The sequence below is a fragment of the Curtobacterium phoenicis genome, assembly GCF_047238015.1.
Lineage (GTDB): Bacteria > Actinomycetota > Actinomycetes > Actinomycetales > Microbacteriaceae > Curtobacterium.
The window spans coordinates 2223726-2281136 of the sequence record NZ_JBDFLZ010000002.1 but is presented as its reverse complement, the minus strand read 5'-3'; the positions used below and the strand labels follow the sequence as shown (position 1 = coordinate 2281136).

Sequence of the window (57411 nt, the reverse complement as noted above, 5' to 3'; positions counted from 1 at the left end):
GTGCGTGCGCGCGAGTTCGGTCGCGGCGGCCGGGAGGCGTGGGGCGGGTCGGTGTCGTGCCTCCCGTCCGCCACGTGGTCGCGACGTCCACGAAACGCGCGCGTTTCGACATCGCACGCGTCGATCACGCAGTGCGTTGTCGATCCGGGCGTGCGGGGCCGGTCGCGGGGCCGGGAGGCGCGGGGCGGGCCGGTGCCGCGCCTCCCGTCCGGTGTGCGGTCGCGACGTCCACGGGACGGTCCCGGTACGACGAAGCGCGCGTCGATCGACGCGCGCTTCGTCGTACCGGGGGTGACGATCAGGCGTTGAGCGGCTCGCGCACGGCGTCGCGACCGGCGCTCTTCCGTGTGGAGAGCACGACGGCCGTCGTCGCCGCCACGAGCAGGCCGGCGAGCACCATGTGCGTGCCGACCAGCCCGACCGGCAGGCCCGTGCGCGCCTGGGTGAGTCCGACCGCGATCTGGACGAACTCGACCACGAGGAGTGCCAGCGCCCAGCGGCTCGAGAGCTGCAGGCGGACCGCCCCGACGACGAGCACGAGCGTCAGCGCGAAGAGGACGTAGGCGGGGACCGCGTGGACGTGCTCCATGACCGCGGGATCGAAGCCGGTGCGGTGGAGGCGACCGCCGTCGACGGCCTCGTCGGCGCCGGCGTGCGGCCCGCTGCCGGTCGTGAGGATGCCGACGAGGACGGTGACCACGACGGCCGCGACGGTGCCGCGGACGACGTTCGTGTACCAGGCGGGGACGAGTCGGACGGCGGTGCGGGGCCCGTTCAGCGCGCGGTAGACGAGCGCGGCGGTGACCGAGGTCAGTGCGGCCGAGACGACGAAGTGCAGTCCGACGACGAAGGGGTTGAGGTTGGTCCAGACGCTGATGCCGCCGAGGAGCGCCTGCCCGGGGATCGCGGCACCCTGCGCGAACGCGAGCCAGAACAGTTCGGGACGGGTGCGCCGCATGCGGACGACGGTCAGGAACGTGGCGACGGCGACGACGACCAGCACGAAGGTGAGCAGGCGGTTCCCGAACTCGATGATGCCGTGCACACCCATCTCGGGGGTCGACACGAGCGAGTCGGCGGTGCACTTCGGCCAGGTCGGGCAGCCGAGCCCCGACGCCGTCAACCGCACGAGGCCACCGGTGCCGATGAGGACGACCTCGACGACGAACGACGCCCACGCCAGCCAGATCACGCGAGCGTCGACGGTGCGGGGGAGGGACCACCACCGGGTGCGGACGTCCAGCTCGACGGGGGATCCGACGCGAGTCACGAGGGTGGTGCCTTCCTGTTGTTCCGTGCACCGAACCTGTAGGATTCGAGGGTTCAGCGGCAGTCAAGTCTAGGCAGGCGCCGGCTCCGAATGGGCCGAGATCGTCACTACGGCCCGCGACCGCGTGGAACCATTGACGTTGCGAGGTAGCAGCACCCTGGCCGCCCGTGTCGGTGGCCCGGGGTGGAATGGCGTCCAGCCGTGCCGGGTTGGTCCTGGTGACGCTGCCGCGAGAAGGAAACGAGGAGACCATGTCCGACGTGCTCATCGACCGTCCCGAGCTCGAAGGGCTCGGCCAATACGAGTTCGGCTGGTCCGACTCCGACTCCGCCGGCGCCTCCGCACGGCGTGGTCTCTCGGAAGAGGTCGTCGCCGACATCTCGGCGCGCAAGTCCGAGCCGGAGTGGATGACGAAGAACCGTCTCAAGGCGCTCACGCTGTTCGACCGGAAGCCGATGCCCTCCTGGGGCGCGGACCTGTCGGACATCGACTTCGACAACATCAAGTACTTCGTGAAGTCCACGGAGAAGCAGGCCCAGACCTGGGAAGAGCTCCCTGAGGACATCCGCAACACCTACGAGCGTCTCGGCATCCCCGAGGCCGAGCGTCAGCGGCTCGTCGCCGGCGTGGCCGCGCAGTACGAGTCCGAGGTCGTCTACCACCAGATCCGCGAGGACCTGGAGCAGCAGGGCGTCATCTTCATGGACACCGACACGGCGCTCCGCGAGCACCCGGAGTTCTTCGAGGAGTACTTCGGCACGGTGATCCCCGCCGGCGACAACAAGTTCGCCGCGCTGAACACCGCGGTGTGGTCCGGCGGGTCCTTCGTCTACGTGCCGAAGGGCGTCCACGTCGAGATCCCGCTGCAGGCCTACTTCCGGATCAACACCGAGAACATGGGCCAGTTCGAGCGGACGCTGATCATCGCGGACGAGGACTCCTACGTCCACTACATCGAGGGCTGCACGGCACCGATCTACAAGTCGGACTCGCTGCACTCAGCGGTCGTCGAGATCATCGTCAAGAAGAACGCGCGCGTCCGCTACACGACGATCCAGAACTGGTCGAGCAACGTCTACAACCTCGTCACCAAGCGCGCGATCGCGCACGAGGGCGCGACGATGGAGTGGATCGACGGGAACATCGGGTCGAAGGTCACGATGAAGTACCCGTCGATCTACCTCGCCGGTGAGCACGCCAAGGGCGAGACCCTCTCGGTCGCCTTCGCGGGTCCGGGCCAGCACCAGGACGCCGGCGCGAAGATGATCCACATGGCGCCGTACACCACCTCGTCGATCGTCTCGAAGTCGATCGCCCGTGGGGGCGGTCGTGCGGGGTACCGCGGTGAGGTCCGGGTCGACCCGAACGCGCACCACGCGGCCAACACCGTGCGGTGCGACGCGCTGCTCGTGGACACCGTGAGCCGTTCGGACACCTACCCGGCGATCGACATCCGCGTCGACGACGTCCAGCTCGGCCACGAGGCCACGGTCTCCCGCGTGAGCGAGGAGCAGCTCTTCTACCTCATGTCCCGCGGTCTGCCCGAGGACGAGGCGATGGCGATGATCGTCCGCGGCTTCATCGAGCCGATCGCCCGCGAGCTCCCGATGGAGTACGCGCTCGAACTCAACAAGCTCATCGAGATGAGCATGGAAGGATCCGTCGGCTAGATGTCCAGCACCACCGAACAGCCCAGCGCCGCCAGCACCAGCGGCACCGAGCAGCACGGCGCTCGTGCGCACTCCGACGGCGGGTGGGACGCGGCCGACAAGAAGGTCCCCGTCCAGACCCGGTCGGAGCGGTTCCGGTCCGCCGACCTCGACGCGTTCCCGAAGGTCACCGGCCGTGAGGTGAACTGGAAGTTCGCCCCGCTCGCCAAGCTGCAGCCGCTCCTCGACGGCGGACTCGACGGCGCGCCGTACCCGTACCTCGCTCGCCAGTCCGAGGGCGCCGACGTCGAGTGGGTCCGCAGTGACGACCAGCGGGTCGGATCCGCCGGTCTGCCCGAGGACCGTGCCTCCGCTGCCGCCTGGACGGCGCGCGACGCGGTGCTCGCGGTCACGATCAAGCCGACCGAGCAGCACGAGTTCATCACGATCACGCGATCGGACTTCGGTGCGCAGCCCCGCGCGGCCCACACCGTGATCACGGCGGAGCCGAACGCGCAGGGCATCGTGGTGATCGACAACCGCGGTTCGGCGCTGCTCAGCGAGAACATCGAGATCGTGGTCCGTGACAACGCCCGCCTCACGGTCGTCAGCCTGCAGGACTGGGACGACGACGCGGTGCACGTGTCGACGCACTTCGCCGAGGTCGGTCGTGACGCGTTCCTCAAGCACGTGGTCGTCTCGCTCGGTGGCGACGTCATCCGGGTGAACCCGTCGACGCACCTCGGTGCGCAGGGCGCCGACACCGAGATGTACGGCGTGTACTTCGCCGACGCCGGGCAGTACATCGAGCAGCAGGTCTACGTGAACCACGACGCGCCGAACACGCGCGGTCGGGTCAACTACAAGGGCGCGCTGCAGGGCGAGGGCGCACACACGGTGTGGATCGGCGACGTCCTCATCGGCCGTCCGGCGGACGGCACGGACTCCTACGAGCAGAACCGCAACCTCGTCCTCACCGACGGCACGCGTGCGGACAGCATCCCGAACCTCGAGATCGAGACCGGCAACATCGAGGGTGCCGGTCACGCCAGCGCCACCGGCCGGTTCGACGACGAGCAGCTGTTCTACCTGCAGGCCAGGGGCATCCCCGAGGAAGAGGCACGTCGCCTCGTCGTGCTCGGGTTCCTCGTCGAGGTGATCCAGAAGATCGGCGCGCCCGAGCTCGAGGAGCGCCTCATCGCGGCGGTCGAGGAGGAACTGGCGGCGGGTCGTTCGGTCATCGCCGAGGCGGACCCCGAGGTCGTCTCCGAGACAGCGCAGGCGGGCGCCTGATGGCCGAGAAGGTCTGCGCCGAGGCCGACATCGCGGTCGACAGCCCGATGCGGGTGGTCGTCGACGGCACAGCGGTCGCGATCGTGAAGGACTCCGCGGGCGTCGTGCACGCCATCGGGGACACCTGCACGCACGGCGACATCTCCCTCGCAGAAGGCTTCGTCGAGGGGGACGCGCTCGAGTGCTGGGCGCACGGGTCGAAGTTCTCGCTGACGACCGGCAAGCCGCAGAACTTCCCGGCGTACGAGCCGGTGCCGGTCTTCCGGGTCGAGGTCCGTGACGGCGACGTCTACGTCGACGTGCACGACACCGTCCCGGTCGACTGACCCGCTCCGTCCACGACGACCCGTCGTCCGGACGACCGGCGACCACCCCGGGCCCGTGCGGCCCCCACACATCGATTCGCGGCTGACGCCGCACACCAGCTGCAACCGAAGGAACGCAATGTCCACTCTCGAAATCCGCGACCTCCAGGTCTCGATCGACACCGATCAGGGCACCAAGGAGATCCTCAAGGGCGTCGACCTCACCATCAACGAGGGTGAGATCCACGCGATCATGGGCCCGAACGGCTCCGGCAAGTCGACCCTCGCCTACACGATCGCCGGGCACCCGCGCTACAACGTCGACGGCGGCTCGATCACGCTCGACGGCGAGGACGTCCTCGCGATGAGCGTCGACGAGCGCGCCCGCGCCGGCATGTTCCTCGCCATGCAGTACCCGGTCGAGATCCCGGGTGTGACCGTGTCGAACTTCCTCCGCACCGCGAAGACCGCCATCGACGGCGAGGCCCCGGCGCTCCGCGGCTGGGTCAAGGACCTCCGGCAGTCGATGTCGGACCTCAAGATGGACAGCTCGTTCGCCGAGCGCAACGTCAACGAGGGCTTCTCCGGCGGGGAGAAGAAGCGCCACGAGATCATGCAGCTCGAGCTCCTCAAGCCGAAGTTCGCCGTCCTCGACGAGACCGACTCCGGTCTCGACGTCGACGCGCTGAAGATCGTGTCCGAGGGTGTGAACCGTGCCAAGGCGGCGACCGGCCTCGGCGTGCTGCTCATCACGCACTACACGCGCATCCTCCGCTACATCAAGCCGGACTTCGTGCACGTGTTCGTCGCCGGCAAGGTGGCGGAGCAGGGTGGCCCCGAGCTGGCCGAGCGCCTCGAGAACGAGGGCTACGACCGCTACGTCCAGGCCGCAGCGGCGGGCAACTGATGATCACCGCGCTCTCACCGGAGAAGTTCGACGAGGTCGTCGAGGGCCTGAAGGAGGTCCAGGACCCCGAGCTCGGCGTCAACATCGTCGACCTCGGCCTGATCTACGACCTCGCGATGGACGACGAGGCGAACGCGCTCGTGATCAGCATGACGCTCACGAGTGCGGGCTGCCCGCTGACGGACGTCATCGAGGGCGACACGGCGAACGCGCTCGACGGGATCGTCGACGCGTTCCGGATCAACTGGGTCTGGATGCCGCCGTGGGGTCCGGAGCGGATCACGGACGACGGGCGCGAGATGATGCGCGCGCTCGGCTTCTCGATCTAGCCGCCACGCGACACAGACGGGAGGCGCGGTGCCAGCTGGCACCGCGCCTCCCGTTCGTCGTGTGGGCGCGCTGGTCGTGGCGACACGCCCGCCGGGGTCCGCCGAGGTCGCACGAACCGTCGCTTCCGCGGCACGTGGGCGACACTTCGTGCGACCTCGCCGTATCGCGTGCGGCATGTCGTGCGACCGCGGCGTCCGCGCTCGGGCGTGTCACGCCGACCCGCCGAGCGGTACCCGCGGACGCCGACACGACCGCCGGACAGCACAACGGCCGAGGTTCCGGCATCCTGGAACCCCGGCCGCTGCCGAGAGGTGTGCGGCGCTCAGCGCCGGCCGACGGCCTTCCACGCCAGGGGCAGGACGCCCGCCGCGATGAGGGCCTTCGCCACGCCGCCGACCACGAACGGGTACAGGCCCGCCGCGAGCACGCTCTGCAGGTCGTTCGGCGCGCCGAGGTGCCCGAGCGACGCCGCGAGCCAGGGCAGGCCGGCCACGAACGGGATCGCGCTCGCGAGCAGCATCGCGACCGTGGCACGGCCGACGTGGCGGTCCCAGTTGCGCCGAGCGAACCAGCCGACGAGCCCCGCGGCCGGGACGAACCCGATGACGTAGCCGAAGCTCGGCGACGCGAGCGCGGACAGCCCGCCCGAGAACCCGGCGAAGAACGGCGCACCGGCGAGCCCGGCGACCGCGTAGACGAGCAGCGAGAGCATGCCGCGCCGAGCGCCGAGCGTGGCGCCGACGAGGACGACGGCCAGGGTCTGCCCGGTGATCGGCACGGGCCACATGGGCACCTCGACCTGCGCCATGGCGGCGGTGAAGAGCGCACCGCCCGCGACGAGGGCGGCATCGGTGGCCAGGCCGTGGGTGCGCAGACGGTCGGCGAGCACTGCGCGGCGAGCGAACCCGGTGGCGTTCGTCATGGATTCTCCTAGAATGGACTGCTGGTCCCGTTCTGGGACCATCGGTCCCGTCAGCGTAGCGGTGCACCTCCCGCACACGTCGTTGTGCAAAACCACCAACTGATTGGACGTCCACTGTGCTTGCCGTGCACGATCTCGAGATCCGCGTCGGGGCCCGCCTCCTCATGGAGAACGTCTCCTTCCGTGTCGAGAAGGGCGACAAGATCGGTCTCGTCGGCCGCAACGGTGCCGGCAAGACCACGATGACGAAGGCGCTGGCGGGGGAGACGCAGCCCACCGCCGGGAAGATCGAGCGCGGCGGGGAGATCGGCTACCTGCCGCAGGACCCCCGCTCCGGAAACCCCGAGGACACCGCCCGCAAGCGCATCCTCGACGCCCGCGGTCTCGGTGAGCTCGTCGAGGGCATCCGGCTCGCGACGCTGGACATGGCGAGCGACGACCCCGACGTCGCCGAGAAGGCGATGCGCCGGTACAGCCGCCTCGACGACCAGTTCAACGCGCTCGGCGGGTACGCGGCCGAGGCTGAGGCGGCGTCCATCGCGTCGAACCTCAAGCTGCCGGACCGCATCCTCGACCAGCCGCTCAAGACGCTCTCGGGCGGTCAGCGTCGACGCATCGAGCTCGCGCGCATCCTGTTCTCCGACGCCGAGACGATGATCCTCGACGAGCCGACGAACCACCTCGACGCCGACTCGATCGTCTGGCTGCGCGAGCACCTCAAGACCTACCCCGGCGGCGTGATCGTGATCTCGCACGACGTCGAGCTCGTGGACGAGGTCGTCAACCGGGTCTTCTACCTCGACGCCAACCGGCAGTGCATCGACGTCTACAACATGGGGTGGAAGCTCTACCAGCGGCAGCGCGCCGCCGACGAGGAGCGCCGCCGCAAGGAGCGCGCGAACGCCGAGAAGAAGGCTGCGACGCTCAAGGACCAGGCCGCACGCTTCGGTGCGAAGGCGACGAAGGCTGCCGCAGCGCACCAGATGGTCGCGCGGGCCGAGAAGCTCCTGGCCGGCCTCGAGGACGAGCGCGCCGTCGACCGCGTCGCGAAGCTGCGGTTCCCGACCCCGACGCCGTGCGGGCGGACGCCGCTCATGGCGGAGGGACTGTCGAAGTCCTACGGCTCGTTGGAGATCTTCGCGGGCGTGGACCTCGCGATCGACCGCGGCTCGCGGGTCGTCATCCTCGGCTTCAACGGTGCTGGCAAGACCACGCTCCTCCGCATCCTCGCGGGCGCCGACCAACCGGACACGGGCGAAATCCTGCCCGGTCACGGTCTGCGCATCGGGTACTACGCGCAGGAGCACGAGAACATCGACGTGAACCGCACCGTCATCGAGAACATGGTGTCGGCGTCGAACGACCTCAACGAGACCGAGGCGCGGCGGGTCCTCGGGTCGTTCCTGTTCACGGGGGACGACGGCTACAAGAAGGCCGGCGTCCTGTCCGGCGGTGAGAAGACCCGCCTGTCGCTCGCGATGATCGTCGTGTCGGGTGCGAACGTGCTGCTGCTCGACGAGCCGACGAACAACCTCGACCCGGCCTCGCGCGAGGAGATCCTCGGCGCCCTCGCGGGCTACGAGGGGGCGGTCGTGCTCGTGTCGCACGACGCGGGCGCGGTCGAGGCCCTCAACCCGGAGCGCGTCCTCCTGCTGCCGGACGGCACCGAGGACCACTGGAACAAGGAGTACGCGGAGCTCATCGAGCTCGCCTGACCGGCGTGCGCGCGGTGCGCGACACCGGACTGGAGGCACGGTGCCGGCTGGCACTCCTCCCTCGCAGGCTCGGTCGGCGCGCCCCGCGTGACGCTGGCGCGTCAGCGCTGAGCGGGACGCGCTCCGGTCCGTCAGGTGGTCGCGTCAGCGACGCGGCGGTCTCAGGACCGCACGTCGAGCAGTTCGTCCTCGACCTCGGCGTCGGACTTCGGCTTCGCGTCCCTGCGCCGACGGCGCTCCTCGGCGCGCTCCCGCTCCTCGGGGTCGTCCTGGTTGAGGTTCCGGTACTCCTGCACCATCACGTAGCCGAGGAAGCCGAAGCCGCCGGCGGCGAACAGGAACCACTGGATGAAGTAGCTGAGGTGCAGCCCGGTGTCGGCCGACGGGCGGTCCCAGCCGAGCGGCGGGTCCTCCGACGGAGCCGGTGACTCGGAGGCGAGCTGCCCGTAGGCGCCGGTCCAGATCGGCATCCCGACCTTGTCGCGCACGTCCGCGAGCGTGACCGACTGCACCTGGTCGGTGTGCGACGGGTCCGAGCGACCGGGGATCCGCGGTTCGCTCTGCTGCAGGCGCACGACGACGGTGACCTCGCCGCTCGGGGGTGCCGGTACGTGGTCTGGCGCGTCCTGTCGGTTGCCCGTCGGCACCCACCCGCGGTCGACGATGAACGCGCGGCCGTCCGCGGTGACGAGCGGGGTGAGGACTTCGAAGCCGGGCTGGCCGTTGTGCACGCGGTTCCGGACCAGGAGCTGCGCGTCGGTGTCGTAGCGGCCGGTGGCGGTGACCCGGAGCCAGGTCTGGTCGTCGTCCCAGCTCGAGGCCCGCGGGAGCGCCCGGTCGAGCGGGACCGGGGTGTGGTCGTAGTTCTGCGCGATCTGCTCGTTCTGGCGGACGGCCTCGTTCCGGCGGTCCCACTGCCACATGCCGAACAGGGCGCAGACGATCGCGAAGGCCACGGCGATCGCGAAGTAGCCGAGCCATCGACGGCTCCGGACGAAGCGCCAGCCGACGAACGGCTCGTCGGGATCGTGGTCGGGCGATGCGTCCGGCGTCGGGACGACCTCGCGCTGCAGCTTGGCGGCGTGCCGTCGGCCGTACCGGGAGCTCGGGTCGAAACCGTCGGTCATCGATCGGTGCCGGTGGCGCGCACCCCGACGTCGTTCTTCGGCCCGGCGTTGGGGTCGCGGAGGTCGTCGAGGCGGTCGACGTCCTCGTGCATGCCGGTGACCCGGACCGGGAAGCTCCGCGAACGGAGGTAGTCGGCGAGGAAGTCGCGGTGGTCCTCGCACGCGGCCCAGATCTTCACCCGGTCGGTCGCGTGGATGCGCGGGTTCCGCCAGTTGATGCGCCACTCGGCGGTCTCGCTGCAACCGGCGCGCGAGCACACCGGGGTGGAGCCGGGCTCCGTGAAGAGGTCGAACGTCGCCCCCATCAGCGCCGTCCGCCGGTCTTCGGGGGCCAGACGTTCGTGTGGTCGCCGTGTCGCTGCCACTCGTCCTGCGCGTGCTGCGCCTGGTCGCGCAGACGGTCCTGCTCGTCGCGGTAGGCCTGCGCGCGGGCGGCCTCCTGCTCCTCACGGATGCGCACGTCGTCGGCGTCGTAGAGCTGGATCGCCCCGGCCGGGGCGACGACGTCGTTCTCGGCGCGGTTGCCGGCGTTCGCGAGGATGACCGCGACCCAGGGGATGACGCCCGCGAGGATGATCGGGATCACCACGAGCCACGTGTGGAACGCCGTCCAGACGAGCACCGCGGCGACGAAGCAGACGACCCTGACGGCCATCTGCCAGACGTACCGGGAGAGCCGGTGTGCACGATCTTGCTCCGGCGACTCGGGGAGCGCCGTGATGCTGTGCGTGGTCTTCATTCGGATGTCCATCGTCTCCTTGGACAAGCCTAAGCCTCCGTCGGACATTCCGGTTCCGCCGCGCGCGATCGGAGTGCGCGGATCGGCTCGGGTACGCTCGTCCGGGCGTGTCCGGCGGCACGCCGTCCGACACACCCCGAGGAGCGACCATGAGCACCCCCCGTACCGTCCTGATCACCGGCGGCAACCGCAGCATCGGCCTCGCGCTCGCGGAGCGCTTCGTCGCCGAGGGACACCGGGTCGCGGTCACCTCCCGCAGCGGGACGGGCGGTCCCGAGGGCGCGCTCACCGTGCAGGCCGACATCACGGACACGGCTTCGGTGGACGCGGCCTTCACGCAGGTCGAGGCCGAACTCGGCCCGGTCGAGGTGCTCGTCGCGAACGCCGGCATCACGAACGATCAGCTGCTGCTCCGCATGTCGGAGGAGGACTTCACGAGCGTCATCGACACGAACCTCACCGGGACGTTCCGCGTGGTCAAGCGCGCCACGAAGGGCATGATGAAGGCGAAGTTCGGCCGGATCGTGCTCATGGGCAGCGTCGTCGGGACCTTCGGCCAGGTCGGGCAGGTCAACTACGCGTCGTCGAAGGCCGCGCTCATCGGCATGGCCCGGTCGATCACGCGCGAGCTCGGCTCCCGCGGCATCACCGCCAACGTCGTCACGCCGGGGTTCATCCAGACGGACATGACCGCATCGCTGCCCGACGAGCTCGTCGCCGAGTTCAAGAAGCAGATCCCGGCCTCCCGTTACGGCACCGTGGACGACGTCGCGGACGCCACGCTGTTCCTCGCGGGCGACGGTGCCGGGTACATCTCCGGCGCGGTGGTCCCGGTCGACGGCGGCCTCGGGATGGGCCACTAGTCCGAGGATCTGCGCGCCGAGCCTCGCCTCGGCGGACAGTTCCCCGGCCGCTCAGCCGCGGAACTGTCCGCGGGGCCGAGTCTCGGCGCGGCCCGGTCGGTCCATTCGGGGACGGTCAGCCGCGCAGGCCCATCGTCGCCAGCACGGCGGACAGGTCGCGGTCGACCACGGCGAGGTCCGCCTCGGCGCGGACCCGGGGCTTCGCGTCGAACGCCACCGACAGGCCGGCGATCCGCATCATCTCGAGGTCGTTCGCGCCGTCACCCACCGCGACCGTCCGGGCCGGTTCGACACCGTCCGTCGCCGCCCACTCCCGGAGCGCGGCGGCCTTGGCGTGCGCGTCCACCACGTCGCCGAGGACACGGCCGGTGAGCACCCCGTCGACCACCTCGAGGCGGTTCGCCCGGCAGTGGTCGAGGCCGAGCTCGGCGGCGAAGGGGTCGAGCACCTCGTGGAACCCGCCGGACACGACGGCGGCGGCGCCGCCGGCGGCGTGCACTCCGCGGACGAGCTCCTCGGCACCCCGCGTCACGCGGACCGCCTGCTGTGCGCTTCGGAAGACGTCGTCCTGGAGGCCCGCAAGGGTCGCGACACGCTCCCGGAGGCTCTCCGCGAAGTCGATCTCGCCCCGCATGGCGCGCTCCGTGACCGCCGCGACCTGTGGCCGGGTCCCCGCCGCGTCGGCGAGGAGTTCGATCACCTCGTCTTCGAGGAGCGTGGAATCGGCATCGAGGACGACGAGGAAGCGGGGCACGGACCAACGCTACCGACAGCAGGAGGCGCGGCGACGTCTGTGACGTCAGCCGCGCCTCCCGGCCGGTGTGGCGTCGCGACGCGTCTCGCCACGACCCGCCCCGCACGTCCGATCAGGCCTCGACGCGGACGCCCTTGCCGACCACGGTGATCCCGGACTCGGTGACGGTGAAGCCGCGGGCCTCGTCGGCCTCGCGATCGACCCCGACCCGGGCGCCCGGTGCGATGATCACGTCCTTGTCGAGGATCGCGCGGTTGACGACCGCGCCAGCGCCGATCGAGGCGCGCTCGAACACGATGGAGTCGAGGACCTGCGCACCGGAGTCGATGCCGCACCACGGGCCGATCATGCTGCGCTCGACCTGCGCTCCGGAGACGAGGCAGCCGAGGGACACGAGGGAGTCCACCGTCGAGCCGGTGTTGCCGTTCGCGTCGCGGACGAACTTCGCCGGCGGCAGGTTCGTCTGCTGGTTGAAGATCGGCCAGTCCTGGTTGTACAGGTTGAAGACGGGCACCGGGGCGATGAGGTCCATGTGCGCGTCGAAGAACGAGTCGATCGTCCCCACATCGCGCCAGTAGTACCGGTCGCGTTCGTTCGAGCCGGGCACGTCGTTGCGCTTGAGGTCGTACACGCCGGCGTCACCGCGTGACACGAAGTCCGGCACGATGTCGCCGCCCATGTCGTGGTTCGACGTCTCGATCTGTCCGTCACGGAGCACGGCGTCCACGAGCGCGTCGGCGTCGAAGACGTAGTTGCCCATCGACGCGAGGATCTCGCCGGGGGAGTCGGCCAGGCCGACCGCGTCCTTCGGCTTCTCGAGGAACGCGTCGATCTTCGTCGGGTCGTCCTCGGCGACCTGGATGACACCGAACTGGTCGGCGAGGCCGATCGGCTGGCGGATCGCGGCGACCGTGGCACTGCGGCCGGACGCGATGTGGGCCTCGACCATCTGGTGGAAGTCCATCCGGTAGACGTGGTCGGCACCGACCACGACGACGATGTCGGGGCGCTCGTCCCGGAGGAGGTTGAGGGACTGCAGGATCGCGTCGGCCGACCCGGCGAACCAGCGCTTGCCGAGCCGCTGCTGCGCGGGCACCGACGCGACGTAGGAGCCGAGCAGCCCCTCCATGCGCCACGTCTCGGCGACGTGCCGGTCGAGGCTGTGCGACTTGTACTGCGTCAGGACGACGATCTTCTGCAGCCCGGAGTTCACGAGGTTCGACAGCGCGAAGTCGATGAGCCGGAAGTTGCCGCCGAACGGGACTGCTGGTTTCGCGCGGTCTGCCGTGAGCGGCATGAGGCGCTTGCCCTCTCCGCCGGCGAGGACGATGCCGAAGACCTTCTTTGGTGCCATACCGCTCACAGTATGCGTCCGGACCGGTGAACGGTTACGTTGAACCCGTGCGAGTCGATCTACTGACCAGGGAATACCCACCAGAGGTGTACGGCGGGGCGGGCGTCCACGTCGCCGAGCTCACCGCAGCGCTGCGGTCGGGCACGGACACCGAGGTGCGGGTCCGCGCCTTCGGGGCGTTCCGGGACGAGGCCGACGTCTGGGCCTACCGGACGCCGAACGGCCTCGAGCGGGCCAACGGTGCGCTCCAGGCACTCGGCACCGACGTGGCGATCGCCGCCGACGTCGAGGGTGCCGACCTCGTGCACTCGCACACCTGGTACGCGAACGCCGCGGGGCGGATCGCGCAGCTGACCTACGACATCCCGCACGTCGTCACCGCGCACAGCCTCGAGCCGCTGCGCCCGTGGAAGGCCGAGCAGCTGGGTGGCGGCTACCGCCTGTCGAGCTGGATGGAGCGTGAGGCGTTCGAGCGCGCCGACGCGGTCGTCGCGGTGTCGAAGGCCATGCGCGCGGACATCCTCCGGTCGTACCCGTCGATCGACCCCGAGCGGGTGCAGGTCGTCTACAACGGGATCGACATCGAGGAGTGGAAGCCGACCGTCGACGAGGACGCCGTCCGCGCTCTCGGGATCGACCCCTCCCGCCGCAGCGTCGTGTTCGTCGGGCGGATCACCCGCCAGAAGGGCCTGCCCTACCTGCTCCGTGCGGTGGCGTCGCTGCCGTCGGACGTCCAGATCGTGCTCTGTGCCGGGGCGCCGGACACCCCGGAGATCATGGCCGAGGTGACCGGGTTGGTCGAGTCCCTGCGTGCGGAACGTGACGGCGTGGTCTGGATCGACCGCATGCTCTCCCACGGCGAGGTCGTCAACGTGCTGTCGTCCGGCACGGTGTTCGTCTGCCCGTCGATCTACGAACCGCTCGGCATCGTGAACCTCGAGGCCATGGCGTGCGGCATCCCCGTCGTCGGTACCGGCACCGGCGGCATCCCCGAGGTCGTGGCGGACGGGCTCACCGGGCGCATCGTGCCGATCGACCAGGCGCAGGACGGCACCGGGACGCCGACCGACCCCGACCGCTACGTGGCCGACCTGGCGGCGACGCTGAACGAGGTCCTCGAGGACGAGGGACTCGCGAAGCTCATGGGCCGCGCCGGTCGGCTGCGCGTCGAGAGCGAGTTCACGTGGGACGCGATCGCCCACCGGACCCGCGCCGTGTACGACCGGGTGCTCGCCGGGCGCTGACTCGTCGACGCCGACCCGCTGGGCGCCGACCCGCAGGGCGGCCGACACGGTGGGGGCTCACCCGGCCACGTCCGCGGCGCGCGCCGACCCGGTGTCGCGCCGCGGGCCTCCCGGTCGGACCCCGTAGGCTGGGGACATGCCCTCGGTCGTGCGCCTGTCAGACGTCTCCGTTGTCCGCAACGGAGCAACCATCCTCGACTCCGTCTCGTGGGAGGTGCAGGCCGACGAGCGCTGGGTCGTGCTCGGCGCGAACGGCGCCGGCAAGACCACGCTGCTGCAGATCGCGGGTGCGCAGACCTTCCCGACCTCGGGTGACGTGCACGTCCTCGACGTCGAACTCGGCACCGCCGACCTCGCGGAGCTCCGCCCCCGCATCGGGTTCGCCTCGACCGCGCTCGCCCGTCGGATCCCGTTCACGGAGACGGTGCTCGACGTCGTGCTGACCGCCGCCTACTCGATCACCGGTCGGTGGAACGAGGAGTACGAGGAGCTCGACGTCCGCCGTGCGCAGCGCGTGCTCGACGAGTGGGGTCTCGGCGCGTTCACCGAGCGGACGTTCGGCGAGCTGAGCGACGGCGAGCAGAAGCGCGTGCAGATCGCCCGCGCGGTGATGACGGACCCCGAGGTCCTGTTCCTCGACGAGCCCGCGGCGTCGCTCGACCTCGGCGCCCGCGAGAGCCTGGTGCGGACCCTCGGCGGCTACGCGCAGAGCCCCGACGCACCCGCGATCGTCATCGTCACGCACCACGTCGAGGAGATCCCCGTCGGTTTCACGCACGCCCTGGTGCTCACCGACGGACGCGTGCAGGCTGCCGGGCCGATCGACGAGGTGCTGACCGACGCGACGCTCTCGGAAGCGTTCGGTGTCGGCCTCACCGTGACGAAGGACGACGGGCGCTGGAGCGCCCGCGCGTCGTAGCGGCTCGCCGGGCCGATCTGGTAACGTAGACGGCTGGCGCACGCCGAAGACTTCCCGCGCGGTGTCCTCTCGGACCCGCGCAATCCGACCGCATCCAACCGAGGAATCTCCATGAAGACCGACACCCACCCCGAGTACAACGCCATCGTCTTCCGCGACCTGGCCTCCGGTGAGACGTTCCTGACGCGCTCGACCGCGACCAGCGACAAGACCATCGAGCTCGACGGTGCGACCTACCCGGTCATCGACGTCGAGATCTCGTCCGCGTCGCACCCGTTCTACACGGGCAAGCAGCGCATCCTCGACTCGGCCGGTCGCGTCGAGAAGTTCAACCAGCGCTTCAAGGGCTTCGGCAAGTAAGCAGCCTCGCGTTCCGCAGCGGGCGGTCCTCCTCCGGGAGGGCCGCCCGCTCGGCGTTCCGTGGGGCGTGCGGTGCCGGCAGCGGGCGCGGGCGCGTGGTTTGGAGCGTCGCGCCGAGAGGTCGAACCACGGGCACGACATCGAACCAGGACACCCGCTCGGTTCGATGTCGGGATGGCGGTTCGATCGGCGCGGGTGGTCGACGAGCGCACCGATCGCCGGACGACTCTCGGCTGCGCTACGAGCCGTTGCGGTGCGGCCAGCGACCGTCGGCCGTGAACGCCGGGTCGCGCTTCGTCCGCATGTACTCCTGGAACGACGCCGCCTGGTCCGCGCACCAGCCGACCTGCTTGCGGTGGAGTTCCTCGGCGGAGACCCCGAGCTCGTCGGGGTACTTGGCCGCGATCGCCTGCGCGACCCGTCCGGCCGCGATGGCGTCCGCGCCCGCGTCGTGCGCATCGGACAGTGTGACGCCGTACAGCTCGGACGCGGCCTCGAGCGTGCGCTTGCCCTTGCGGTAGGTGTCGAGCGCCTTGTCGATGACGAGCGGGTCGACGACGTTGCCGATCACGGGGGAGGCGAGGCCGTGCCGCTTGGCTTCACGGTCGAGGACGGTGAGGTCGTACGGGGCGTTGTAGATGACGAGCGGGATGCCGCGGGCGAACACGGCCTCGACCGCGGCGATGACCTCGGCCACGACCTCGCCGGCGGGACGTCCCTCGGCCTGGGCGCGCTCGGTGGTGTACCCGTGCACGGCGGCGGCACCTTCGGGGATGGCGATGCCGGGGTCGGCGACCCAGGCGCCCTCGACGATGGAGCGGCCCGTCATGTCGATCAGACCGACGTGGGCGGTGACGATGCGGGCGGTCTCGACGTCGACGCCGGTGGTCTCGAGGTCGAAGACGCCGAGTGCGTGCCACCACGGGCGGCCGGAGAGGTCCTGCACCGTGGACGTCGGTGTCGGTGCGGCTGCTGTCGCGGAGTACGTCACGCGGTCAGGCTAACGGGACCGACCGACACGGCACGTACCGACACGGGGCCCACCGACACGGGCAACACCGACACCCGACCCACCGACACGGTGCGAACCGCCGCGGCGCGCAACGACGCAGGACCCACCGACACCGGAGGCGACGGACGACGCGACCCGCCTGTCGGGGCCGCGCCGTGCCTCCCGGCCGCTACGCCGTCGTCGTGGCGGAGGCGGGCGCGACCGCTCCCGGGGCCACCGCCGGAGCCGCGCCGACGTGCAGCCAGTAGAACGACTGCGTCCCGAGCGTCAGCGTGACGGACCCGTGCTCGTCGAACGACGGGAAGACGCTGCCACCGAAGAGGTCGTAGAGCGGCCGCCCGGCGTACTCCGGCACCGAGATCGTGACGGAGGTCGGGTTCGTGGCGAACGAGAAGACGCAGAGGACGTCCTCCGCCGACGGGCCGAACTGCTGCCCCGACCCTTCCCACGAGCGCACGAACGCCAGCACGGACTCGTTCGAGGTCTCCTGCACCGCGAGCGTGCCGAGGCCGAACACCGGGTGTGCCTTGCGGACGTGGATGACGTTGCGCACCCAGTGCAGCAGCGACCGCGACTGGGCGAGCTGCGCCTCGACGTTGACCTGCTGGTAGTTGTACACGAGCGACTGGACGACCGGCAGGTAGAGCTTGCCCGGGTCCGCCGTGGAGAACCCGGCGTTCCGGTCGGGCGTCCACTGCATGGGCGTGCGGGACGAGTCGCGGTCGGGCAGCCAGATGTTGTCGCCCATGCCGATCTCGTCGCCGTAGTACAGGAACGGCGACCCGGGGAGCGAGAACAGCAGCGCGTGGATGAGCTCGAGCTCGGCGCGGGAGTTGTCGAGCAGGGGAGCGAGGCGCCGGCGGATGCCGATGTTCGAACGCATCCGCGGGTCGTAGCCGTACCAGCCGTACATCGCCTGGCGGTACTCCTCGCTCACCATCTCGAGGGTGAGCTCGTCGTGGTTGCGGAGGAAGACGCCCCACGCGGCCGACTCGGGCACGTCGAGGGTCTCGGACAGGATCGCCTTGAGCTCCGAGGCGTGCTGCGCGCGGAGCGAGTAGAAGATGCGCGGCATGACGGGGAAGTCGAACGCCATGTGGCACTCGGGCTCCTCGTCGGTGCCGAAGAACGCGGCGGTCTCACGCGGCCACTGGTTCGCCTCGGCGAGCAGCACGCGGCCGGGGTACTCGTCGTCGACCATCGCGCGGAGCTGCTTGATGAACTCGTGGGTCTCCGGCTCGCCCTCGCCGTTGCCGTCCTCGGACTCGAAGAGGTACGGGATCGCGTCGAGCCGCAGCCCGTCGACGCCCATGTCGAGCCAGTGCCGCACGACGTCGTACACGGCCTCGACGACCGCGGGGTTCTCGAAGTTGAGGTCGGGCTGGTGCGAGAAGAACCGGTGGAAGAAGAACTGCCGTCGGACCGGGTCGAACGTCCAGTTCGACTCCTCGGTGTCGACGAAGATGATGCGGATGTTCTCGTACTCGGTGTCCGTGTCCCGCCAGACGTAGAAGTCGCCGTAGGGGCCGTCCGGGTCCTCGCGGGACTGCTGGAACCACTCGTGCTGGTCGCTCGTGTGGTTGATCACCATGTCGATGACGATCCGCATGTTGCGCTCGTGCGACTTCGTGACGAGTTCGCGGAAGTCGTCGAGCGTACCGAACTCGGGCAGGATCGCCTTGTAGTCCGAGATGTCGTACCCGCCGTCGCGCATCGGCGACTGGAAGAACGGCGGCAGCCAGATGGCGTCCACGCCGAGCCACTGGAGGTAGTCGAGCTTGCCGATCACGCCCTGGATGTCACCGATCCCGTCGCCGTTCGAATCGACGAACGAGCGGATCATGCACTCGTAGAAGACGGAGCGCTTGTACCACTGCGGGTCCAGGGTCAGGCCTGGGAGCTGGATCGGGGCCGTGAACGTCACCCTGGACACGCTAGGCCGCGCGGCTGGCGCTGTCCGCAGGAAGACCGGACCGGAGGCGCGGGTCGCTCGCGCGGACCCGTTCCGTCTGCGAGTTCTCCACATCATTCCCGGGGTGCAGGAGGCGCCTGGTACGCCTTCCCTAGACTGGCCAGGATGCGCCCGCCCCTGCTCTCCCCCTACCAGTCCCTCATGGCCGCGACCCCGGTCGTGCACCGATCGGTGCGGATCGACGGGCGGACGACGCACTACTGGGTCTACGGCCCCGAGGACGCGTCGCGCACCGTGCTCGCGGTGCACGGGTTCCGGGGCGACCACCACGGCCTCGAGACCATCGCCGCGCACCTGCAGGGCGTGCGCGTGGTGGTGCCGGACCTGCCGGGGTTCGGGGTGTCCGACCCGCTGCCGTCGTCCGACATCGACTCCTACGTGGCGTGGCTGACCGGCTTCCACGCGGCGCTCGGCCTCGACGACCAGACCGTCGTCCTCGGGCACTCGTTCGGGTCGATCGTCGTCGCCGCCACCGTCGCCGCCGGCCTGCGCACCCGACTCCTCGTGCTCGTCAACCCGATCGCCGCCCCGGCACTGCAGGGTCCGCGGGCGATCGCGACCGGCGTCGCCATCGGCTACTACCGAGCGGGCGCGCTGCTGCCGAAGCCGCTCGGCCTCGCGCTGCTCCGGAACCCCGCGATCGTCCGCGCGATGAGCATCGCCATGCTCAAGTCGCACGACCGCGAGCTCCGGCGCTGGGTGCACGACCAGCACGACCGGTACTTCTCCGCTTTCTCCGACCGGACGAGCGTGCTCGAGGCGTTCCGCACGTCGGTGACGCACGACGTCTCGGAGTACGCCGACCGCATCGACGTCCCCGTCCTGATGATCGCGGCCGAGCACGACGACATCACGGCAGTGCCGGAGCAGCAGGCACTCGCTGCCCGACTCGCGGACGCCGAGCTCGTGGTCGTGCCGGGTGTGGGGCACCTCGTGCACTACGAGACCCCCGCGGCGGCCGCATCAGCGGTGCTCCGTCGGATGGACGACTCGGGCGGCGCCCGTCGGCGTGGGTCGCAGCGGCGCGGCGGGCGTGCCGGGGCCGCGCCGGCCGGCGCTGCCACGGGCGGAGCAGACAGCGACGATGCGGGCTCGAGCCGTGCCGGACGTCCGGGTCGCGGCGTGGAGCGGACGTCGTGAGCCGCCTGCGCATCGGGATCGACTGCCGCTACGTCCGCATCGGACGGCACGACGGCATCTCCCGGTTCACCGCGGGGATCGTCGCCCACCTGCCCGAGCGGCACGACCACGTACTGCTCGTGCACGACGCCCGGCAGCTCGACTCCCTTCCCGAGGGGCTCCCGCACGAAGTCCTGCCGGCCCCGACCGACGCCGGCGAACCGTTCGTCGCGCGGCAGGTCAACCGGCTCGGCCTCGACGCGGTGTTCTCGCCGATGCAGACCATGGGGTCCCGCGGACGCGACTACGCCCTCGTGCTCACCCTGCACGACCTCATCTACTACCGGAACCGCACGCCCCCGCGGGAGTTCTCCTGGCCGATCCGGCTCGGGTGGCGGGCGTTCCACCTGTCCTGGGCCCCGCAGCGGTTCCTGCTGAACGGCGCCGACGGCGTGGTCACCGTGTCCGAGACGACCGCTGGCCTCATCCGGCGACACCGACTGACCACGCGTCCCGTGACGGTCGCCTACAACGCGGCGGATCCGGCGGAGCGTCGTCCCGCAGACGGGGAGCGACGTCGCGATCTGGTGTACATGGGGTCGTTCATGCCGTACAAGAACGTGGAGACCCTGGCGGCCGCGATGCCACTGCTCGGGGCCGACTGGCGGTTGCACTGCATGTCGCGGGTGTCCGACGCCGATCGTGCCCGCCTCACCCGGATCGCACCCGCCGGGTCGCTCGTGTTCCACGACGGCGCATCCGACGAGACCTACCTCGACGTCCTCCGGTCCGCGACGGCGTTGGTGACGGCGTCCTACGACGAGGGCTTCGGCATCCCGCTCGTCGAGGCGATGGGCGTCGGGACCCCGGTCGCGGTGAGCGACATCCCGATCTTCCGGGAGATCGGCGGCAGCGCCGCCGAGTACTTCGACCCGTCCTCGCCGTCGGCGGTCGCCGCCGCGGTGCGTCGGCTCGAGGACCGGTGGGACGACGCATCCGAGCAGTCCGTCGAGCAGGCAGCACGGTTCCGGTGGGCGGACTCCGCCGAGCGGGTGGTGGCCGCGGTCGAGCGGGCCGTGGCGGACCGGGCGGCTCGTTAGGGTCTCCAGCGCGTCCGTCGGCCGGTGGCCACTCGGCCGGTCAGGCGGCTGGGGGCTCGCTCGTCACCGCGGCTCCGGGGAGGACCTCCTGCGTCGCCTGCCGCGCCTTCGCGAGCACGGCACCGAGTGCTGCACCACGCCCCGCGGTCTGCACGGTCACCTGCTGGACCTTCGCGTCGTCGGAGGGCGTCGACGCGACCCAGGCGCAGCGCACCGCGCGCACCCCACCGATGGCGTCGACCCGCCTGGCCAGGTCGAGGCGGCGCGCGCTGACCTCGGCGTCGGCCGAGATCCCGACGCGCATGGTGTCGATCGCGACGACCGCGAACACCCGGACGCCGTTCCCGTCCGTCCTCGCCGCGGCCTCGCTGAGCGCGGAGACGAGTGCCGCCTGCGCGGTCTCGTCCAGGCCGTCCTCGGCGGTGGCGACCGAGATGACGTCGTAGCTGGCGAACCCCGTCTTCGTGGTGCGGATGCCGTTGACCTTGACCACCCCGTCGACGGCGCCGGCGGCGGCCTCGAACCGGCTGAGCGCTGCGGCTGGCTGGGGGAACACCCCGCCGACGCCGTTCTGCACGCTGCCGATGATCGTGATCAGCGCGGCCGCGAGGACGCCCACTGCGAGGACCACGCCGCCGGCGACGAGCGCGCCCCGTCGCACCCGCTGGGGAGTGGTCCGGGTCGGTACCGAGGCCGTGTCGGGTCCGAACGCCCGGTCGAGGTCGTCGTCGGGCTCGGCCGGCCACCCGGGCTGTTGGGTGCTCATGCGGTCCCCCTCTCAGGACCTCCTGACCGGGTCGGGGTTCGCGCGCCCGGCTCGGCCCGGAGTGCCCCGGAGCATAGTCCCGCAGCGGGCAACGGGTCCCCGGCGAGGGTGGCGAGTCTCGTGCTGGGTGCCGCGTGTCTCGTGGCGCCGACCGCGAGTCTCGGGTCGAGCCGTGCCGGGTCTCGTGGTGAGCGACGATCCTCGTGCTCGCGACCACGAGGAGGGTCGCTGTGCACGAGACTCGAGCTTCCCGCTCGGCTCCCCGATCTGCGTGCCGCCCGTGTCAGCTTCGCCGCTCGAGGGGGTTCTGGTACTCGAAGGCGTAGCCGCCCGGACCGTCCGAGGCGTCGTCGATCGGGTCGTCGAACCGCACGAGCTCGGCGTGGAACCGCTCCGGGTCCCACCGGAACGAGTGGATGGAACCGTTGCGGATCGGCGTGCTGTGGCGGTCGGCGGTCCCGGGGGCGGCGGCGTTCACCACGCTCCGGATGACGGCACCGTGCGTGGCGACGACGACGGACGCGCCGTCGTACCGGATCGCGATCTCGCTGAGCTGCTCCGTCACGCGTGCCAGGAGCGCCGACCGGGACTCGCGTCCGGGGACGTCGTCGTGCGGCCACCGTGCGCGGATCTCGACGTCCGTCAACCCCTCGGCCGCACCGTACGACCGCTCGGCCAGTCCCGGGTAGGTGTCGGGCACTGCCAGACCGAGCCGGGAGGCGATGATCGAACCGGTCTCGAGGGCACGGGGCAGCGGCGACGCGACCACCGCGTCGAAGGTCCGTCGCGCGAGGAGCTCGGCGGCCCCGACTGCCTGTGCACGTCCGACGTCGTTGAGCGGGATGTCGGTCGACCCCTGGATGCGGCGCTGCCGGTTCCAGTCGGTCTCGCCGTGCCGGACCAGGGAGAGGTGGGTCGTCACCCGACGATCATGTCAGGTCCGCGGTCGTGGCGACGGGGGCGTCCGCGGTGGTGAGCTGTTCCGCGAGCGCCACGAGCGTCTCGGTGGTGCCGGCGTCGAGCTTCACGGCGGCACGGCGGTCGCTGCGCGTCGTCCCGCGGTTCACGATCACGACCGGGTGCTTCCGCCGGACCGCGTGGTCGACGAGCCGTACGCCCGAGTTCACCGTGAGCGAGGACCCGACGACGAGCAGCGCGTCGGCGTCCGCGACGATCGACACGGACTCGCGGAACTTCTCGGCGGGGACGAACTCGCCGAAGAACACCACGTCGGGCTTCAGCACGCCACCGCACACCGAGCAGTCCGGGACGACGAAGCGCTCCACGTCGGTGATCTCGACGTCGCCGTCGGGCTGGAGCTGCACGGAACCCGGCTCGTCGATCCACGGGTTCGCCCGGTCGAGCGTCGCCGCGAGGTCGGAACGGGAGAACACCTGGCCGCACGTCAGGCAGACGGCACGGTCCATCGAGCCGTGGATCTCGACGACCCGGCGCGACCCGGACCGCAGGTGCAGCCCGTCGACGTTCTGGGTGATGACGCCCGTGACGATGCCCGCGCGCTCGAGCTCGGCGAGCGCCCGGTGCCCGTCGTTCGGCACCGCCGCCGCGAAGGTCCGCCACCCGAGGTGCGAGCCGGCCCAGTACCGCTGCCGCTTCGCCGGGTCGGACCGGAACTCCTGGAACGTCATCGGCTTCCGCACGACGCGTCCCTCGCCCCGGTAGTCGGGGATCCCCGAGTCGGTGCTGAGCCCGGCGCCGGACAGCACCGCGATCCGCTTGCCGGCGAGCAGCTCGACGGCGCGGTCGAGGTCGGCCGCGGTGGTGTGCTCGTCGCTCGGGGGCATCGTCTCCACGGTACCCTCAACAGCCGACCGTCCCGCGTCCTTCCCTCCCAGAACGGAACCCCGTGCAGCCCGTCCGCATCGACTCGCTCGACGACCCCCGCCTCGACGACTTCGCACGACTCACCGACGTGGCCCTCCGGCGTGTCACGGAGCCCGAGGGCGGGCTCTACATCGCCGAGTCGAACACCGTGATCGAGCGCGCGGTCCGGGCCGGGCACGTCCCGCGCAGCGTGCTCGTGCAGGAGAAGTGGCTCGACGACGTGCTGCCGCTCGTCGCCGAGCACGACGGCCCGGTCTTCGTGGGTCCCGACGCGCTGCTCGAGGAACTCACCGGGTTCCGGATGCACCGCGGAGCCATCGCTGCGATGCACCGGCCGGAGCTGCCGACGGTCGCCGAGGTCGTCCGTGACGCGGAGCTCGTCGTCGTGCTGGAGGACATCGTCGACCACACCAACGTGGGCGCGGTGTTTCGGAGCGTCGCGGGCCTCGGCGCCGACGCCGTGCTCGTCAGTCCGCGGTGCGCCGACCCGCTGTACCGCCGGAGCGTCCGGGTGAGCATGGGCACGGTGCTGCAGGTGCCGTGGACGCGCATCGGCGAGTGGCCGGACGCCGGCGAGGAACTGCGGGAGCAGGGGTTCCACCTCGCCGCGATGGCGCTGACGGACCGCTCGGTCGACCTCGACCGGTTCGTCGCCGACGTCCCGGAGCGGGTCGCCCTCGTGATGGGGACGGAGGGCCGGGGACTCACCGACCGGGCGATCGCTGCCGCCGACACCACCGTGCGGATCCCGATGTCGCACGGTGTCGACTCGCTCAACGTGGCCGCGGCGAGCGCCGTCGCCCTCTGGGCCGTCGCGCACGCGCAGCGCGCGCGCTGACCCCCTGACCAGCGCGGGCGCGTGAACAGCGCGGCCGCGTGAACAGCGCGGCCGCGTGACCAGCGCGGGCGCGTGAACAGCGCGGCCGCGTGACCAGCGCGGGTGCGTGACCGTCGCGACGGTGGACCGGTGCCGGTCGCCTGACCCGGCCTGGAGGCACGCCCCATGTTCTCCACAGCCGGAGCGTCCTCGCAGGGCCGGCCCGCGCCTCCCGGCTAGGCTCCCTGGCTGTGCCACGAGTCGTCCGCCGCCCTCGCTCCGCCGTCCGGCGGCCCGTGACGATCAGCGTGGTCGCGGTGCTCGTCCTCGCCGTCGGGTACCTCGTGGCGGCCGCCGTCGTGCCGTTCGCCCCGGCGAGCGCGACGACGACGACCTACTCCGCGCCGAGGTCCACGGTGCCCGACCTCACCTTCCCGGGGTACGGCGCCACGGCGGTCGAGGCCACCGACTTCCCGGAGAGCCTGCGCACGAGCGGCGACCGGAAGCAGCGGTCGATCGCGAGCATCTCGAAGGTCGTCACGGCGCTCGTCGTGCTCGAGGAGAAGCCGCTCCGGACGGGCGAGACCGGCCCGACGATCCGCTTCACCAAGCAGATGCAGGGGCTCTACGCGAAGTACCTCGCGGTGAACGGCGAGGTCGCGCCGATGCCCGACGGCCTGCGGTTGTCCGAGTACCAGACGTTCCAGGTCATGCTGATGAAGTCGGCGAACAACTACGCGGGGTCGCTCGCACTGTGGGCGTTCGGGTCGATGGACGCGTACCAGAAGGCCGCGTCCACGTGGCTCGACGAGCACGGCCTCGAAGACACGGTGATCCACGAGCCGACCGGTCTCGACCCGCGGAACCGGTCGACGGCGACGGACCTCGTCGACCTCGGGCAGCTCGCCCTCGCGAACCCGGTGGTGAAGGAGATCGTCGGCACGAAGCATGTCACGGTGCCGGGTGCCGGCGAGATCGAGAACTCGAACAAGCTGCTCGGGCTCGACGGGGTCGAGGGCATCAAGACCGGCACGCTGGACGAGGCCGGGGCGTGCCTGCTGTTCGCCGCGACCTACGAGCGGGGTGGCCGGCAGGTGACGGTCGTCGGGGCGATGCTCGGCGGTGTGGACCACGACTCGCTCGACGACGACGTGCAGCGGCTGCTGCGGTCGGTGGCCGACAACTTCCAGCTCGTGACGCTCACGCACGAGGGCCAGACCTTCGGCACCTACAGCACGCCGTGGCAGGACGGGGCGGACGCGGTCGCGGCGAAGGCGTCCGATGTGCTGGTGTGGGGGAAGACCACGGTCACCGCGACGACCCACCTCGACCCGGTGACCCTCGGGGACCGCGGCGAACGGGTCGGCCGGGTGCGGTTCTCGATCTCGGACCACGACGCGGTGACCGTCCCGCTCGAGCTCGACCGCTCGATCACCGACCCGGGTGTGTGGTGGCGGTGGACGAACCCGTTCCGGGGCACCTGATCCTCCGCTAGCGTCGACTGCGTGACGACGACGTTCCCGCGCAGCTCCCCGTCCGCCCTCGGCATCGACGCACGCGGGGTCTCCGCGTTCCTCGACGCCCTCGAGTCGACGCCCGACGTCGAGGCGCACTCCTTCGTGCTCCTCCGGCACGGCCAGGTCGCCGCTGAGGGCACCTGGGACCCGTACCGCGCCGAGTCCGTGCACCTGCTGTACTCGCTCAGCAAGAGCTTCACCGCGGCCGGCGTCGGCATCGCCGTGCGCGAGGGCCTGGTCGACCTCGACGCGACCGTGCTGTCGTACTTCCCGGAGCTCGACGCCGAGGTCTCCGACGAGCGCAGTCGCCGCATCCTCGTGCGGCACGTCCTGGCGATGGCGAGCGGGCACCGGGAGGAGACGCTCGAGCGGGCCCTGGCGATCGACCCGACGGACATCGTCCGGGGCTTCCTGCTGCTGCCGCCCGACGAGGAGCCCGGCTCGGTGTTCGCGTACAACCAGCCGTGCACGTACACCCTCGCGGAGATCGTCCGGCGGGTCTCGGGCGGGTCGCTCGTGGACTGGCTGCGACCGCGGCTGCTCGATCCGCTCGGCATCACCGACCTCGCCTGGAAGCGGGACGAGCAGGGCAACGAGCTCGGCTTCAGCGGCTGCTACGCCCCGGTGGAGGCCGTCGCGAAGCTCGGGCAGCTGTACCTCCAGCGCGGCGTGTGGGACGGGCAGCGCCTCCTCGACGAGGACTGGGTCGACGCCGCCACGCGCGTCCAGGTCGAGAACCCGCAGGAGGACAACCCGGACTGGAGCCAGGGCTACGGGTTCCAGTTCTGGATGGCTCGTCACGGGTTCCGCGGCGACGGCGCCTACGGACAGTTCTGCGTCGTCCTGCCGGAGCAGGACGTCGTGCTCGCCCTGACCGGGCAGAGCCTCGACATGCAGGCCGTGCTCGACGCCGCCTGGCAGCACCTGCTGCCCGCCGTCGACGGTGCGTCCGCGGCCACCGACGCGGACGCCGGCCTGGAGGCGCGGATCACCTCGCTCGGTCTGCCCGCGGTCGCGGGTCAGCGGCTCCCCGACGCCGCTGCCCACGGCCCGCTGCAGCACGACGACCACACGTGGCGCCTCGAGCTCGACGTCGAGGGCGGGCACCTGTCCGTCCCGGTCGGCGAAGGGGAGTGGGCGGTCGAGGGGCCGCTCGCGGGCAGCGCCGCACTGGTCGAGGACGGCGCGGCGGTGCTCGTGGCCGTGCGGTTCGTGGAGACCCCGCACGCGGCGCACGTCCGGATCGCGACCGACTCGGGCGACGCGACGTTCACGTGGGTGACGCAGCCGCTGCACGACGGCCCGACGACGCTCCGCCGTCCCGCCGACTGACGGGCCGGCCGCCGGGGAGACCGCCGACCGGACGCCTAGGGCGTGTCGGAGCGGTGCTCCACGACGTCCTGCAGCTCGGGGCGCTTCGGGGAGACGCCGTCGCCGGACGACGTGTGCTTGATGCGCCGGACGACCCAGGGCACAAGGTACTCCTTCGCCCACCCGAGGTCCTCGACACGGGCCTCGCGCCACGGCCGCGACTCGAGCGGCTCCGGCGCGAACGGCGCGAGCCCGTGCTCGACGCCGAGCGTGTCGAGGACGGCTGCGGCGACGGTGGCGTGTCCGGTCGGGGAGTGGTGCAGTCGGTCGGGGGCCCACATCCTCGGGTCGCGCAGCACCCGGAGCGCCCACATGTCGGCGACCAGTGCGCCGTGCTTGAGGGCGATCGCGTGCAGGTTCTCGTTGTAGATCGCCGTCTTCCCACGGACCATGCCGAGCACCGGCGTCATCCCGACGTCCGGCCCCGTGAACATGACGACCGTTGCGCCGTCGCTGCGGAGCCGGGCGATCATCCTGTCCACCTTCGCCGCGAGGTCGTCCGGGTCCGTGCCGGGGCGGATGATGTCGTTGCCGCCGGCCGACACCGTGACGAGGTCCGGTCGGAGGGCGAGCGCCGGCTCGACCTGCTCGTCGATGATCTGCTGGAGCAGGCGACCGCGGATCGCGAGGTTGGCGTACGCGAAGTCACCGGCGCCGGTCGCGTCCGCCTGGTGCGCGAGGACCTTGGCCACCCGGTCCGCCCAGCCCCGGTTGCCGCCGGGCACGGTGGGGTCCGGGTCGCCGATCCCCTCGGTGAACGAGTCACCGATCGCGACGTACCTGGACCACGGATGACGTTCTGACACGCATCGGACCCTAGTCTCGTGGCATGAGCACGGCCAACCCGATCCCCGCGGACCTCCTCGAGCGCATCGCCGAACGGGCACCGGGGTACGACGCCGCGAACGCGTTCTGTGCGAAGGACCTCGACGAGCTCCGTGCGGCCGGGTACCTGCGACTCGGCGTCCCCGTCGAGCAGGGCGGTCGTGACCTCGGGCTGCGCGCCACGGCCGCGGTCCAGCGGACCCTCGCGACGGCGGCGCCGGCGACGGCGCTCGGCCTGGGGATGCACCAGGTGTGGGTGCAGGCGGCCCGCAGCGTGTGGGCACGGGGTGGGTCGTTCCTCCAGGCCGTCACCGACCACGCGGCGGACGACCACCTGCTCGCGTTCGGGGTGAGCGAGCCGGGCAACGACGCCGTGCTCTTCGACTCGCTGACGACGGCGGAGCCGGACGGGGACGGCGGTTACCGCTTCACGGGCACCAAGGTGTCCACCTCGCTCGCTCCGGCGTGGGACGTCCTCAGCGTGTTCGGGAAGGACACGTCCGGCCCCGAGCCGGTGCTCGTGCACGGCTTCACCGTCCGCGCCGACGGCGGCGTAACGCACCGCGACGACTGGGACACCCTCGGCATGCGGGCGACCCAGAGCCGCACGACCGTCCTCGACGCCGTGCACGTACCCGCGGACCGGATCGTGCGGGTGCTGCCGGTCGGACCGAACCAGGACCCGCTGACCTTCGGCGTGTTCGCCGCGTTCGAGCTCCTCGTGGCGTCCGTGTACGTCGGGATCGCGGAGCGCGCGGTCGAGCTGGCGGTGGATGCCGTGCGGGACCGCACCGCACTCGACGGCACACGCCGTGCGGACGACCCGGACGTGCGCCGTGCCCTCGCCGACGCGCAGGGTGCGGTCGACGCGGTCGCGCTGCAGGTGGACGCCCTCGCACGCGACGTCGACGACCTCGTCGACCACGGGTCGCGGTGGTTCCCGTTGCTGGTGGGCACCAAGGCGCGCACCGTGGACGCGGCGCAGCAGGTCGTGGACGAGGCGATGCGGGTCGTCGGCGGTTCCGCGTACCGGGCCGGGGGCGAACTCGCGCGACTCGCTCGGGACGTCCGGGCCGGCCAGTACCACCCGTCGTCGCGGGACTCCGCGGCCCGGACGATCGCGACGGCGCTGCTCGGTCCGGTGCGCTGACGGGTCGGCCCGGCCCCGTGCCGGGGACGACGCGGGCCGAGCGACGTCGATGTCGGTGGCGGATGGCATCATCGCCCTGTGAGCAAGCAGGACGGACGCAACCGGCTCGTCTCCGACGCACCGGTCGACGACGTCACCGCCACCGTGCTGCACGTCGACATGGACGCGTTCTTCGCCTCCGTCGAGCTGCTCGACCGCCCGGACCTGGTCGGCCTGCCGGTCATCGTCGGGCACGACTCCGACCGCTCCGTCGTGACCGCAGCGACCTACGAGGCCCGTCGGTACGGCGTGAACTCGGCGATGCCGATGGCCGTCGCCAAGCGTCGCTGCCCGAACGCCGTCATCGTCGAGCCGCACTTCGAGAAGTACCGCGAGCAGTCCGCCGCCGTGATGAGCGTGTTCGACCGCTTCACCCCACGGGTGGAGCGGCTCGGCATCGACGAGGCCTTCCTCGACGTCGCCGGCGCCCTCCGGCTCTACGGCACGCCCTGGCAGATCGGTGCGGCCATCCGGCGCGCGGTGTTCGAGCAGACCGGGCTGCACTGCTCGGTGGGCGCCGCGTCGACGAAGTTCGTGGCGAAGCTCGCGTCGAGCCGCGCCAAGCCGGACGGCCTGCTCGTCGTCCCCGCGTCCGAGACCGTCGCGTTCCTCCACCCGCAGCCCGTGTCCGCGCTCTGGGGCGTCGGCGGCAAGACGCAGGAGACCCTCGAGCGGCGGGGCATCCGGACCGTCGGCGACCTCGCGACGACACCGCTGCCGTCGCTCGTCGCCGCGCTGGGGCCCGCCGGGGGGCAGCGGTTGCACGATCTCTCGTGGGGGCGCGACCCCCGGACGGTCGAGACCGGCGTCGGCGAGAAGTCCATCGGGCACGAGGTCACCTTCGGACGCGACCTCACCGACCGCGACGACGTCGCCCGCGAGCTCCTTCGGCTCGCCGACAAGGTGGCGGTGCGGCTCCGCCGTGCTGACGTCCAGGCGCGGACGGTCGCGCTCAAGGTCCGCTACACCGACTTCACCACGCTCACCCGTTCGCGCACGCTCGCCGAACCCACCGACGTGGCGAAGCGGATCCACCGCGAAGCCGTCGAGCTCTACGACGTCCTGCACCGGCCGGGCAACCGGATCCGGCTCATCGGCGTCCGTGGCGAGAACCTCGTCCCGGCGGCAGCGAGCAACGCCCTGTGGGACGACGACGCGCCGTGGCGCGAGACCGAGACGACGGTCGACGCGGTCGCCGCGCGCTTCGGAGCGGGTGTGCTGCGACCGGCATCGCTCGTGCGGAACGCGCCCGAACAGCGCGCCCCGCACGCTCGGCAGGACCCTGCGTGACGGTAGAATCGCGTGAAGTGAGCGCAGCGGAGTACGACAACCAGCAGCAGCCCGCCACGCTGTGGGGCGATGCGTCGGCGACGGCGGACGAGCACGTCCCGAGCGACCACGCCGGTGCTCCGGCCCGCCCGCACGACGAGGCCGCCGCTCAGGCCGAAGCCGCCGGCAACGCCGCTGCCGAGCACCTCTCGCCGGCGTTCCCGGACCGAGCCGCGTGGGGCACCGCGTCGAAGCTCCGCGCCTGGCAGGTCGAGGCGCTCACGAAGTACTTCGAGACCGAGCCCCGTGACTTCCTCGCCGCCGCGACCCCCGGCGCCGGGAAGACGACCTTCGCGCTCCGGCTCGCCACCGAGCTCCTCGCCCGCGGCACGGTCGACCGGATCGTCGTGGTCGCCCCGACCGAGCACCTCAAGCGCCAGTGGGCGGACTCCGCCGACCGCGTCGGCATCCGCATCGACCCGATGTTCAAGAACGGCGACGGCATGTTCGGCCGCCACTACCAGGGCGTGGCGATCACCTACGCCCAGGTCGGCATGAACCCCGAGGTCCACCAGCGCATCACCGCCGGCGGCAAGACGCTCGTCATCCTCGACGAGGTCCACCACGGCGGCGACGCGCTCACCTGGGGCGACGGCATCCGAGAGGCGTTCACGAAGGCCACACGCCGCCTCTCGCTCTCGGGCACGCCGTTCCGGTCGGACACCGCTCCGATCCCGTTCGTGCAGTACGCCCCGGACGAGCAGGGCATCCGCACCTCGATCTCCGACTACAACTACGGCTACGGGCGCGCGCTCAAGGACGGCGTCGTCCGTCCGGTGCTCTTCATGGCGTACGCCGGGCAGATGCGCTGGAAGACGCGCATGGGCGACGAGATGTCGGCGTCGCTCGGTGAGCAGGTGACGAAGGACATCACCGCACAGGCGTGGCGGACCGCGCTGTCGCCCGACGGCGAGTGGATGCCCGCGGTGCTCACCGCCGCCGACAAGCGCCTGACCGAGGTGCGGCGCGGCGTACCGGACGCCGGCGGCCTGGTCATCGCAACCGACACCTCCACCGCCCGGGCGTACGCACGGATGCTGACGCAGATCACGGGGGAACGTCCCACCGTCGTGCTCTCGGACGAGGCCGCGGCGTCCGAACGCATCGGTGCCTTCGCCGAGGGCGACTCGCGGTGGATGGTCGCCGTCCGCATGGTCTCCGAGGGCGTCGACGTGCCCCGGCTCTGCGTCGGCGTGTACGCCACGAGCGCGAGCACGCCGCTCTTCTTCGCGCAGGTGATCGGCCGCTTCGTCCGCGCCCGACGACGTGGCGAGACGGCCTCGGTGTTCCTCCCGAGCGTCCCCGGGCTGATGGCCCTCGCGGCCTCGCTCGAGCTCGAACGCGACCACGCGCTCGACCGTCCGAAGGACGCCGACGACGGGATGTACAACCCCGAGGACGCGATGGTCGCCGAGGCCAACCGCGAGGACCGTGCCTCTGAGAGCCTGCTCGAGGTCCAGCCGTTCGAGGCGCTCGACTCGCAGGCCTCGTTCGACCGCGTGCTCTACGACGGCGGTGAGTTCGGGTCCGGGGGAGAGGTCGGTTCGCTCGAGGAACTCGACTTCATCGGCATCCCCGGGCTGCTCGAACCGGACCAGGTGCGCGACCTGCTCCGCGCCCGCCAGGCGTCGCAGGCCAAGCGCTCGAAGGGTCGGCAGGCGAAGGACGGGATGCCCAAGGCGAACCCCGAGCAGGACCGCCCGATGTACGTGACGCTCAAGGAGCAGCGGACCGAGCTCGCGCGGCTCGTCTCGATCTGGTCACGTCACTCGAACGAGCCGCACGGCGCGATCCACGCCGAACTGCGGCGGATCAGCGGCGGTCCGGCCGTCGCGCAGGCCAGCGTCGAACAGATCCAGAAGCGCATCGACGTGCTGCGTTCCCGGATCGGCGGACGACGGTGACCGGCCGGTGATCGAGCCCGTCGACGACCGCACGTGGCTCGTCAAGCGCGATCCGGAGTCCTCCCCCGAGGCCATCATCGACCGCTTCGGCGGCGGCTACCGGCTGCGGCGGTTCTCGCTCACGGAGTCGCGGCGGACGCAGCACGGGGTGTTCACGGGTCCCGAGCTCGCCGAGACCGCGTGGTGGCGTCTCCGCGACCGGCGTGGCGCGCACTGACAGGACCGCGGGGCTACCGTCCGAGCGGTGACCGACGAACGACGCCGCGAAGTCGGCCAGAGTGACGCTCCCGTCGAGGACGAGATCCACGAGTCCTTCGAGGCCGTGGTCGAGGAAGGCGCCGAACGGCTCCAACGCACCACGCGGGTCGTGCTGGCGACCGGGTTCGCCGGTGGACTCGAGATCGGCCTCGGCGTGATGGCCTACCTCGCCGTCCTGCACGAGACCGGGGACCACCTCCTCGCCGGGCTGGCGTTCGGCGTCGGCTTGGTCGCGCTGTACCTGGCGCACAGCGAGCTCTTCACCGAGAACTTCCTCATGCCGATCGTCGCGCTCGTCGCCCGCGAGGGCACCGTCGGACAGCTCCTGCGGCTCTGGGCTGGGACGCTCGTCGCCAACCTCGCCGGCGGATGGGTGTTCATGTGGCTCGTCGTGCAGGCGTTCCCGCAGTGGCACGACGAGCTCGAGGAGTCCGCGCGGCACTACGTCGACGCACCGTTCGGCCTGCAGGTCGCGGTCCTCGCCGTGCTCGGCGGCAGCACGATCACCCTCGTCACCAGGATGCAGCAGGGCACCGACTCCGACCCGGCGAAGATCGTCGCGGCGGTGATCGGCGGGTTCCTGCTGTCCGGCCTCCAGCTGTTCCACTCGATCCTCGACTCGCTGCTCGTCTTCGGGGCGATCCAGGCCGGTGCGTCGATCACCTACGGGCAGTGGCTCGGGTGGTTCGGCTACACGCTCGCGTTCAACGTCGTCGGGGGAGTGGTCCTCGTCACGGCGCTCCGCCTCGTCCGGTCGGCGGACCTCCTGCAGTACCGGCGTCGGAAGGCTCCGGTCGAGCCCGGGCGTTCGGCCGGCGAGCAGTGACGCCGCGCGCCCAGCACCGCCCGGCGAGCAGCGACGCCGCGCGCCCAGCACCGCCCGGCGAGCAGCGACGCCGCGCGCCCAGCACCGCCCGGCGAGCAGTGCCCGTCAGCGGACCATCCGCACCGCACGCTCGATCGGTCCGAACGACGACGTCGCGCCGTCCGCGGTGAAGCCGTTGCGGCGGTAGAAGGCCTTCGCCCGCGGGTTGTCCTCGGCCACCCACAGTGACGCCGGGCGTTCACCGAGTGCGGCGTCCAGCAGCGCCTGACCCGCACCAGAACCGTGCGCGAGGGCGAGGACGTAGAGCATCGTCAGCTCCTCCGGCCGGACCGGCTGCTCATCCGCCGTCGGAGGCGTCGCGTGCGTGCCGGCGAACCCGACGAGGTCGTCGCCGTCGAGGGCGACGACCGTGTCGAACGTGTGCTCGGTCAGGTTCGTCCGCCACATCGCGATCCGGGGCTCGACCGCGAACCACGGGCTGTGGTCCGGGTCGTCGACGAAGCGCCCGTACGTCTCACGCCACGAGGTCGCGTGCACGAAGGCGATGCGCTCGGCATCATCGAGCACGGCGGGCCGGACGGTGATGGAGGAGGTCATGCCACGACCGTACTGATCCGACGAACGACGACGCCACGGACCGACGGCGCGGCTTGGTGACGCCACCAGGGAAACTCCGGTAGACCGGACACATGGCAGATTCGATCCCGCACGTCCTGGTCCTCGGTGGCGGCTCCGCCGGCTACACGACCGTCAAGCAGCTGCAGAAGCACGCCGCGACGGTCCCGATGCGCATCACGCTCGTCGACCAGAACACCTACTACACGTACCTGCCGTTCCTGCCGGAGGTCGCCGGCGGCCACATCGCGCCGAAGGACGTCACCTTCGAGCTGCGTCGCGCCCTCAAGCGGACCCGGGTCATCCAGGGGAAGGTCACCGGGATCTCGTCCAAGGACAAGACCGTCTCGATCTCGACCGCCGGTGGTGACGACCGCACGCTGGGGTACGACCAGCTCGTCGTCGCGCTCGGCTCGGTGACGCGCACCTTCCCGACCCCGGGCCTGGAGGAGTACGGCGTCGGCTTCAAGACGGTGGAGGAGGCGGCGTACGTCCGCGCGAAGCTCCTCGACAACATCGCGAAGGCCGCAGCCACCCGTGACGAGGAGGAGCGTCGACGCCTGCTGACGAGCATCTTCGTCGGTGGCGGGTACACCGGCGTCGAGGCGATCGGCGAACTGTTCGACGTGTCGCAGGCCGCGATCAAGACGTACCCCTCGCTGGCGGGCGAGCACCCGCGCTGGGTCCTCATCGACGCCCTCGACCGCGTGGCGCCCGAGGTCGGCCCCGAGCTGTCGAAGTGGACCCTCGAGTCGCTCCGCGCCCGCGGCATCGACGTCCGTCTGAAGACCACGATGCCGAGCGCCGAGGGCGGTGTCATCAAGCTCTCGGACGGCGACGAGTTCGCCGCCGGCCTGCTCGTGTGGACGGCCGGCGTCAAGCCGAACCCGCTCCTCGACGCCACCGACCTGCCGCGCGGACCGAAGGGGCACCTCGCTGCGAACGCGAAGCTCCAGGTCGAGTCCGAGGACACCCACGAGGTCGTCCCGGGCGTCTGGGGTCTCGGTGACGTCGCGCAGGTCCCGGATCTCACCGCCGAGAAGCAGCCCGCCTACTACCCGCCGAACGCGCAGAACGCGGTCCGTCAGGCCGTCGTCGCCGCGGACAACGTCGTCGCCACGATCACCGGCAAGCCCCTCGAGGAGTACCGCCACCCGTCGATCGGCACGGTCGCGTCGTACGGCGTCGGCAAGGGTGCTGCGAACATCAAGGGCGTCAAGATGACGAACCTGCTCGCCTGGCTCGCGCACCGCGCCTACCACGTGTACGCGATGCCCACGCTCAACCGCAAGGCTCGCATCGTCATCGGCTGGATCACCGGCGCCGTGTCCGGTCGCGACGCGACCTCCCTCATCAAGGAGACGGACCCGCGCCGCAACTTCGTCGAGGCGTCGAAGAGCTAGGAGACGGAACGCGGCATCAGGCCGCAACTTCGTCGAGGCGTCGAAGAGCTAGGAGACGGAACGCGGCATCGGGCCGCAACGTCGTCGAGGCGTCGAAGAGCGAGGAGACGGAACGCGGCATCGGGCCGCAACGTCGTCGAGGCCTCCACGTCCTAGGCGCCCCCACCTGACGGACGGGAGGCGCGGTGCCAGCTGGCACCGCGCCTCCCGTCCGTTCGTGGTCCCGTCCCACGGAACGCGCGCGTTCCGACGTGGCACGGGTCGATCGACAGGTGCGGCGTCGGAACGCGCGCGTTCCGCGAATCCGAGCGTGCGTGGACAGGGTGCGCGGATCTGGGTCGGCGCGGACGCGCCCGCGACGAGCGTGGACGTTCCGAGCGAGAGGAGCGTCCATGCGCGCCATGACGTACCGCGGGCCCTACCGGGTCCGCGTCGAGGACAAGCCCGATCCGCGGATCGAGCACGAGAACGATGCCGTCGTCCGGGTCGAGCGGGCCGCGATCTGCGGGTCGGACCTGCACCTGTACCACGGGATGATGCCCGACACCCGGGTCGGCCACACGTTCGGCCACGAGTTCATCGGCGTCGTCGAGCAGGTCGGCCCGTCGGTGGCACACCTCAACGTCGGTGACCGGGTGATGGTGCCCTTCCACATCTCGTGCGGGTCGTGCTGGTTCTGCGCCCGCGGACTCTTCACCAACTGCCACAACGTGAACCCGAACGCCACCGCGGTCGGTGGGATCTACGGCTACTCGCACACGACGGGCGGCTACGACGGCGGGCAGGCGGAGCGTGTCCGGGTGCCGTTCGCGGACGTCGGCCCAGAGGTCATTCCGCCGTGGCTCGACGACGAGGACGCGCTGCTCCTGACCGACGCCCTCGGCACCGGGTACTTCGCGGCCCAGCTCGCCTCGATTCGGGAAGGAGACACCGTCGTGGTCCTCGGCGCCGGGCCGGTGGGGCTGTTCGCTGCGAAGTCGTCGTGGTTCATGGGGGCCGGCCGCGTGATCGTGGTCGACCAGCTCGAACACCGGCTGGAGAAGGCCCGGACCTTCGCGCACGCCGAGACGATCAACTTCGCCGAGGTCCCCGACGTCGTGCTCGAGATGAAGCGGCAGACGGACTTTCTCGGCGCCGACAGCGTGATCGACGCCGTCGGGGCGGAGGCCGACGGCAACTTCACGCAGCAGGTCACGGCCTCGAAGCTCAAGCTCCAGGGAGGCTCCCCGACCGCGCTCAACTGGGCGATCGACGGCGTCCGGAAGGGCGGAACGGTCTCCGCGATCGGGGCGTACGGACCGATCCCGAGCGCGGTGAAGTTCGGCGACGCGATGAACAAGGGCGTCACCATCCACGCGAACCAGGCGCCCGTGAAGCGGCAGTGGCCGAGGCTGCTGGAACACATCCAGGCCGGCCACCTGAAGCCGAGCGACATCATCACCCACCGCATCCCGCTCGAGCACATCGCCGAGGGGTACCACCTCTTCTCCTCGAAGCTCGACGGGATCATCAAGCCCGTCATCGTCCCGTGAAGGAGCACACCGTGACCGACCACACCCCCTACGTCGCCGACCCGCCCCGACGCGTCCCGACCGCCGACGAGCTCCGCGCCCGGATCCCCGGGTGGGGGAGCGACCTCGACCCGGCCGACCGCCCGTCGGTGCCCAAGCTCTCGCGCGCCGCCGGGTCCGCGACGGGCGTGCACTGGGACGTCCCGCCGCAGCAGCCCGGATCCGAGGGACGCGAGCGGTCGATCGAGCACGCGCACGTCACGCCGGTGTTCGGGACGGCGCAGCCCCTGCGTGGCGTCGCCGGGGCGGTCCGCCGGGTCGCCTACGCCCGGTTCAGCGAGGGGCGCCTGGCGCACTGGCTGCTGCTCGTCCTCGGCGATCGGATCGACGTGGCGGTCCACCGGGTGACGGACGCGCTGCGTGGCCGACCCGACCGCGTCGTGCACGAGACGGGGGTGCGTGCGGAGCTCGTCGGGCACCCGGTCGCATCCCGCCTCGGCTCCTCGCGGCGGGACTGGCGGCACGGGGCGCTCGATCCGCTGGTCGCCAACTGGGGCTGGCTGGCCGTCGCGGCCGGCGGCCTCCTGGTGGTGCGTCGGATCGTCCGCTCGCGTCGTCCGCGGTGACCGCCCATCGGACGGGAGGCACGGCGCAGACCCGCCCCGTGCCTCCCGTCCGTCCCGTCCCGCGCGGGGCGGCGCCGCTCCACGGAACGCGTGCGTTCCGACGACCCGGGCGTCGTCAGACGTGTCCCACGTCGGACCGCGCGCGTTCCCCGGCACGAAATGCCGTCACTCGTACGCACGAGATGACCACGCGCCGCGACCGACCGTCACGGAGGTGACCACACGGACGCCACGAGCGAAGCGAGTAGGCGGAGCAGAGGCGGCGTCGCCCTGAGCGGAGCGATGGCGATGCTCGCCGGGAAGCACAAACAAGAAATGCCCCCGGGCCGAACGGCCAGGGGGCATCCCGTTTCTTGTGTCCGAGGGGGGACTTGAACCCCCACGCCCTAATACGGGCACTAGCACCTCAAGCTAGCGCGTCTACCAATTCCGCCACCCGGACAGGTGTTGTTCTGTTGTACTGGCGGCGCTTCCGGGGCATTCTCCCCGGCGTTGCTGCCGAGAGAAGACACTAGCACGGGTCTGAACGCCCCATGAACACGGCCACGCATCCCGGGCGCGTCCTGCGGAGTGACGCGGATCGGCGGTGTCGGGACCGCCCGGTAGCGTGGGGCGCATGACTGACGTCCAGGGGAACACGACGGCCGGAACCGAGCTCGAGGAGACCGCGTCGATCGCTCGTGACCTCATCCGGATCGACACGACGAACTGGGGCGAGGGGAAGTCCCGCGGCGAGACCGAGGCGGCGCACTACGTCGAGGCGAAGCTCCGCGACCTCGGGCTCGAGCCGCAGCTCTTCGAGTCGGAGCCCGACCGCGTGAGCGTGGTGGCACGGGTGCGCGGACGCGACCCGGAGAAGCCGGCGCTCGTCGTGCACGGGCACCTCGACGTCGTGCCGGCCGACCCGGCGAACTGGTCGGTGGACCCCTTCGGCGGCGAGGTCAAGGACGGCATGCTCTGGGGTCGCGGCGCCGTCGACATGAAGAACATGGACGCGATGATGCTGACGTCGCTCTCGGACGTCATCGCCGCGCAGGGTGCTCCCGAGCGTGACCTCGTGATCGCCTACTTCGCAGACGAGGAAGCCGGTGGCGTCCTCGGCTCCCACCACGTCGTGGCGGAGCACCCCGAGGTCTTCGCGGGCGCCGACGCGGCCATCAGCGAGGTCGGGGGCTACTCGATCACCCTCGGCGACCGCCGTGCCTACCTGCTGCAGACCGGCGAGAAGGCCCTGATGTGGATCAAGCTCGTCGCGCGGGGCACGGCCGCGCACGGCTCGCACGTGATCCGCGACAACGCCGTGACGAAGCTCGCAGCGGCGGTCGCCCGGATCGGGAGCGAGGAGTGGCCGGTCCGACTCTCGGCGACGACGGACGCGATGGTCGCCGAGGTCGCGCGGTTCCTCGGGGCCGACCCCGCCGTGACCGGTCCCGACGAGGTCGCCCTCGCCACGGGGTCGGCGTCCCGGTTCATCCACGCGGCACTGCACACGACGACGAACCCGACCGTGCTGCAGGCCGGGTACAAGCACAACGTGATCCCGGACGCCGCCGAGGCGCTCATCGACATCCGGTGCCTGCCCGGCGACGAGGAGACCGTCCTCGAGCGGGTCCGCGAGCTGGCCGGCGACGACGTCGAGGTGGTGATGTCCTTCCGCGACATCGGGCTCGAGCAGGACTTCGGCGGCCCGCTGGTGGATGCCGTGCGTGACGTCCTCGGGCGGCACGACCCCGGTGCGCCGGTGCTGCCGTACCTCCTCTCGGGTGGGACGGACAACAAGGCGCTTTCCACCCTGGGGATCGCTGGGTACGGCTTCGTGCCGCTGCAGCTGCCGGCCGGCGTGGACTTCCCGGCGATGTTCCACGGTGTGGACGAGCGCGTCCCGCTCGACGCCCTCGCGTTCGGGCGGCGCGTCCTCGGGGACCTGTTCGCGTCGTACTGATACATTTCCGGGTCGCCGTCGAGTGGTGTCCTGCACCGCACTCGTGGCGGCGTCCTGACAGACCTCCCTCCGGAAGGCCGGTGCCATGCACATCCTCGAGGCGATCTTCCTCGGCTTCGTCCAGGGGCTCACCGAGTTCCTCCCCGTGTCGTCGAGCGCGCACCTGCGCATCGTCGGGCTCTTCCTGCCCGACGCGCAGGACCCGGGTGCCGCGTTCACGGCCGTGACGCAGCTCGGTACCGAGACCGCGGTGCTCATCTACTTCTGGAAGGACATCACGCGGATCGTCGGGCGGTGGTTCCGCTCGCTGTCCGGTCGATCGGTGCCGCGGAACGACCCGGACGCGCGGCTCGGCTGGCTGGTCATCCTCGGGACGATCCCGATCGGTGTCGCCGGTGTCCTGCTCAAGGACTCGATCGAGACGACGTTCCGGTCGCTCTGGATCGTCGCGATCGTCCTCATCGTGTTCGGCGTCGTGCTGGGCGTCCTCGACGTCGTCGGGAAGAAGACCCGGCGGATCGAGCACATGACCTTCGGCGGCGGGATCCTGATCGGGCTCGCGCAGGTGCTCGCGCTCGTCCCCGGGGTCTCCCGGTCCGGCGCGACCGTGTCGATGGGCCTCGCACTCGGGTACACCCGACCGGCCGCGGCGCGGTTCGCGTTCCTGCTGGCCGTCCCGGCGGTGTTCCTGTCCGGACTGTACGAGGCGGCCACGAGCCTCGGCGACACCGGAGCGCCGTTCGGTCTCGTCGACACGCTCGTGGCGACGGTCGTGGCCTTCGTCGTCGGCTTCGTCGTGATCGCCGCGTTCATGAACTACATCAGCAAGCGCAGCTTCATGCCCTTCGTGGTCTACCGGATCGCACTCGGTATCGTTCTCATCGTGTTGCTGTCGCTTGGTGTGATCCAGCCGTGAGGGCCTGGGAGGCCCCGTCCGTCCCGTCCGTCCCGGGTTCCGGGCCCCGTCCGGTCGTGCACGACACGGCCACGGGTAAGCCGGTCGACCCGACCCGCGGCGACGAGCACGCTGCACTGTACGTGTGCGGCATCACGCCGTACGACGCGACCCACCTCGGGCACGCGGCGACGTACCTGGCGTTCGACTCGCTGCTGCGTGCCTGGCGTGATGCGGGGCTCGACACGGCGTACGCGCAGAACACGACCGACGTGGACGACCCGCTGCTCGAGCGGGCCGCACGCGACGGCGTCGACTGGCGCGAGCTGGCGGCGTCGCAGATCGACCTGTTCCGGCGCGACATGGAGGCGCTGCGGATCCTCCCGCCCGACGACTACGTGGCCGTCACCGACGAGGTCGACCGGGTCGCCGAGGCCGTCGCGTTCCTGCAGGAGACCGGGTACGCCTACGACGTGCCCACGGACGACTCCGACGGCGACGACGTCTACTTCGACGTGAACCGTCCGACCGAGTCGTGGGCGCTCGGCGACGAGAGCCGCCTCGACCGTGAGACGATGCTCGCCCTCTCCGCCGAACGCGGGGGCGATCCCGACCGGCCCGGCAAGCGCGACCCGCTCGACCCGCTGCTCTGGCGTGCGGAACGCGCCGGTGAACCGAGCTGGGACACCGTCCTCGGACCGGGGCGGCCCGGGTGGCACATCGAGTGCAGCGTCATCGCGGGCGACAAGCTCGGTCTGCCGATCAGCGTGCAGGGCGGTGGCAGCGACCTCGCCTTCCCGCACCACGAGATGAGTGCGGGGCACGCCGCGGCACTGGCGCACCAGCCCCTGGCGAACGCGTACGTGCACACGGGGATGATCGCCTACCAGGGCGAGAAGATCTCGAAGTCGCTCGGCAACCTCGTCACCGTGCGCGGGCTCCTCGACGAGGGCGCCGACCCGCGCGCGATCCGGCTCGCACTCCTGTCGCACAAGTACTCGGACGACTGGGAGTGGTTCCCGGCCGAGCTCGAGTCCGCCACGACGCGGTTGGCGTCGTGGGATGCCTGGGCAGCGGGTGCGCCGTCGCACGCGGACGACGCCGCCGACGTGATCGCACGCATCCGTGCCCGCATCGCCGACGACCTCGACACGCCGGGTGCGGTCGCGGCGGTCGACACCGCGCTCGCGGGCGGCACGGCCGCGACACCGGAGCTCGTCGACCTCGTCGACGCCCTGCTCGGCATCCGCCTGGGCTGACCGCGCGGCGCGCTGCGCACACGCGTGTCGGACGCACGACGTAGGCGGCGACCGCGTCGGTCGCACGACGTGGGCGCCGACCGCGTCGGTCGCACGACGTGGACGCCCACCGCGTCGGTCGCACGACGTGGGCGCCGACCGCGGTGGTCGCACGACGTGCCGTCGCGCGGTTTCGTAGCCGACACGTCCCGCGACCGGCGCAGAGCGGATCGCGCACGGTGCGCACGTACCGGCCGGGAGGCCCGTGGCGAATCCGCCCCTCGCCTCCCGGCCGACACGCGCGCGCGTGGGTCGCAGGACGTGCCGCTCGCGCACCGCGGTGATCGCAGGACATGCCGTCCCGACGCGCGCGGGCCGACACCTTCCGCGACCAGCGCGGGGTGAGCCGCGCACGGAGCGCGCCAGCCGGACGGGAGGCCGTGACCGATCCCGCCCCGCGGCTCCCGACGAGCGGTCGGGACACCCGCACGTCGTCGCGGGGTGGTGGCGAGAGGTCGCTGTCCTGGATCCGGGGCGGCCGTTCGTGACCGCGGTGCCGGAGCGGGCGTGGTGTCGTGACCGGGCACGTGCGCACGGCGCGACCCGCGCAACCGGCCGCGCCGGGCGCCGAGAGCGCTACTGCGGCGGCTGCGGCGGGCGGAAGCCTTCGCCGCCCGCAGTCCCGCCGTCCTTGCCGTCCTTGCGCTCCCGACGCCGGAGGTACTGCTCGAACTCCTGCGCGATGGCGTCCCCGGAGGCTTCGGGCGAGTCGACGGTGTCCCGCGCCTGCTCGAGCTGCCCGATGTAGGTCGCCATGTCCTCGTCGTCCGCGGCGAGGGCGTCGATGCCCTCCTCCCACTCGGTCGCGTCGTCCAGGAGCGACCCGCGGGGCACCGTGACGTCGGTGAGCTCCTCGATCTTGTCGAGCAGCGAGAGCGTCGCCTTGGGCGACGGGGAGTTGTGCACGTAGTGCGGGACCGAGGCCCAGAGGGACAGCGTCGTCAGCCCGGCCTTGTCCACCGCGTCGGCGAGGACACCGAGGATGCCGGTCGGTCCCTCGTAGGAGGACTTGTCGACGTCGAACGCCGCACGCACTCCGGCGTTCTCGCTCGACACGAACACCGAGATCGGCCGGGTGTGCGGCACGTCGGCGAGCATCGCGCCGACGAACACCACAGCGTCGATCGAGTACACGTCGATGAGGTCGATCACCTCGGCGCAGAACCCGCGCCACGTCCGCGAGGGCTCCGGGCCGACGAGCACGAACACCTCGCGGTCGGACTCCGAGCCGGTCGCGCCGATCACCGGGCGGCCGTCGGTGCCCGGGCCGTGCAGCACGATGCGAGGCCACTGGATGCCGCGCTCGCCGTCGTCGTCCGTGCCCACCGTGGGGCGGTTGAACTGGTAGTCGACGTAGCGCTCCCCGTCGATCTCGCGGAGCTCGTCGAGCTCGAGCGCGTCGACGATCCGTCGGGCGAGCCCGCTGGCCGCCTCGCCGGCGTCGTTCCAGCCCTCGAAGGCGACGACGAGCAGTCGGCCGTCGCTGAAGGGGGAGTGCTGTGGCACGGAGCGGACCTCCTGGAAGGGGCGCGGCCGGGTCGTGCGGACCGCGCGCGTGGGACGTTGACCAGGGACCCACTGTAGGCCCGACACGGCGTGGACCGGCAGCAGTCCGCCCCCAGCGGAACGTCCGCGCCGCCTGCCGGAGCGCGCCCGGCGGTCGACGGGGTGAACCGGGCCGACCGGTAGACTCGTCGCCCGTGACCGCCCAGCGCCCCGACCGAGTCCTGCCCGCAGCCGTGCTGTGGGACATGGACGGCACGATCATCGACACCGAACCGATCTGGCAGCAGTCCCAGGTCGAGCTCACCGAGCGGTTCGGTGCGACCTGGACGCACGAGGACGGTCTGTCGCTCGTCGGCTCCGGGCTCGAGCGCTCCGGCGAGATCCTCCGCGACCGCGGGGTCGACATGGAGGTCGAGGAGATCGTCCTCTGGATGACGGAGTACGTCTCCGACCGCCTGCGGCACGACGACCTGCCGTGGCGTCCTGGTGCCCGTGAACTCGTCGAGGAGCTGCACGACCGCGGCATCCCGACGGCCCTCGTCACGATGTCCCGCCGGTCGATGGCGCTCGTCGCGGCCGAGGCCCTCGGCGCCCGCGGTTTCCGTGTCGTCGTCGCCGGTGACGACGTCGAGCGGCCCAAGCCCTTCCCGGACGCCTACCTGTCCGCCGCCGCGCAGCTCGGCGTCGAGCCGACCGCGTGCGTCGCGATCGAGGACTCCGCCACGGGCGTCGCCTCGGCCGTCGCCTCCGGTGCGGTCACGATCGCCGTCGAGCACATCGTCCCGCTGGCGGACATCGCCGGCGGCGACGTCCACCTCACCACGTTGGCCGGCGTGGACGTCGACCGACTCGTCGAGCTGACGAGTCCGGCCCTCGCCGCGCGTGCGGCCGGGTCAGCGGCGCAGCCGGGAGGCACGGCACACGTGCCCGCCGACGCTGCGGTGACCGAGGGCGGTGCCCGGTGAGCGACCTCGACCACGTCGGCGACGAGGCGGCGGTGACCCGCGCCTCCCGTCCGGACGACGCCACGGCGTCGCTGCCGCACACCGCCGGCGGTGCGCCGCACACGCCGCCCCGCGGCCCGTTCCGGTCCGGCGACCGCGTGCAGCTGACCGGTCCGAAGGGCAAGCTGACGACGCTCTCCCTGGAGACCGGCGGCGAGTACCACACCCACCGCGGGGTGCTCCGCCACGACGACGTCATCGGGCAGCCGGACGGCTCGGTCATCCGTGCGACCACGGGTGACGAGTACCTCGCCCTCCGACCGCTGCTCAACGACTACGTGATGTCGATGCCGCGCGGTGCCGCGATCGTGTACCCGAAGGACGCGGCGCAGATCGTCGCGTTCGCCGACGTCTTCCCCGGCGCCCGTGTCGTCGAGGCCGGGGTGGGGTCCGGTGCGCTGTCGCTCTTCCTGCTCCGCGCGATCGGGCCGACCGGCCAGCTGCAGTCGTTCGAACGCCGCGAGGAGTTCGCCGCCATCGCCCGCGGCAACGTCGGCACGTTCCTCGGCGCCGTCCCCGACAACTGGTCGGTGACCGTCGGCGACCTCGTCGAGGAGCTCCCGGGTGCCGCCGAGCCGCAGAGCGTCGACCGCGTCGTGCTCGACATGCTCGCGCCGTGGGAGTGTGTCGACGCAGCGGCCGACGCGCTCGTGCCCGGTGGCCTGATCGTCTGCTACGTCGCCACCGTCACCCAGCTCTCGCGCACGGCCGAGGCCCTCCGCGACACCGGCCGCTTCACCGACCCGATGCCGAGCGAGACCCTCGTCCGCACCTGGCACGTCGAGGGGCTCGCGGTCCGTCCGGACCACCGCATGGTCGGGCACACCGGGTTCCTCGTGACGGCGCGACGCCTCGCCGACGGTGTGGTGCTGCCGAACCTCAAGCGCCGTGCCGGCAAGGCGGAGTTCTCCGACGAGGACGTCGAGGCCTGGACGCCCGGCGCCGTGGGGGAGCGGAGCGCGAGCGACAAGAAGCTGCGGAAGGTCGCTCGCCAGGCGGCCGCGCAGGCACGGCGGGTCGCGGCGGCCGAGGCCGGGTCCGCCGAGTCCACCGAGTCCACCGAGTCCGGCGCTGGGGCCGCCGTGTCCGGGGCAGCGTCCGCCGCGTCCGGGGCTCATGAGGACGACCGGTAGAGTACCGACCGTGCCCGTCCTGCATCGAACCATCCCCGCGCTCCTGGTCACCCTCGGTCTCGCCGCCACCCTGACGGCCTGCTCCGCGAGCGGAGCCGGGACGACCCCGTCCAGCTGCGCCCGCCCGGGTGCCGCGTCCGAGGCAGTCACCGCCACGGGCACGTTCGGCAAGGAGCCGAAGGTCTCCGTCCCCTCCGGACTCACCACCAAGGGCACGCAGGTCTCGGTGATCAAGCAGGGCACCGGGCGCGAGGTCGGGGACGGCACGCCCGTGCTCATCGAGTACACCCTCGTCGACGGTGCGACCGGGCAGGTCGCGCAGACGAGCGGCTACTCCGGCCAGACCGCACCGATCACCGCCGGCGCATCCAACTACGGAGCGCTCGGCGAGGCCGTCGAGTGTGCCCACGTCGGCGACCGCCTCGCCGTCGCGCTGCCGAAGAGCGCGCTGAGCTCGACGTCCGGCGCCGCCGGCTCGTCGTCGAGCAGCAAGTCCGAGGACGCCGTCATCGCGGTCATCGACGTCAAGCGCGCCTTCGACGCGCGAGCCACCGGCACGCCGCAGCTCGCCGGCGACGGCATGCCCGCGGTCGTCCTCGCGCCGTCCGGCGCCCCGGGGATCACCATCCCGTCGTGGAACGCGCCGAAGTCCGACGAGACCCACCTGCTCCGCAAGGGCGACGGGACGAAGCTCACCGCGAAGGACACCGCGGTCATCAAGTACACGGCCGTGACCTGGAGCGCCGACCCGTCCGTCACCGGCTCCAACTGGACTGACGGCTCCGGTGCCGCCACCGTCCCGCTCGCCAAGGGCCAGATCGTCGACGGCGTCCGCGAGGCGATCCTCGGGCACCGCGTCGGCGACCAGGTGCTCGCGATCGTGCACAACCAGGGCGCGACCGACGCCTACGTGATCGACGTGCTCGGAGTGATGCCGCGCTGACGCCCCGGCACCGTCCACCGACCGCTGCGCGGGTGCACTCCGGTGCACCCGCGCTGCCGTAGGATCGGCCTGTGCCAGCCTCTCGTACCCCCCGTGTGCCTGCCGAGGAGCGGCTCTTCAGCCTCGTGCTCGCGCTGCTCTCGACGGAGTCCGGGCTGACGAAGGCCGAGATCCTGGCCAACGTGCAGGGCTACCGGCAGCGCTGGACACAGGGCGGCGACAACGCCTCGCTCGAGCGCCAGTTCGAGCGCGACAAGGACGACGTGCGCGACCTCGGGATCCCGCTCGAGACCATCGAGACCCCCGGCGCCGCCGGCAACAACCAGACGCTGCGCTACCGCATCCCGAAGGGCGAGTACGACCTGCCCCTCGACGTCCGCTTCACGCCGGACGAGTCCGCACTGCTGTCCCTCGCCGCGATGGCCTGGCGTGAAGGCGCTCTCTCCGCCGATTCGCGCCGCGCGCTGCTCAAGGTCCGGTCAGCGGGCGCCGAGGACGACGTCGCGCCGGGCGTGCTCGGGGTGGACGCCTACGCTCCTCGGCTCCGCGCCCGCGACGCCGCCTTCGAGCCGCTGCGTTCGGCACTCGACCGCGCGGCCGCCGTGCGATTCGACTACATCACCCCCGGGCAGCACGAGGCCCGTCGACGCGAGCTCGCACCGCTCGCGCTCGTCCAGCACGGCGGACGGTGGATGCTCGCCGCGCACGAGTTCTCGACGGGCGCGACCAAGAACTACCTGCTGTCGCGCATCGTCGGTCCCGTGACCCAGTACGAGGTCGGCCGACACCCCGCACCGGCGGGGGCGGGGGAACGCGCCCTCGCGGAACTCGACCGCATCTGGGCGACACGGACCGCGCGCATCCACGTCGTTCCCGGCTCGGACGCCGAGCGGCGGCTCTCGCGCCGCCGCGACACGGCCGCGGAGCCGGACGGCACCCTGGTGCTCCACCACGTCGACCCGCAGATCCTCGCCGAGGAACTCGCGGCGTTCGGACCCGAGGTGCGCGTGCTCGAGCCCGACGACCTCCGCGAACGGGTCACCGCCCGGCTCCGTGCCCTCGTCGCCGACCACGAAGGAGACGCCCGTGGTTGAGCAGCAGCCGCTCCAGGCGCAGGACAAGCTCGCGTTCCTGCTCGCCCTCGTGCCGTACCTCATCGACCGCGAACGGGTCTCCGTGGCCGAGGCCGCACGACACTTCGGCGTTCCTGAGTCCCGCATCCGCCGCGCCGTCGAGCTCATCGCGGTGTCCGGCGTCCCCGGCGAGACGATGCAGTACCAGCACGGCGACCTGTTCGACATCGCCTGGGACGACTTCGAGCAGAACGACATGATCGTCCTGACGAACCTCGTCGCGATCGACGACGCGCCACGACTCTCCGCGCGCGAGGCATCGGCGCTCATCGCCGGGCTGCAGTACCTGTCGGCGCTGCCCGAAGCCGCGGACCGCGACGCCATCCGAGCCCTCATGGCGAAACTCTCGCGTGGAGCCGGTGGTGCCGCGTCGAACGTCGCGGTCGGGCAGGACCTCCACGACGCGACGCTCGCGACGATCCGGCAGGCGATGTCCGTCGGGCGCGGGCTCGCGTTCGACTACGCCGGGCCGCGGAGCCGCGGCGGGACACGCAGCGTCGACCCCCTGCGCGTCGAGTCGATCGACACCGACTGGTACCTGCGCGCCTGGGACCTCGACCGGCAGGCGCTGCGCACCTTCCGACTCGACCGGATGTCCGCCGTGCGCGTCGAGGAGCGCCCTGCCACGACGACCGCGGCGGACGTGGTGATCCCGGACACGCTGTTCCAGCAGGCGCGCGAGGACGTGATCGTCACCGTGGAGCTCGACTCGTCGTCACTGCCGCTCGTCGCGGACTTCCTCGCCGACACGGCCGACGCGCCGGACGACGACGGTCGGGTCCGCATCCGGCTCGCCGCGTCGAACGGGTTCGACGGCGTCGTGCGGCTCGTCGCCGGGTTGCCCGGGCGCGCCGTGGTGCTCGACCCGCCCGCGGCTCGCGCCGCGATCCGCGACTTCGCGGCCGCCGCCCTCGCCGAGGCCTGACCACGCACAGCCGGGCGTACCCGGTCGCTCCGGGCGTGATCGGTCGTTCCGGGCGTACCCGGTCGCTCCGGGCGTGGTCGGTCGTTCCGGGCGTACCTGGTCGTTCCCTCGGGCCAGGTACGCCCGATCCCGCCAGCCATCCCGTCCGCGATGGGAAAGAAAGGGCGCTCGTGCACGCACACCGCGTCGCCGACGCGACCACCTCCCGTCCGGGAGGCGCGTGGCGGGCCCGCACCGTCCCTCCAGGCCGCCTGTGCGAACGCACGCAGCCGCAGCGCCGTGTCGGACCGGTCCCGTAGGATCGGCGCATGGCTTCGACGACCGCAAGCGGGCGAGCGAAGCGGCCCGGGCGTCCGAAGAAGGACGCCGAAGGCCGCATGTCGCTCGGGCAGCACCTCATCGAGCTGCGCAACCGTCTCTTCCGCGCGGTCATCGCGGTCGTGGTGTGCGCGATCGGTGGGTGGTTCCTCACCCCGTTCGTGCTCGATGCCCTGCGCCAACCCGTCTCGAAGCTCGCGGAGATCGGCGGGCACACCGCCGAGCTGAACTTCCCCATGATCACGGGCGCGTTCGACCTCAAGCTGCAGATCGCGATCACGATCGGCATCGTGATCTCGAGCCCGGTGTGGCTCTACCAGATCTGGGCGTTCATCGTGCCGGCGCTCGTGCGGCGCGAGAAGCAGTACGTGTTCGGCTTCCTCGGCACCGCGATCCCGCTGTTCTTCGCCGGCTGCTGGTTCGGGTGGTACATCCTGCCGCACGTCGTCCAGATCCTGGGCAGCTTCGTGTCCAGCCAGGACACCTCGATCGTCGATGCGAAGGCCTACTACAACTTCGTCATCAAGCTCATCGTGGCGGTCGGCATCGCGTTCGTGCTGCCGGTGTTCCTGGTGCTGCTGAACTTCGTCGGGGTGCTCTCGGCGTCCGCGATCATCAAGTCGTGGCGCATCGCGATCCTCTGCATCCTGGTGTTCTGCGCGATGGTGACGCCATCGGCCGACGTCATCTCGATGTTCCTGCTGGCGATCCCGATGACCGTGCTCTACGTCGCCGCGTGCGCCGTCACGTGGGTCCACGACCGACGTGCAGCCAAGCGGCAAGCCAAGCTCGACGAAGAGTACGGCCTGTGACCAACACGGACCTCAGCCCGGCCGAGCGCTACGCGGCAGCGAAGGTCCGGAACCGCTCGCGCAACCTCGAGCTGTTCCGGTCCGACCTCCGCTTCGACCTCGACCCGTTCCAGTTCGCAGCCTGTGACGCCATCGACCAGGGCCGCAGCGTCCTCGTCGCGGCACCGACCGGCGCGGGCAAGACGATCGTCGCCGAGTTCGCGATCTGGCTGGCGATGCGGCAGCCCACGGCGAAGGTGTTCTACACGACGCCGATGAAGGCCCTGAGCAACCAGAAGTACGCCGAGCTCGTCCAGGCGTACGGCGAGACCGAGGTCGGGCTGCTCACCGGCGACACGAACGTCAACCCGCGGGCGCGCGTGGTCGTGATGACGACCAAGGTCCTCCGCAACATGATCTACGCGGACTCCGACCTGCTCGACGACCTCGCGTGGGTCGTCCTCGACGAGGTCCACTACCTGGCCGACCGCTTCCGTGGTGCCGTGTGGGAAGAGGTGATCCTGCACCTCCCGACCGAGGTCCGGCTCGTCTCGCTGAGCGCGACCGTGTCCAACGCCGAGGAGTTCGGCGACTGGCTGCAGACGGTCCGCGGCGACACCGACGTCATCGTCTCCGAAGACCGTCCGGTCCCGCTCGAACAGCACGTGCTCGTCGGGTCGAAGATGGTCGACCTGTTCGACTCGAGCGGTGCGGCGGCGACGAACCGCGTCAACCCGGAACTCCTGCGCCTGGTCGGGGGAGCCTCGCGCAGCGAACGGCACGGCGGTGGACATCGCGGTGGCCGCGGTCGGGGCGGGTACCACGACCGCCGCGGTCCTCGTACCGAGAAGCTGTACCGCGAGCAGATCGCGCACATGCTCGACGACCGGATGCTCCTCCCGGCGATCTTCTTCGTGTTCAGCCGCGCCGGCTGCGACCAGGGCGTGCGGAACGTCCTGCGCTCGGGCCTGTCGCTCACCACGGCTGACGAACGGCGCGAGATCCGCGAGTCCGCCGAGTACCACTGTCGGACGCTCCTCGACGAAGACCTCGCCGTCCTGGGCTACTGGGAGTGGCTCGAGGGCCTCGAGCGCGGTGTCGCCGCGCACCACGCCGGCCTGCTGCCCGCCTTCAAGGAGGTGGTCGAGGACCTCTTCCAGCGCAAGCTCCTGAAGGTCGTGTTCGCGACGGAGACGCTGGCACTCGGGGTGAACATGCCGGCCCGGACGGTCGTGCTCGAGAAGCTCGAGAAGTTCAACGGCGAGGCCCGCGTACCGATCACGCCGGGGGAGTACACGCAGCTCACGGGTCGCGCCGGCCGTCGCGGCATCGACGTCGAGGGCCACTCGGTGATCCAGTGGACCGACGGGCTCGACCCGCAGGCCGTCGCCTCCTTGGCGAGTCGTCGTACCTACCCGCTGAACTCGTCGTTCAAGCCGACGTACAACATGGCGGTCAACCTCATCGAGCAGTTCGGTCGACGCCGTACGCGCGAGGTCCTCGAGACGTCGTTCGCGCAGTTCCAGGCGGACCGCTCGGTGGTCGACCTCGCCCGCAAGGTCCGGTCGCAGCAGGAGTCCCTCGACGGGTACCAGCAGGCGATGACCTGTCACCTCGGTGACTTCACCGAGTACGCGGCGCTCCGGCGTGAACTATCCGACCTCGAGCGGACGAACGTCCCCGGTGGCCGCGAAGCCTCGCACGGTGCGCGCAAGGAACGCCAGGCCGCGATCACCGACGTCCGGCGTCGCATGCAGCGGCACCCCTGCCACGCCTGCCCCGACCGTGAGGCCCACGCGCGGTGGGCCGAGCGCTGGTACAAGCTCAAGCGCGCCAACGACAAGCTCGTGCAGCAGATCCGCTCCCGGACGGGGGCCGTCGCGACGACCTTCGACCGGGTCACCGACGTGCTCCTGCAGCTCGGCTACCTCGTCGACTCGGGTGACGGCAGTGGTGAGGCCACCGTCGCGGCCGGCGGACGGCGTCTCCAGCGGATCTACGGCGACCGCGACCTGCTCGTCGCGGAGTGCCTCGAGGCGGGGGTCTGGAAGGAACTCACCCCGGCGCAGCTCGCCGCGATGGCCGCGACCATCGTCTACCAACCCCGCCGCGAGGACGCGCCCGGTACCGAGCACGCCCTGCCGCGTGGGGCGTTCCGTCCGGCACTCGACGAGACCCTGACGATCTGGGCGCGGCTCGACGACATCGAACGCGATGCCCGGCTCGCCGGGTCGCAGCCGCCGACCCCTGCGATGGCGGTCGGGATGTTCCGGTGGGCGTCGGGCTCCGCGCTCGACGACGTCCTGCGGACGCTCGACATGCCGGCCGGAGACTTCGTCCGGTGGTGCAAGCAGGTGATCGACCTCCTCGACCAGGTCCGGAACGCGGGAGACGACGATCTCGCACAGACCGCGCGGCGCGCGACGGACGCGGTCCGTCGCGGCATCGTCGCCTACGCGACGGTCTGACGGGAGGCCCGGTGCACCTTCCCGAGTCCGACCTGCGTCCGCGCGACGACGGGTCCACCCCGCCGCAGGGGGCTGACGGGCGCGCGGCGGCCGGGCGGTCGGTCGGTGAGCGCCGGGCCGCGGGAGACGCGCCGAGCAAGCGCTCGGAGATCGGGCACTCGGACGTGGGGCGCTCGGGTTCGGGGAGCTCCGGCTCCGCGCGTTCGACCGCGGGCCGCGCGCGGCCCACGCGCGCCGAGCGGTCGACTGCGGGCAGCGTGCGGACGGCGCGCGCCGGGCGGTCGACCGTGGGAGGCGCGCGGCCCGCGCGCGCTGGGCGGTCGACTGCGGGAGGCGCGCGGCCCGCGCGCGCCGGGCGGTCGACTGCGGGCAGCGTGCGGCCCGCGCCCGCCGCGCGCGAGGTACTGACGACCGTCGTGGACGCGGCGAGCCCGTTCCGTGCGCTGCCCCTCGAGTCGGCCCTTCCGCTCGCCGTCGTCGGCGGTGTCCTGCTCGCCCTGTCCTTCCCGTCGCCGGGCTGGTGGTTCCTCGCCTACCCGGCCGTCGCGTGTCTCCTCGTCGCCGTGATGGGTCAGCGCGCTCGCCGGGCAGCGTGGCTCGGGTACCTGGCCGGCGCCGCGTTCTGGGTGCCGGCGATCTCCTGGGCGGGCCGCTACCTCGGTCCGGTCCCGTGGTTCGCGCTCGCGCTGTTCGAGGCTGCGTACCTCGCCCTCGGCAGCGTCGCGATCGCGCTCGCCTACCGATGGGTCGCCCGTGTGCTGCCGTCGACCGCAGGACGGGTGTGGGGCCTCCCGGCGGTCGTCGCCGCGCTCTGGACCGGACGCGAATGGTTCTCGGGCAGCTGGCCCTACGGCGGCTTCGCCTGGGGGCGCATCGGACTCTCCCAGTCGCAGGGGCCGTTCGCGCACTTGGCCGCGTACGTCGGGGTCCTCGGGCTGACGTTCGTCGTCGTCTACTGCGTGGCCGTCGTCGTGTCGCTCGCGCTCGTACGGCCGACGGTGCCCGGCGTGCGTCTCCGCCTGCCGGTCCGGGTCGCGACCGCCGGCCTCCTCGTCGCTGCGGTGCTCGCCGTGCCCACGTGGCCGACCGCTGTGCACGGGACGATCCGCGTCGAGTCCGTGCAGGGCAACGGCCCCGCAGGGTACTTCGACGGTGCGCAGCCAGGAGAGGTCCTCGCCGCGCAGGTCGCCGCCACGGACGTCGAGGCGAAGGGCGTCGACCTCGTGGTGTGGCCCGAGGCGTCCGCCGAGTTCGATCCCCGGCAGCAGCCCGTCGTGGCGTCGGCCCTCGACTCGGTCGTCCGGTCCGTGGGCGCACCGATCGTGGCAGGCGCGATCACCCAGACGCCGTCGGGCGTGCTCCACAACACGTCGTTCGTCTGGACCGCGCAGGGGTGGCAGTCGTCGTACGACAAGAAGCGGCCGGTGCCGTTCGGTGAGTACGTGCCCGACCGCTGGTTCTTCTCGAAGCTCGCGCCCTCGCTCATCGGTCTGCTGCAGCGGGACTACACGCCCGGGACGAGACCGAACGTGCTGTCCGTCGCCGGGATCAAGGCGGGCATCTCGATCTGCTTCGACATCGTCGACGACGGGCTGACGACGGACATGGCTCGTGGGGGAGCGCAGGTGATCCTGGCGCAGACGAACAACGCCGACTTCGACGGCACCGACGAGAACCTCCAGCAGCTCGAGATCGCTCGGATGCGGGCGATCGAGACGGGGCGGTCCCTGGTCAACATCTCCACCGTCGGCGCATCCCAGGTGATCGACCCCACCGGACGGACGATCGACCGCGTGCCGGCGTACACCGCGACCTCGATGGTCACCGACGTGCCGCTCGGGACGTCCACGACGCCGGCCACGGTGTTCTCCGGGTCGCTGACGCTCCTGCTGTCACTCGGTGGCCTGCTCGTCCTGCTCGCCTGCGCCCCCTGGTCGCGTCGCCGTCGCTGAACTCGGCGCGTTCCGGGTCGTGTCACGTCGTCGGCGGTCCTGCTGAGGGCGGCTGGGACGCCAGATCACGCGGTCCAGGCCGAGCGTGGCCTCCCACTGGGAACGCACTGTGAATGCGCCGGTCGGGGAACGAACCCCCGTGGAACAGTGTTGTGGAGGGCAGGACGAGCGGAAGGAGCACACCGATGGCTGATCGAAGTCTTCGCGGCATGCGGCTCGGGAGTCAGAGTCTCCAGAGCGAAGAGGGCGTCGAGCTCTCGGACCGCAAGCGCGCGGTCTACCAGTCCGACTCCGGCGAGACGTTCGACGTGATCTTCTCGGCTGAGGCTGAGGTCCCGTCGACCTGGTCGGACCCCCGATCCGGACGTGAGGGTCGACTCCTCGGCGACGACGGTGTTCCCGTCGAGGTCGCGGAAGAGGACGTCAAGGCCCCTCGCACGCACTGGGACATGCTGCTCGAGCGCCGCTCGCGGGAGGAACTCGAGGAGCTGCTGCAGGAGCGTCTGCAGTTCCTGCGAGCACGCCGCGGCGCCTGAGCCCCGATCGACACGAAGAAGCCCGCCCCGGGACATCCCGGGGCGGGCTTCTTCGTGTGCGTCCTACTTCGTGTCGCCGAGTTCCTCGTGGGTGGCTTCGTCCGCCGCGGCCAGCCGCGCGTCCACGCTCTTGTCGGACTCGGCCAGACGCTGGTCGAGGTCGGACTCCGGCACGATGTCCGCCGCGGTGGCGTCCGGCCGGGGGGTCGACGACGCAGCGGCGTTCGCAGCGGCCGTGTTCGCCAGGCTCTCGTTCGCGAGCTTGGAGATGCGCTCCAGGAAGTCGCCGCCGCCGGTGCCACCGGGACCCGCGGTTCCGCCGCTCCGACCCGCCGTGAAGCCCTCGGCGATGCCCGAGAGGGCCTTGGTGAACTCGCTCGGGATCATCCAGAGCTTGTTCGCGGTGCCCTCGGCGAGCTTCGGCAGCGTCTGCAGGTACTGGTAGGACAGGAGCTTCTCGTCCGGGTCCCCGGTGTGGATCGCGTCGAAGACCGTCGCGATCGCCTGCGCCTCACCCTCGGCCCGGAGGACCTGCGCCTTCGCGTCACCCTCTGCCTGGAGGATGGCCGCCTGGCGCTGCCCCTCGGCCTCGAGGATCTGCGACTGCTTCGTGCCTTCGGCCTGCAGGATCGCCGCACGACGGTTCCGCTCGGCACGCAGCTGCTGCTCCATGGCGTCCTGGATCGACACCGGCGGCTCGATCGCCTTGAGCTCGACACGACCGACGCGGATGCCCCACTTGCCCGTTGCCTCGTCGAGCACGACTCGGAGCTGTCCGTTGATGTTGTCGCGGCTGGTGAGGGCCTCTTCGAGGTTCAGACCGCCGACGACGTTGCGGAGCGTGGTGGTGGTGAGCTGCTCGACCGCGCCGAGGTAGTTCGCGATCTCGTACGTCGCCGCGCGGGCGTCCGTGACCTGGAAGTAGACCACGGTGTCGATCGAGACGACCAGGTTGTCCTCGGTGATCACCGGCTGCGGCGGGAACGAGACGACCTGCTCGCGCATGTCGATCAGGGGCCGCAGGCGGTCGATGAACGGCACGAGCAGGTTGAGCCCCGGGCTGAGCGTCTTGTGGTACTTCCCGAGCCGTTCCACGATGCCGGCGGTCGCCTGCGGCACGATCCGGATCGCGCGCGCGAGCACGACGATGACGAAGACGACGACGACGAGGATGAGCAGGAGGAGCAGGATCGTCCCCGTTGAGAGGGTGGTCATGAGACGTCTTTCTGGTCGATGCGGACGACGGCGGTCGAGCCCTCGATGGACTCGACGACGACGGGGGTGCCCAGGGCGGGCAGACGGTCGGTGGACGTGCCCGCGAGCCGAGCGCTCCAGGTCTCGCCGTTGGCGAGCCGGACCTGCCCCGGAGAGGACGAGGTGAACGCGACCGCGACGGTGCCGGACAGGCCGACGAGTCCGTCGATGCCGGTACGGTGCGGATCGGCGCCCCGGTTGAGCGCGTGCAGGAGGCGCGGGCGCACCAGGAGGAGCAGGAGGAGGGCGAGCGCGGCTGCGACGAGCGCGGACAGCCACCACGGCGCACCGAGCAGAGCGGCGATCAACCCACCGGCTGCTCCCGCCGCGAGCATGATGAAGATGAAGTCGAGCGTGAAGATCTCGACCACCCCCAGGATCAGCACCAGGCCGATCCACACGATGGTCTGGATCCAGTCAGGTCCGGACACGCGATCTCCCTCCCTCGGTCGCGCACGGCGTTCGCTGCGTCGCGACGGCCGGTCAAACTCCGTTCAACATATCACCTGCGACCGACGGTCGCGTCCCGGACGGTAGGCTCGTTGCGGCAACGAGACCTCCGACCCCACCTGGAGCACGACTGTGAGCAACCCCCTCGCCCCCGGATCCCTCGCCGACAAGCGGGCCCTCGTGACGGGTTCGTCCCGCGGCATCGGCGCCGACACCGTCGGGTACCTGGCGGCGGCCGGCGCGAAGGTCGTCGTGAACTACCGCAACAAGGCCAAGCGCGCCGAGCAGATCGCGGAGAAGATCGAGGCGGACGGCGGCGCAGCCCTCGCCATCGGCGCCGACCTCACCGACCACGACTCGGTCCAGGCGATGGTCGACCAGGTCGTCGCAGCGTGGGGTGGCATCGACCTCCTCGTGCTCAACGCGTCGGGCGGCATGGAGTCCGGCCTCGGTGAGGACTACGCGCTCCGGCTGAACCGCGACGCGCAGGTCGACATGCTCCGCACCGCGGTCCCGCACATGCCGGCCGGGTCCCGTGTCGTGTTCGTCACCAGCCACCAGGCACACTTCGTCGAGACGGCGGAGACGATGGACGAGTACGTCCCCGTCGCGAAGAGCAAGCGCGCCGGCGAACTCGCCCTGCGCGAGCTCGTCCCGCAGCTCGAAGCCGCCGGGATCGAGTTCGTCGTCGTCTCGGGCGACATGATCGAGGGCACCATCACGGCCACCCTGCTCAACCGCCTCAACCCCGGTGCGATCGAGGGTCGGCGGCAGGAGGTCGGGAAGCTCTACAGCGTGTCCGAGTTCGCGGCGGAGATCGCGCTCGCGGCCGTCGAGCCCGTCCCGGCGGACCACACCAAGCTCGTCGGCGACGTCAGCGGCTTCGGCGCGTAGTCGACACGGCGCGTGGTCGACACGGCGCGTAGCGTCGACCGCGTGACCGCGAAGCCCGGCCTGCGCCGCACCTCACGCATCCTGCTGCTCGACCCGGACGGCCGGGTGTTCCTCATGGACACCCGCGCTCCGTCCTCGGACGGCTTCCACCGCTGGATCACGCCGGGTGGCGGTGTGGACCCGGGGGAGTCGCACCGCGACGCCGCGGTCCGC

54 protein-coding genes and 1 tRNA gene (1 of these 55 cut by a window edge) are annotated in these 57411 nt (G+C 71.4%); 37 read left to right on the top strand and 18 right to left on the bottom strand.

What is annotated here, in order from left to right; all coding sequences use genetic code 11:
• Positions 1 to 298 precede the first annotated feature (298 nt).
• The gene (locus tag ABC270_RS11050; protein ID WP_412880842.1) at positions 299 to 1270 is read right to left on the bottom strand and encodes a COX15/CtaA family protein; all 972 of its coding nucleotides are present in this window, start codon (positions 1268 to 1270) and stop codon (positions 299 to 301) included.
• Positions 1271 to 1521: 251 nt separating this feature from the next.
• On the opposite strand from ABC270_RS11050, the gene sufB reads away from it, so the two are divergent.
• The 5 genes from sufB (at position 1522) to ABC270_RS11025 (ending at position 5753) form a co-directional block, all read left to right on the top strand.
• Complete coding sequence (gene sufB / locus ABC270_RS11045) at positions 1522 to 2940, top strand: Fe-S cluster assembly protein SufB (protein WP_058725278.1); 1419 nt, start codon at positions 1522 to 1524, stop codon at positions 2938 to 2940.
• Positions 2941 to 4212: a Fe-S cluster assembly protein SufD gene (sufD, locus tag ABC270_RS11040; protein WP_412880841.1), complete on the top strand. Its 1272-nt coding sequence runs from the start codon at positions 2941 to 2943 to the stop codon at positions 4210 to 4212. It begins immediately after the preceding gene.
• Positions 4212 to 4538, top strand: a complete 327-nt coding sequence (locus tag ABC270_RS11035) for a non-heme iron oxygenase ferredoxin subunit (RefSeq protein WP_412880840.1) — start codon at positions 4212 to 4214, stop codon at positions 4536 to 4538. The genes sufD and ABC270_RS11035 overlap by 1 nt, the downstream gene beginning before the upstream one ends.
• 118 nt (positions 4539 to 4656) lie before the next feature.
• On the top strand, positions 4657 to 5424 hold the full coding sequence (gene sufC, locus ABC270_RS11030) for a Fe-S cluster assembly ATPase SufC (protein WP_096900301.1): 768 nt from the start codon (positions 4657 to 4659) through the stop codon (positions 5422 to 5424).
• Positions 5424 to 5753, top strand: coding sequence for a metal-sulfur cluster assembly factor (locus ABC270_RS11025; protein ID WP_022902786.1), 330 nt, complete (start codon positions 5424 to 5426; stop codon positions 5751 to 5753). The genes sufC and ABC270_RS11025 overlap by 1 nt, the downstream gene beginning before the upstream one ends.
• A gap of 323 nt (positions 5754 to 6076) precedes the next feature.
• On the opposite strand, the gene ABC270_RS11020 is transcribed toward ABC270_RS11025, so the two are convergent.
• On the bottom strand, positions 6077 to 6676 hold the full coding sequence (locus ABC270_RS11020) for a biotin transporter BioY (protein WP_412880839.1): 600 nt from the start codon (positions 6674 to 6676) through the stop codon (positions 6077 to 6079).
• Between the two features lie 116 nt (positions 6677 to 6792).
• Here ABC270_RS11020 and ABC270_RS11015 point away from each other — a divergent pair, with 116 nt between their 5' ends.
• Positions 6793 to 8391, top strand: a complete 1599-nt coding sequence (locus tag ABC270_RS11015) for an ABC-F family ATP-binding cassette domain-containing protein (RefSeq protein ID WP_412880838.1) — start codon at positions 6793 to 6795, stop codon at positions 8389 to 8391.
• A 161-nt stretch (positions 8392 to 8552) separates the two neighbouring features.
• On the opposite strand, the gene ABC270_RS11010 is transcribed toward ABC270_RS11015, so the two are convergent.
• Genes ABC270_RS11010 through ABC270_RS11000 form a run of 3 tightly spaced genes read right to left on the bottom strand, consistent with a single transcriptional unit; the run spans position 8553 to position 10284 of the window.
• Positions 8553 to 9518, bottom strand: a complete 966-nt coding sequence (locus ABC270_RS11010; protein ID WP_412880837.1) for an SURF1 family cytochrome oxidase biogenesis protein — start codon at positions 9516 to 9518, stop codon at positions 8553 to 8555.
• Positions 9515 to 9823, bottom strand: coding sequence for a hypothetical protein (locus ABC270_RS11005; RefSeq protein WP_412880836.1), 309 nt, complete (start codon positions 9821 to 9823; stop codon positions 9515 to 9517). Before ABC270_RS11005 ends, ABC270_RS11010 begins: the two co-directional genes overlap by 4 nt.
• Positions 9823 to 10284, bottom strand: coding sequence for a DUF3099 domain-containing protein (locus ABC270_RS11000; RefSeq protein WP_412880835.1), 462 nt, complete (start codon positions 10282 to 10284; stop codon positions 9823 to 9825). Before ABC270_RS11000 ends, ABC270_RS11005 begins: the two co-directional genes overlap by 1 nt.
• 122 nt (positions 10285 to 10406) lie before the next feature.
• Between ABC270_RS11000 and fabG the strand changes: the two genes are divergently transcribed.
• On the top strand, positions 10407 to 11120 hold the full coding sequence (fabG, locus tag ABC270_RS10995; RefSeq protein WP_412880834.1) for a 3-oxoacyl-ACP reductase FabG: 714 nt from the start codon (positions 10407 to 10409) through the stop codon (positions 11118 to 11120).
• A 115-nt stretch (positions 11121 to 11235) separates the two neighbouring features.
• Here the strand turns inward: fabG and serB are convergent, their stop codons facing one another.
• Both serB and ABC270_RS10985 read right to left on the bottom strand, forming a co-directional pair.
• Positions 11236 to 11874 carry a phosphoserine phosphatase SerB gene (serB, locus tag ABC270_RS10990; protein ID WP_412880833.1) on the bottom strand — a complete coding sequence of 213 codons (639 nt, stop codon included), beginning with the start codon at positions 11872 to 11874 and terminating at the stop codon, positions 11236 to 11238.
• Between the two features lie 112 nt (positions 11875 to 11986).
• A complete protein-coding gene (locus ABC270_RS10985) occupies positions 11987 to 13228 on the bottom strand; it encodes a glucose-1-phosphate adenylyltransferase (RefSeq protein ID WP_412880832.1) in 1242 nt (413 codons plus the stop codon).
• Between the two features lie 47 nt (positions 13229 to 13275).
• On the opposite strand from ABC270_RS10985, the gene glgA reads away from it, so the two are divergent.
• From glgA to ABC270_RS10970, 3 genes are all read left to right on the top strand, one after another.
• Positions 13276 to 14472, top strand: a complete 1197-nt coding sequence (glgA, locus tag ABC270_RS10980) for a glycogen synthase (protein ID WP_412880831.1) — start codon at positions 13276 to 13278, stop codon at positions 14470 to 14472.
• Between the two features lie 136 nt (positions 14473 to 14608).
• A complete protein-coding gene (locus tag ABC270_RS10975; protein WP_412880830.1) occupies positions 14609 to 15391 on the top strand; it encodes an ABC transporter ATP-binding protein in 783 nt (260 codons plus the stop codon).
• Positions 15392 to 15502: 111 nt separating this feature from the next.
• Positions 15503 to 15751, top strand: coding sequence for a type B 50S ribosomal protein L31 (locus ABC270_RS10970; RefSeq protein ID WP_144712088.1), 249 nt, complete (start codon positions 15503 to 15505; stop codon positions 15749 to 15751).
• A 238-nt stretch (positions 15752 to 15989) separates the two neighbouring features.
• On the opposite strand, the gene ABC270_RS10965 is transcribed toward ABC270_RS10970, so the two are convergent.
• Positions 15990 to 16697, bottom strand: a complete 708-nt coding sequence (locus tag ABC270_RS10965) for an exonuclease domain-containing protein (RefSeq protein ID WP_412882075.1) — start codon at positions 16695 to 16697, stop codon at positions 15990 to 15992.
• A 235-nt stretch (positions 16698 to 16932) separates the two neighbouring features.
• Positions 16933 to 18687 carry a maltose alpha-D-glucosyltransferase gene (treS, locus tag ABC270_RS10960; RefSeq protein WP_412880829.1) on the bottom strand — a complete coding sequence of 585 codons (1755 nt, stop codon included), beginning with the start codon at positions 18685 to 18687 and terminating at the stop codon, positions 16933 to 16935.
• Positions 18688 to 18840: 153 nt separating this feature from the next.
• Here treS and ABC270_RS10955 point away from each other — a divergent pair, with 153 nt between their 5' ends.
• Both ABC270_RS10955 and ABC270_RS10950 read left to right on the top strand, forming a co-directional pair.
• Entirely contained in the window at positions 18841 to 19875 is a 1035-nt protein-coding gene (locus ABC270_RS10955) for an alpha/beta fold hydrolase (RefSeq protein WP_412880828.1), read from the top strand.
• Positions 19876 to 19880: 5 nt separating this feature from the next.
• Positions 19881 to 20954, top strand: coding sequence for a glycosyltransferase family 4 protein (locus tag ABC270_RS10950; RefSeq protein WP_412882074.1), 1074 nt, complete (start codon positions 19881 to 19883; stop codon positions 20952 to 20954).
• A 40-nt stretch (positions 20955 to 20994) separates the two neighbouring features.
• Here the strand turns inward: ABC270_RS10950 and ABC270_RS10945 are convergent, their stop codons facing one another.
• The 3 genes from ABC270_RS10945 to ABC270_RS10935 form a co-directional block, all read right to left on the bottom strand.
• Positions 20995 to 21720: a hypothetical protein gene (locus tag ABC270_RS10945; RefSeq protein WP_412880827.1), complete on the bottom strand. Its 726-nt coding sequence runs from the start codon at positions 21718 to 21720 to the stop codon at positions 20995 to 20997.
• A 283-nt stretch (positions 21721 to 22003) separates the two neighbouring features.
• Positions 22004 to 22642 (bottom strand): histidine phosphatase family protein, encoded by a 639-nt coding sequence (locus ABC270_RS10940; RefSeq protein WP_412880826.1) that lies wholly within the window; start codon positions 22640 to 22642, stop codon positions 22004 to 22006.
• Between the two features lie 7 nt (positions 22643 to 22649).
• The gene (locus ABC270_RS10935; RefSeq protein ID WP_412880825.1) at positions 22650 to 23525 is read right to left on the bottom strand and encodes a Sir2 family NAD-dependent protein deacetylase; all 876 of its coding nucleotides are present in this window, start codon (positions 23523 to 23525) and stop codon (positions 22650 to 22652) included.
• A gap of 62 nt (positions 23526 to 23587) precedes the next feature.
• On the opposite strand from ABC270_RS10935, the gene ABC270_RS10930 reads away from it, so the two are divergent.
• From ABC270_RS10930 to ABC270_RS10920, 3 genes are all read left to right on the top strand, one after another.
• Positions 23588 to 24403 carry a TrmH family RNA methyltransferase gene (locus tag ABC270_RS10930; RefSeq protein WP_412880824.1) on the top strand — a complete coding sequence of 272 codons (816 nt, stop codon included), beginning with the start codon at positions 23588 to 23590 and terminating at the stop codon, positions 24401 to 24403.
• Positions 24404 to 24633: 230 nt separating this feature from the next.
• A complete protein-coding gene (locus ABC270_RS10925) occupies positions 24634 to 25866 on the top strand; it encodes a D-alanyl-D-alanine carboxypeptidase family protein (protein ID WP_412880823.1) in 1233 nt (410 codons plus the stop codon).
• 21 nt (positions 25867 to 25887) lie between these two features.
• Positions 25888 to 27231 carry a serine hydrolase domain-containing protein gene (locus ABC270_RS10920; RefSeq protein WP_412880822.1) on the top strand — a complete coding sequence of 448 codons (1344 nt, stop codon included), beginning with the start codon at positions 25888 to 25890 and terminating at the stop codon, positions 27229 to 27231.
• Between the two features lie 35 nt (positions 27232 to 27266).
• Here ABC270_RS10920 and ABC270_RS10915 read toward each other — a convergent pair whose 3' ends face one another.
• The gene (locus ABC270_RS10915; RefSeq protein WP_412880821.1) at positions 27267 to 28076 is read right to left on the bottom strand and encodes an SGNH/GDSL hydrolase family protein; all 810 of its coding nucleotides are present in this window, start codon (positions 28074 to 28076) and stop codon (positions 27267 to 27269) included.
• 23 nt (positions 28077 to 28099) lie between these two features.
• Here ABC270_RS10915 and ABC270_RS10910 point away from each other — a divergent pair, with 23 nt between their 5' ends.
• The 5 genes from ABC270_RS10910 (at position 28100) to ABC270_RS10890 (ending at position 33601) form a co-directional block, all read left to right on the top strand.
• Positions 28100 to 29245: an acyl-CoA dehydrogenase family protein gene (locus tag ABC270_RS10910; RefSeq protein WP_412880820.1), complete on the top strand. Its 1146-nt coding sequence runs from the start codon at positions 28100 to 28102 to the stop codon at positions 29243 to 29245.
• A gap of 78 nt (positions 29246 to 29323) precedes the next feature.
• On the top strand, positions 29324 to 30574 hold the full coding sequence (gene dinB / locus ABC270_RS10905) for a DNA polymerase IV (RefSeq protein ID WP_412880819.1): 1251 nt from the start codon (positions 29324 to 29326) through the stop codon (positions 30572 to 30574).
• Positions 30575 to 30591: 17 nt separating this feature from the next.
• Entirely contained in the window at positions 30592 to 32517 is a 1926-nt protein-coding gene (locus tag ABC270_RS10900; RefSeq protein ID WP_412880818.1) for a DEAD/DEAH box helicase, read from the top strand.
• A gap of 7 nt (positions 32518 to 32524) precedes the next feature.
• Positions 32525 to 32734 (top strand): hypothetical protein, encoded by a 210-nt coding sequence (locus ABC270_RS10895; protein WP_412880817.1) that lies wholly within the window; start codon positions 32525 to 32527, stop codon positions 32732 to 32734.
• Positions 32735 to 32761: 27 nt separating this feature from the next.
• Positions 32762 to 33601, top strand: a complete 840-nt coding sequence (locus ABC270_RS10890) for a formate/nitrite transporter family protein (protein WP_412880816.1) — start codon at positions 32762 to 32764, stop codon at positions 33599 to 33601.
• Positions 33602 to 33706: 105 nt separating this feature from the next.
• Here ABC270_RS10890 and ABC270_RS10885 read toward each other — a convergent pair whose 3' ends face one another.
• Entirely contained in the window at positions 33707 to 34198 is a 492-nt protein-coding gene (locus tag ABC270_RS10885; protein ID WP_412880815.1) for a GNAT family N-acetyltransferase, read from the bottom strand.
• A 92-nt stretch (positions 34199 to 34290) separates the two neighbouring features.
• On the opposite strand from ABC270_RS10885, the gene ABC270_RS10880 reads away from it, so the two are divergent.
• The 3 genes from ABC270_RS10880 (at position 34291) to ABC270_RS10870 (ending at position 37756) form a co-directional block, all read left to right on the top strand.
• Positions 34291 to 35619: an NAD(P)/FAD-dependent oxidoreductase gene (locus tag ABC270_RS10880; protein WP_412880814.1), complete on the top strand. Its 1329-nt coding sequence runs from the start codon at positions 34291 to 34293 to the stop codon at positions 35617 to 35619.
• A gap of 392 nt (positions 35620 to 36011) precedes the next feature.
• Complete coding sequence (locus ABC270_RS10875) at positions 36012 to 37151, top strand: zinc-dependent alcohol dehydrogenase (RefSeq protein WP_412880813.1); 1140 nt, start codon at positions 36012 to 36014, stop codon at positions 37149 to 37151.
• 11 nt (positions 37152 to 37162) lie between these two features.
• The gene (locus tag ABC270_RS10870; protein WP_412880812.1) at positions 37163 to 37756 is read left to right on the top strand and encodes a hypothetical protein; all 594 of its coding nucleotides are present in this window, start codon (positions 37163 to 37165) and stop codon (positions 37754 to 37756) included.
• Between the two features lie 356 nt (positions 37757 to 38112).
• On the opposite strand, the gene ABC270_RS10865 is transcribed toward ABC270_RS10870, so the two are convergent.
• A tRNA-Leu gene (locus ABC270_RS10865) sits at positions 38113 to 38198 on the bottom strand.
• Between the two features lie 174 nt (positions 38199 to 38372).
• Here ABC270_RS10865 and ABC270_RS10860 point away from each other — a divergent pair.
• The 3 genes from ABC270_RS10860 (at position 38373) to mshC (ending at position 41852) form a co-directional block, all read left to right on the top strand.
• Positions 38373 to 39698: a M20/M25/M40 family metallo-hydrolase gene (locus ABC270_RS10860; RefSeq protein ID WP_412880811.1), complete on the top strand. Its 1326-nt coding sequence runs from the start codon at positions 38373 to 38375 to the stop codon at positions 39696 to 39698.
• Positions 39699 to 39783: 85 nt separating this feature from the next.
• A complete protein-coding gene (locus ABC270_RS10855) occupies positions 39784 to 40614 on the top strand; it encodes an undecaprenyl-diphosphate phosphatase (RefSeq protein ID WP_412880810.1) in 831 nt (276 codons plus the stop codon).
• Positions 40611 to 41852 carry a cysteine--1-D-myo-inosityl 2-amino-2-deoxy-alpha-D-glucopyranoside ligase gene (gene mshC / locus ABC270_RS10850; RefSeq protein WP_412880809.1) on the top strand — a complete coding sequence of 414 codons (1242 nt, stop codon included), beginning with the start codon at positions 40611 to 40613 and terminating at the stop codon, positions 41850 to 41852. Before ABC270_RS10855 ends, mshC begins: the two co-directional genes overlap by 4 nt.
• A gap of 615 nt (positions 41853 to 42467) precedes the next feature.
• Here mshC and ABC270_RS10845 read toward each other — a convergent pair.
• The gene (locus ABC270_RS10845) at positions 42468 to 43397 is read right to left on the bottom strand and encodes a proteasome assembly chaperone family protein (protein ID WP_412880808.1); all 930 of its coding nucleotides are present in this window, start codon (positions 43395 to 43397) and stop codon (positions 42468 to 42470) included.
• A gap of 194 nt (positions 43398 to 43591) precedes the next feature.
• Here ABC270_RS10845 and ABC270_RS10840 point away from each other — a divergent pair, with 194 nt between their 5' ends.
• The 9 genes from ABC270_RS10840 to ABC270_RS10800 all read left to right on the top strand — a co-directional run bounded on the left by ABC270_RS10840 (position 43592) and on the right by ABC270_RS10800 (position 54600).
• Complete coding sequence (locus ABC270_RS10840; protein WP_412880807.1) at positions 43592 to 44362, top strand: HAD family hydrolase; 771 nt, start codon at positions 43592 to 43594, stop codon at positions 44360 to 44362.
• A gap of 71 nt (positions 44363 to 44433) precedes the next feature.
• On the top strand, positions 44434 to 45534 hold the full coding sequence (locus tag ABC270_RS10835; protein ID WP_412882073.1) for a tRNA (adenine-N1)-methyltransferase: 1101 nt from the start codon (positions 44434 to 44436) through the stop codon (positions 45532 to 45534).
• A gap of 10 nt (positions 45535 to 45544) precedes the next feature.
• Entirely contained in the window at positions 45545 to 46477 is a 933-nt protein-coding gene (locus ABC270_RS10830) for an FKBP-type peptidyl-prolyl cis-trans isomerase (RefSeq protein WP_412880806.1), read from the top strand.
• Positions 46478 to 46548: 71 nt separating this feature from the next.
• Entirely contained in the window at positions 46549 to 47571 is a 1023-nt protein-coding gene (locus ABC270_RS10825) for a helix-turn-helix transcriptional regulator (protein WP_412880805.1), read from the top strand.
• Positions 47564 to 48535 carry a helix-turn-helix transcriptional regulator gene (locus tag ABC270_RS10820; protein WP_412880804.1) on the top strand — a complete coding sequence of 324 codons (972 nt, stop codon included), beginning with the start codon at positions 47564 to 47566 and terminating at the stop codon, positions 48533 to 48535. Before ABC270_RS10825 ends, ABC270_RS10820 begins: the two co-directional genes overlap by 8 nt.
• A gap of 377 nt (positions 48536 to 48912) precedes the next feature.
• On the top strand, positions 48913 to 49665 hold the full coding sequence (tatC, locus tag ABC270_RS10815) for a twin-arginine translocase subunit TatC (protein WP_412882072.1): 753 nt from the start codon (positions 48913 to 48915) through the stop codon (positions 49663 to 49665).
• Positions 49662 to 52112: a DEAD/DEAH box helicase gene (locus tag ABC270_RS10810; RefSeq protein ID WP_412880803.1), complete on the top strand. Its 2451-nt coding sequence runs from the start codon at positions 49662 to 49664 to the stop codon at positions 52110 to 52112. Before tatC ends, ABC270_RS10810 begins: the two co-directional genes overlap by 4 nt.
• Positions 52113 to 52486: 374 nt before the next feature.
• Entirely contained in the window at positions 52487 to 54064 is a 1578-nt protein-coding gene (lnt, locus tag ABC270_RS10805) for an apolipoprotein N-acyltransferase (protein ID WP_412880802.1), read from the top strand.
• Between the two features lie 185 nt (positions 54065 to 54249).
• Positions 54250 to 54600, top strand: a complete 351-nt coding sequence (locus ABC270_RS10800) for an RNA polymerase-binding protein RbpA (RefSeq protein WP_412880801.1) — start codon at positions 54250 to 54252, stop codon at positions 54598 to 54600.
• Positions 54601 to 54663: 63 nt separating this feature from the next.
• Here the strand turns inward: ABC270_RS10800 and ABC270_RS10795 are convergent, their stop codons facing one another.
• Together ABC270_RS10795 and ABC270_RS10790 are read right to left on the bottom strand one after the other, a co-directional pair.
• Positions 54664 to 55815 (bottom strand): SPFH domain-containing protein, encoded by a 1152-nt coding sequence (locus ABC270_RS10795; protein ID WP_412880800.1) that lies wholly within the window; start codon positions 55813 to 55815, stop codon positions 54664 to 54666.
• Entirely contained in the window at positions 55812 to 56285 is a 474-nt protein-coding gene (locus ABC270_RS10790; protein ID WP_412880799.1) for an NfeD family protein, read from the bottom strand. The genes ABC270_RS10795 and ABC270_RS10790 overlap by 4 nt, the downstream gene beginning before the upstream one ends.
• A 151-nt stretch (positions 56286 to 56436) precedes the next feature.
• Between ABC270_RS10790 and ABC270_RS10785 the strand changes: the two genes are divergently transcribed.
• Together ABC270_RS10785 and ABC270_RS10780 are read left to right on the top strand one after the other, a co-directional pair.
• Entirely contained in the window at positions 56437 to 57198 is a 762-nt protein-coding gene (locus ABC270_RS10785) for an SDR family oxidoreductase (RefSeq protein WP_412880798.1), read from the top strand.
• A gap of 42 nt (positions 57199 to 57240) precedes the next feature.
• Positions 57241 to 57411, top strand: the 5' end (the start) of a protein-coding gene (locus tag ABC270_RS10780; RefSeq protein ID WP_412880797.1) for an NUDIX hydrolase. The gene runs 291 nt beyond the window's last position; the window shows 171 of its 462 coding nt (coding positions 1–171); it begins with the start codon at positions 57241 to 57243; its stop codon lies beyond the right edge, outside the window.

What these genes read in the sequence shown, in the direction of transcription:
- sufB (WP_058725278.1), top strand. Translation starts at nt 1,522, where the DNA reads ATGTCCGACGTGCTCATCGACCGTCCCGAGCTCGAAGGGCTCGGCCAA.
- sufD (WP_412880841.1), top strand. Translation starts at nt 2,941, where the DNA reads ATGTCCAGCACCACCGAACAGCCCAGCGCCGCCAGCACCAGCGGCACC.
- ABC270_RS11035 (WP_412880840.1), top strand. Translation starts at nt 4,212, where the DNA reads ATGGCCGAGAAGGTCTGCGCCGAGGCCGACATCGCGGTCGACAGCCCG.
- sufC (WP_096900301.1), top strand. Translation starts at nt 4,657, where the DNA reads ATGTCCACTCTCGAAATCCGCGACCTCCAGGTCTCGATCGACACCGAT.
- ABC270_RS11025 (WP_022902786.1), top strand. Translation starts at nt 5,424, where the DNA reads ATGATCACCGCGCTCTCACCGGAGAAGTTCGACGAGGTCGTCGAGGGC.
- ABC270_RS11020 (WP_412880839.1), bottom strand. Translation starts at nt 6,676, where the DNA reads ATGACGAACGCCACCGGGTTCGCTCGCCGCGCAGTGCTCGCCGACCGT.
- ABC270_RS11010 (WP_412880837.1), bottom strand. Translation starts at nt 9,518, where the DNA reads ATGACCGACGGTTTCGACCCGAGCTCCCGGTACGGCCGACGGCACGCC.
- ABC270_RS11005 (WP_412880836.1), bottom strand. Translation starts at nt 9,823, where the DNA reads ATGGGGGCGACGTTCGACCTCTTCACGGAGCCCGGCTCCACCCCGGTG.
- fabG (WP_412880834.1), top strand. Translation starts at nt 10,407, where the DNA reads ATGAGCACCCCCCGTACCGTCCTGATCACCGGCGGCAACCGCAGCATC.
- ABC270_RS10985 (WP_412880832.1), bottom strand. Translation starts at nt 13,228, where the DNA reads ATGGCACCAAAGAAGGTCTTCGGCATCGTCCTCGCCGGCGGAGAGGGC.
- ABC270_RS10975 (WP_412880830.1), top strand. Translation starts at nt 14,609, where the DNA reads ATGCCCTCGGTCGTGCGCCTGTCAGACGTCTCCGTTGTCCGCAACGGA.
- ABC270_RS10970 (WP_144712088.1), top strand. Translation starts at nt 15,503, where the DNA reads ATGAAGACCGACACCCACCCCGAGTACAACGCCATCGTCTTCCGCGAC.
- ABC270_RS10955 (WP_412880828.1), top strand. Translation starts at nt 18,841, where the DNA reads ATGCGCCCGCCCCTGCTCTCCCCCTACCAGTCCCTCATGGCCGCGACC.
- ABC270_RS10945 (WP_412880827.1), bottom strand. Translation starts at nt 21,720, where the DNA reads ATGAGCACCCAACAGCCCGGGTGGCCGGCCGAGCCCGACGACGACCTC.
- ABC270_RS10935 (WP_412880825.1), bottom strand. Translation starts at nt 23,525, where the DNA reads ATGCCCCCGAGCGACGAGCACACCACCGCGGCCGACCTCGACCGCGCC.
- ABC270_RS10910 (WP_412880820.1), top strand. Translation starts at nt 28,100, where the DNA reads ATGAGCACGGCCAACCCGATCCCCGCGGACCTCCTCGAGCGCATCGCC.
- ABC270_RS10885 (WP_412880815.1), bottom strand. Translation starts at nt 34,198, where the DNA reads ATGACCTCCTCCATCACCGTCCGGCCCGCCGTGCTCGATGATGCCGAG.
- ABC270_RS10880 (WP_412880814.1), top strand. Translation starts at nt 34,291, where the DNA reads ATGGCAGATTCGATCCCGCACGTCCTGGTCCTCGGTGGCGGCTCCGCC.
- ABC270_RS10875 (WP_412880813.1), top strand. Translation starts at nt 36,012, where the DNA reads ATGCGCGCCATGACGTACCGCGGGCCCTACCGGGTCCGCGTCGAGGAC.
- ABC270_RS10860 (WP_412880811.1), top strand. Translation starts at nt 38,373, where the DNA reads ATGACTGACGTCCAGGGGAACACGACGGCCGGAACCGAGCTCGAGGAG.
- ABC270_RS10855 (WP_412880810.1), top strand. Translation starts at nt 39,784, where the DNA reads ATGCACATCCTCGAGGCGATCTTCCTCGGCTTCGTCCAGGGGCTCACC.
- tatC (WP_412882072.1), top strand. Translation starts at nt 48,913, where the DNA reads ATGTCGCTCGGGCAGCACCTCATCGAGCTGCGCAACCGTCTCTTCCGC.
- ABC270_RS10800 (WP_412880801.1), top strand. Translation starts at nt 54,250, where the DNA reads ATGGCTGATCGAAGTCTTCGCGGCATGCGGCTCGGGAGTCAGAGTCTC.
- ABC270_RS10795 (WP_412880800.1), bottom strand. Translation starts at nt 55,815, where the DNA reads ATGACCACCCTCTCAACGGGGACGATCCTGCTCCTCCTGCTCATCCTC.